Origin of the sequence: Pseudacidovorax sp. NFM-22, assembly GCF_021401245.1 — a bacterium.
Lineage (GTDB): Bacteria > Pseudomonadota > Gammaproteobacteria > Burkholderiales > Burkholderiaceae_C > Xenophilus.
This window is the reverse complement of the sequence record NZ_JACBFY010000004.1, coordinates 1-56,452: the sequence shown is the minus strand read 5'-3', so window position 1 is coordinate 56,452 and position 56,452 is coordinate 1. Positions and strand designations below refer to the sequence as shown.

The 56,452-nt window shown below is 70.4% G+C and carries 53 protein-coding genes (1 of these 53 cut by a window edge); 36 read left to right on the top strand and 17 right to left on the bottom strand.

Features of this window, described 5'->3' with window-relative positions:
- A protein-coding gene (locus tag L0984_RS15150) for an OsmC family protein (RefSeq protein ID WP_234195022.1) crosses the window boundary here: on the bottom strand, positions 1–341 show its 5' portion. 127 nt of this gene lie to the left of the window's left edge; 341 of the gene's 468 nt are visible here — the first part of the coding sequence; the start codon lies at positions 339–341; its stop codon lies off the left edge, out of view.
- Between the two features lie 276 nt (positions 342–617).
- On the opposite strand from L0984_RS15150, the gene L0984_RS15145 reads away from it, so the two are divergent.
- Positions 618–1,838 (top strand): porin, encoded by a 1,221-nt coding sequence (locus tag L0984_RS15145; RefSeq protein ID WP_255697444.1) that lies wholly within the window; start codon positions 618–620, stop codon positions 1,836–1,838.
- Positions 1,839–1,930: 92 nt separating this feature from the next.
- On the opposite strand, the gene L0984_RS15140 is transcribed toward L0984_RS15145, so the two are convergent.
- Complete coding sequence (locus L0984_RS15140; protein ID WP_234194466.1) at positions 1,931–2,911, bottom strand: hypothetical protein; 981 nt, start codon at positions 2,909–2,911, stop codon at positions 1,931–1,933.
- Positions 2,912–3,131: 220 nt separating this feature from the next.
- Here L0984_RS15140 and ilvA point away from each other — a divergent pair, with 220 nt between their 5' ends.
- Positions 3,132–4,688: a threonine ammonia-lyase, biosynthetic gene (gene ilvA, locus L0984_RS15135; protein WP_043113303.1), complete on the top strand. Its 1,557-nt coding sequence runs from the start codon at positions 3,132–3,134 to the stop codon at positions 4,686–4,688.
- A gap of 17 nt (positions 4,689–4,705) precedes the next feature.
- On the opposite strand, the gene L0984_RS15130 is transcribed toward ilvA, so the two are convergent.
- Positions 4,706–5,152: a type II secretion system protein N gene (locus tag L0984_RS15130; RefSeq protein ID WP_196933619.1), complete on the bottom strand. Its 447-nt coding sequence runs from the start codon at positions 5,150–5,152 to the stop codon at positions 4,706–4,708.
- 61 nt (positions 5,153–5,213) lie between these two features.
- Here L0984_RS15130 and gspG point away from each other — a divergent pair, with 61 nt between their 5' ends.
- The 12 genes from gspG to gspF all read left to right on the top strand — a co-directional run bounded on the left by gspG (position 5,214) and on the right by gspF (position 16,684).
- Positions 5,214–5,657, top strand: coding sequence for a type II secretion system major pseudopilin GspG (gene gspG / locus L0984_RS15125; RefSeq protein WP_017758012.1), 444 nt, complete (start codon positions 5,214–5,216; stop codon positions 5,655–5,657).
- Positions 5,632–6,114, top strand: a complete 483-nt coding sequence (locus tag L0984_RS15120) for a prepilin-type N-terminal cleavage/methylation domain-containing protein (protein ID WP_234194465.1) — start codon at positions 5,632–5,634, stop codon at positions 6,112–6,114. Before gspG ends, L0984_RS15120 begins: the two co-directional genes overlap by 26 nt.
- Before the next feature lie 20 nt (positions 6,115–6,134).
- Positions 6,135–6,545, top strand: a complete 411-nt coding sequence (gene gspI, locus L0984_RS15115; protein ID WP_234194464.1) for a type II secretion system minor pseudopilin GspI — start codon at positions 6,135–6,137, stop codon at positions 6,543–6,545.
- Positions 6,545–7,225, top strand: coding sequence for a PulJ/GspJ family protein (locus L0984_RS15110; RefSeq protein ID WP_234194463.1), 681 nt, complete (start codon positions 6,545–6,547; stop codon positions 7,223–7,225). The genes gspI and L0984_RS15110 overlap by 1 nt, the downstream gene beginning before the upstream one ends.
- Positions 7,222–8,319, top strand: a complete 1,098-nt coding sequence (gene gspK / locus L0984_RS15105) for a type II secretion system minor pseudopilin GspK (protein WP_234194462.1) — start codon at positions 7,222–7,224, stop codon at positions 8,317–8,319. Before L0984_RS15110 ends, gspK begins: the two co-directional genes overlap by 4 nt.
- Positions 8,320–8,487: 168 nt before the next feature.
- Positions 8,488–9,696, top strand: coding sequence for a type II secretion system protein GspL (gene gspL / locus L0984_RS15100; RefSeq protein WP_234194461.1), 1,209 nt, complete (start codon positions 8,488–8,490; stop codon positions 9,694–9,696).
- Between the two features lie 109 nt (positions 9,697–9,805).
- Positions 9,806–10,363: a type II secretion system protein GspM gene (gene gspM / locus L0984_RS15095; protein WP_234194460.1), complete on the top strand. Its 558-nt coding sequence runs from the start codon at positions 9,806–9,808 to the stop codon at positions 10,361–10,363.
- Position 10,364: 1 nt separating this feature from the next.
- Positions 10,365–11,171, top strand: coding sequence for a type II secretion system protein N (gene gspN, locus L0984_RS15090; protein WP_234194459.1), 807 nt, complete (start codon positions 10,365–10,367; stop codon positions 11,169–11,171).
- A 2-nt stretch (positions 11,172–11,173) separates the two neighbouring features.
- Positions 11,174–13,504: a type II secretion system secretin GspD gene (gene gspD, locus L0984_RS15085; protein ID WP_234194458.1), complete on the top strand. Its 2,331-nt coding sequence runs from the start codon at positions 11,174–11,176 to the stop codon at positions 13,502–13,504.
- Between the two features lie 8 nt (positions 13,505–13,512).
- A complete protein-coding gene (gene gspE, locus L0984_RS15080) occupies positions 13,513–14,931 on the top strand; it encodes a type II secretion system ATPase GspE (RefSeq protein WP_305079916.1) in 1,419 nt (472 codons plus the stop codon).
- Between the two features lie 20 nt (positions 14,932–14,951).
- On the top strand, positions 14,952–15,428 hold the full coding sequence (locus L0984_RS15075; protein ID WP_234194456.1) for a hypothetical protein: 477 nt from the start codon (positions 14,952–14,954) through the stop codon (positions 15,426–15,428).
- Positions 15,429–15,451: 23 nt separating this feature from the next.
- Positions 15,452–16,684 carry a type II secretion system inner membrane protein GspF gene (gspF, locus tag L0984_RS15070; RefSeq protein WP_234194455.1) on the top strand — a complete coding sequence of 411 codons (1,233 nt, stop codon included), beginning with the start codon at positions 15,452–15,454 and terminating at the stop codon, positions 16,682–16,684.
- Between the two features lie 83 nt (positions 16,685–16,767).
- On the opposite strand, the gene L0984_RS15065 is transcribed toward gspF, so the two are convergent.
- The 3 genes from L0984_RS15065 to L0984_RS15055 form a co-directional block, all read right to left on the bottom strand.
- Positions 16,768–17,889: a Fic family protein gene (locus L0984_RS15065; RefSeq protein ID WP_234194454.1), complete on the bottom strand. Its 1,122-nt coding sequence runs from the start codon at positions 17,887–17,889 to the stop codon at positions 16,768–16,770.
- A 124-nt stretch (positions 17,890–18,013) separates the two neighbouring features.
- Entirely contained in the window at positions 18,014–18,841 is an 828-nt protein-coding gene (locus L0984_RS15060) for an enoyl-CoA hydratase-related protein (protein ID WP_234194453.1), read from the bottom strand.
- Between the two features lie 53 nt (positions 18,842–18,894).
- Positions 18,895–19,854 (bottom strand): hypothetical protein, encoded by a 960-nt coding sequence (locus tag L0984_RS15055; RefSeq protein ID WP_234194452.1) that lies wholly within the window; start codon positions 19,852–19,854, stop codon positions 18,895–18,897.
- Between the two features lie 228 nt (positions 19,855–20,082).
- Between L0984_RS15055 and L0984_RS15050 the strand changes: the two genes are divergently transcribed.
- Positions 20,083–21,000: a 5'-nucleotidase gene (locus tag L0984_RS15050; protein WP_234194451.1), complete on the top strand. Its 918-nt coding sequence runs from the start codon at positions 20,083–20,085 to the stop codon at positions 20,998–21,000.
- A 16-nt stretch (positions 21,001–21,016) separates the two neighbouring features.
- Here the strand turns inward: L0984_RS15050 and L0984_RS15045 are convergent, their stop codons facing one another.
- Both L0984_RS15045 and L0984_RS29805 read right to left on the bottom strand, forming a co-directional pair.
- Positions 21,017–21,445, bottom strand: coding sequence for a DUF1810 domain-containing protein (locus tag L0984_RS15045; protein WP_234194450.1), 429 nt, complete (start codon positions 21,443–21,445; stop codon positions 21,017–21,019).
- Between the two features lie 4 nt (positions 21,446–21,449).
- Complete coding sequence (locus L0984_RS29805; RefSeq protein ID WP_255697413.1) at positions 21,450–21,581, bottom strand: hypothetical protein; 132 nt, start codon at positions 21,579–21,581, stop codon at positions 21,450–21,452.
- A gap of 201 nt (positions 21,582–21,782) precedes the next feature.
- On the opposite strand from L0984_RS29805, the gene L0984_RS15040 reads away from it, so the two are divergent.
- Positions 21,783–23,573, top strand: coding sequence for an ABC transporter ATP-binding protein/permease (locus L0984_RS15040; RefSeq protein ID WP_234194449.1), 1,791 nt, complete (start codon positions 21,783–21,785; stop codon positions 23,571–23,573).
- Here L0984_RS15040 and queC read toward each other — a convergent pair.
- The 5 genes from queC to L0984_RS15015 form a co-directional block, all read right to left on the bottom strand.
- On the bottom strand, positions 23,528–24,253 hold the full coding sequence (queC, locus tag L0984_RS15035; protein ID WP_234194448.1) for a 7-cyano-7-deazaguanine synthase QueC: 726 nt from the start codon (positions 24,251–24,253) through the stop codon (positions 23,528–23,530). The genes L0984_RS15040 and queC overlap by 46 nt on opposite strands.
- 18 nt (positions 24,254–24,271) lie before the next feature.
- Positions 24,272–24,709: a TA system VapC family ribonuclease toxin gene (locus L0984_RS15030; protein ID WP_234194447.1), complete on the bottom strand. Its 438-nt coding sequence runs from the start codon at positions 24,707–24,709 to the stop codon at positions 24,272–24,274.
- Positions 24,706–24,933: a type II toxin-antitoxin system VapB family antitoxin gene (locus L0984_RS15025; protein WP_234194446.1), complete on the bottom strand. Its 228-nt coding sequence runs from the start codon at positions 24,931–24,933 to the stop codon at positions 24,706–24,708. Before L0984_RS15025 ends, L0984_RS15030 begins: the two co-directional genes overlap by 4 nt.
- A gap of 63 nt (positions 24,934–24,996) precedes the next feature.
- Positions 24,997–25,479: a cyanophycin metabolism-associated DUF1854 family protein gene (locus tag L0984_RS15020; RefSeq protein ID WP_234194445.1), complete on the bottom strand. Its 483-nt coding sequence runs from the start codon at positions 25,477–25,479 to the stop codon at positions 24,997–24,999.
- Entirely contained in the window at positions 25,479–27,761 is a 2,283-nt protein-coding gene (locus L0984_RS15015; RefSeq protein ID WP_234194444.1) for a cyanophycin metabolism-associated ABC transporter, read from the bottom strand. Before L0984_RS15015 ends, L0984_RS15020 begins: the two co-directional genes overlap by 1 nt.
- 133 nt (positions 27,762–27,894) lie before the next feature.
- On the opposite strand from L0984_RS15015, the gene L0984_RS15010 reads away from it, so the two are divergent.
- The 20 genes from L0984_RS15010 to L0984_RS14915 all read left to right on the top strand — a co-directional run bounded on the left by L0984_RS15010 (position 27,895) and on the right by L0984_RS14915 (position 50,793).
- Positions 27,895–30,144: a cyanophycin synthetase gene (locus L0984_RS15010; protein WP_234194443.1), complete on the top strand. Its 2,250-nt coding sequence runs from the start codon at positions 27,895–27,897 to the stop codon at positions 30,142–30,144.
- A 14-nt stretch (positions 30,145–30,158) separates the two neighbouring features.
- Positions 30,159–32,738 (top strand): cyanophycin synthetase, encoded by a 2,580-nt coding sequence (cphA, locus tag L0984_RS15005; RefSeq protein WP_234194442.1) that lies wholly within the window; start codon positions 30,159–30,161, stop codon positions 32,736–32,738.
- 176 nt (positions 32,739–32,914) lie between these two features.
- Entirely contained in the window at positions 32,915–33,301 is a 387-nt protein-coding gene (locus L0984_RS15000) for a hypothetical protein (protein ID WP_234194441.1), read from the top strand.
- Positions 33,302–33,373: 72 nt separating this feature from the next.
- Positions 33,374–33,766, top strand: coding sequence for a hypothetical protein (locus L0984_RS14995; protein ID WP_017757397.1), 393 nt, complete (start codon positions 33,374–33,376; stop codon positions 33,764–33,766).
- A gap of 138 nt (positions 33,767–33,904) precedes the next feature.
- Positions 33,905–35,140, top strand: a complete 1,236-nt coding sequence (locus tag L0984_RS14990) for a L,D-transpeptidase Cds6 family protein (protein WP_234194440.1) — start codon at positions 33,905–33,907, stop codon at positions 35,138–35,140.
- 325 nt (positions 35,141–35,465) lie between these two features.
- Positions 35,466–36,707: a L,D-transpeptidase family protein gene (locus tag L0984_RS14985; protein WP_234194439.1), complete on the top strand. Its 1,242-nt coding sequence runs from the start codon at positions 35,466–35,468 to the stop codon at positions 36,705–36,707.
- A 510-nt stretch (positions 36,708–37,217) separates the two neighbouring features.
- Positions 37,218–37,397, top strand: coding sequence for a Flp family type IVb pilin (locus L0984_RS14980; RefSeq protein WP_234194438.1), 180 nt, complete (start codon positions 37,218–37,220; stop codon positions 37,395–37,397).
- Between the two features lie 44 nt (positions 37,398–37,441).
- Positions 37,442–37,933 (top strand): A24 family peptidase, encoded by a 492-nt coding sequence (locus L0984_RS14975; protein ID WP_234194437.1) that lies wholly within the window; start codon positions 37,442–37,444, stop codon positions 37,931–37,933.
- 55 nt (positions 37,934–37,988) lie between these two features.
- Positions 37,989–38,993 carry a Flp pilus assembly protein CpaB gene (gene cpaB / locus L0984_RS14970; protein WP_234194436.1) on the top strand — a complete coding sequence of 335 codons (1,005 nt, stop codon included), beginning with the start codon at positions 37,989–37,991 and terminating at the stop codon, positions 38,991–38,993.
- A 46-nt stretch (positions 38,994–39,039) separates the two neighbouring features.
- On the top strand, positions 39,040–40,371 hold the full coding sequence (locus tag L0984_RS14965) for a type II and III secretion system protein family protein (RefSeq protein WP_255697410.1): 1,332 nt from the start codon (positions 39,040–39,042) through the stop codon (positions 40,369–40,371).
- A 7-nt stretch (positions 40,372–40,378) separates the two neighbouring features.
- Positions 40,379–41,695: an AAA family ATPase gene (locus L0984_RS14960; protein WP_234194435.1), complete on the top strand. Its 1,317-nt coding sequence runs from the start codon at positions 40,379–40,381 to the stop codon at positions 41,693–41,695.
- A 5-nt stretch (positions 41,696–41,700) separates the two neighbouring features.
- A complete protein-coding gene (locus L0984_RS14955) occupies positions 41,701–43,026 on the top strand; it encodes a CpaF family protein (RefSeq protein WP_234194434.1) in 1,326 nt (441 codons plus the stop codon).
- Entirely contained in the window at positions 43,019–44,050 is a 1,032-nt protein-coding gene (locus L0984_RS14950; protein WP_234194433.1) for a type II secretion system F family protein, read from the top strand. Before L0984_RS14955 ends, L0984_RS14950 begins: the two co-directional genes overlap by 8 nt.
- Complete coding sequence (locus L0984_RS14945; RefSeq protein WP_234194432.1) at positions 44,050–45,006, top strand: type II secretion system F family protein; 957 nt, start codon at positions 44,050–44,052, stop codon at positions 45,004–45,006. The genes L0984_RS14950 and L0984_RS14945 overlap by 1 nt, the downstream gene beginning before the upstream one ends.
- Positions 45,003–45,881 (top strand): tetratricopeptide repeat protein, encoded by an 879-nt coding sequence (locus L0984_RS14940; RefSeq protein ID WP_234194431.1) that lies wholly within the window; start codon positions 45,003–45,005, stop codon positions 45,879–45,881. The genes L0984_RS14945 and L0984_RS14940 overlap by 4 nt, the downstream gene beginning before the upstream one ends.
- Positions 45,878–46,339 (top strand): DUF3613 domain-containing protein, encoded by a 462-nt coding sequence (locus L0984_RS14935; protein WP_234194430.1) that lies wholly within the window; start codon positions 45,878–45,880, stop codon positions 46,337–46,339. Before L0984_RS14940 ends, L0984_RS14935 begins: the two co-directional genes overlap by 4 nt.
- 12 nt (positions 46,340–46,351) lie before the next feature.
- Positions 46,352–46,828, top strand: a complete 477-nt coding sequence (locus L0984_RS14930) for a TadE/TadG family type IV pilus assembly protein (protein ID WP_234194429.1) — start codon at positions 46,352–46,354, stop codon at positions 46,826–46,828.
- A gap of 26 nt (positions 46,829–46,854) precedes the next feature.
- A complete protein-coding gene (locus L0984_RS14925) occupies positions 46,855–47,253 on the top strand; it encodes a TadE/TadG family type IV pilus assembly protein (RefSeq protein ID WP_234194428.1) in 399 nt (132 codons plus the stop codon).
- A gap of 1 nt (position 47,254) precedes the next feature.
- Positions 47,255–49,399, top strand: a complete 2,145-nt coding sequence (locus L0984_RS14920; protein ID WP_234194427.1) for a TadG family pilus assembly protein — start codon at positions 47,255–47,257, stop codon at positions 49,397–49,399.
- A 5-nt stretch (positions 49,400–49,404) separates the two neighbouring features.
- Positions 49,405–50,793, top strand: a complete 1,389-nt coding sequence (locus L0984_RS14915; protein ID WP_234194426.1) for a sigma 54-interacting transcriptional regulator — start codon at positions 49,405–49,407, stop codon at positions 50,791–50,793.
- 37 nt (positions 50,794–50,830) lie between these two features.
- Here L0984_RS14915 and L0984_RS14910 read toward each other — a convergent pair whose 3' ends face one another.
- From L0984_RS14910 to L0984_RS14895, 4 genes are all read right to left on the bottom strand, one after another.
- Positions 50,831–51,523 carry a hypothetical protein gene (locus L0984_RS14910; RefSeq protein WP_234194425.1) on the bottom strand — a complete coding sequence of 231 codons (693 nt, stop codon included), beginning with the start codon at positions 51,521–51,523 and terminating at the stop codon, positions 50,831–50,833.
- Positions 51,510–51,812 carry a hypothetical protein gene (locus L0984_RS14905; protein ID WP_234194424.1) on the bottom strand — a complete coding sequence of 101 codons (303 nt, stop codon included), beginning with the start codon at positions 51,810–51,812 and terminating at the stop codon, positions 51,510–51,512. Before L0984_RS14905 ends, L0984_RS14910 begins: the two co-directional genes overlap by 14 nt.
- Positions 51,813–51,853: 41 nt before the next feature.
- On the bottom strand, positions 51,854–52,777 hold the full coding sequence (locus L0984_RS14900; protein WP_234194423.1) for a hypothetical protein: 924 nt from the start codon (positions 52,775–52,777) through the stop codon (positions 51,854–51,856).
- Positions 52,764–56,452: type VI secretion system Vgr family protein (locus L0984_RS14895; RefSeq protein WP_234194422.1), on the bottom strand; the 3,689-nt coding region annotated here is incomplete at its 5' end. The genes L0984_RS14895 and L0984_RS14900, both read right to left, overlap by 14 nt.

Sequence of the window (56,452 nt, the reverse complement as noted above, 5' to 3'; positions counted from 1 at the left end):
GCCTCCGGAATCGCACGGCCGGTCACCGTGAAGTGCATATGGATCTTGGTGAAGACCTTGGGATCCCTTTCCGCACGTTCGCTGGTAAGACGTACGCTGCAGCCTTCCACTTGATGACGTCCACGGCGAAGGATCATGACCACGTCGTAGGCGGTGCATCCCCCAGTGCCCGCCAGCACGGTTTCCATCGGCCGCGGGGCGAGGTTCAGGCCCCCGTTCTCAGGCCGTGCGGCGTCCGGCGCGCCGTCCATGGTCAAGATGTGACCGCTGCCCGTCTCGGCAACAAAGCCCATGGATGAGCGCGTTCCGGCGTGGCCGGTCCAACTGACTGTGCATTCCATCTGCAAGAGTTCCTGGCCCGCGTCCGTGAACTGCTTCACGGCATGACAGGCATCTGTAGAAATGTTGCGCTTCCGCATCACCAACTTGTTGCGATGCAGCATTGCTTTGCTATACTTTAGCCCAACGCATACCTCAGGGTATGCCCCAGTTGTCTCCTCCACCCTCCCAATTGGTGGATTTGGCCCCGAGTCGCAAGACTCGGGGCTTTTTTCTTTGGCCTGTGGGTTCGTGCGAGCAGCGGCCACTCTAGAAGATCGTGGGCAACCCTAGCTGCTCTGGCTGCCCTGGCTGTCGCCGGTGTGGCCTCGGCCCAATCGTCGGTCGAGCTGTTCGGCATCGTGGACGCCTCGATCAGCAGTGTTTCTAACAAAAGTGAGCTGGTTCAGGACCCGCTGACGTTGCGGGCCAACCCTCTGGCTTACGCTTTGCTGCCAAGCACAGCAAAGGCCAGCAAGACCGGCCTGAACAACTCCGCCAACAGTTCCAGCCGTCTGGGCTTCCGCGGCAAGGAAGATCTGGGGGGCGGACTTGCAGCCAGCTTCTGGCTGGAAGGCGCTCTGAGCAATGACGAAGGCACCGGCGCGGCCACAGGCGGTGGTTTCAACTTCCAACGACGCTCCACAGTGAGCCTGTCGGGCCCGTTCGGCGAAGTGCGCTTGGGCCGTGACTACAAGCCCACGTTCTGGAATCTGACCGTGTTCGATCCGTTCGGCACAAACGGCGCGGGTTCTGCATTGGTTCAGCGCGCCGCGACCGCATTCGAAGCCAACAACGTGCGCAGCAACAACTCGGTCGGCTACTTCCTGCCCGGCAATCTGGGAGGCTTCTACGGTCAACTGCAGTACGCATTCCATGAGCAAGGCAAGTACGACAGTGCCATCCAAAGCAGCCTGAACGACAACAGCCGGGGCGGCCGGTACTGGGGCGGCCGCTTCGGCTATGCCAACGGCCCCGTGGATGTCGCCCTTTCCTACGGTGAACAGAACGCCAAGTCGTCATACGCGCTCGGCGCCGACGCATTGGTCAAGAACTTCAGCCTGGCTGGCAGCTACGACTTCGGCGCCGCCAAGCTGTTTGCCCAGTACCAGAACACCAAGAGCGTGATCGACTACTCCGAGAACGCACCCGTGTTCAATCCTGCGACCAAGTTGGATGGCTATCTGCTGGGCGTGACCGTTCCGGTCGGCGCAGGCGTGATCAAAGCCTCCTATGGCAACGTGAAAATCAAGACGGACCAAAACCCGCTCTCCACCTTCAGCTACAGCCCACCCAAGGCTGATCAACTGGCTGTCGGTTACGTTCACAACCTGAGCAAGCGCACCGCCCTGTACGCCACCGTGGCCTACATCAAGAACAAGAACGGCGCCAACTTCAGTGCAGGCTCAAACAGCATCACGGCTCCGACCGTGGTGTCGATCACGAACGGCACCGCCGTCGGAGGCTATGCGCCGAAGACCTCGGTCGGCTACGACCTGGGTATTCGTCACTCCTTCTGATGCAAGCTGGCGTGAGCCAGTTGTCGAAGACTCTTGAAAGCCACCCAGCCAGAGCCGGGTGGCTTTTCGCGCTAGTTGCGCTGCTGCGCGCCCTAATCCCCGCGGCCGCGCCGGCTCTGCAGCAGCCCCACATTCATTTCCCCACTCAGGATCGACGCATAGAAGCGCTCGATCATGTTGACGCTGGTCCGCGCGTTGCGGGCCAACGTGAGCATGTCAATCCCCTGACCGTAGAGCAGACGCAGGGTGATCGCCGTGTGGCGAAGGCAATACAGCGTTCGCTTCTGCCCAAGCGGGCCGGTCTCGAGGCCGGCTTCCTGAAGCACCCATTTGAAGAAGAAGTTGAGCACCGCGAGCGCGTGCTCCCGATTCTTCAATTCAGGGAAGAAGAGGTAGTCGTCGGGCGCCACCTCGCCTCTCGAGCGACGATCGCTGCGGAGCACCTCATAGACCTGGACGGCAGGCCGAAGACTCACCATCGGCTGGCTGTGCCGCTTGGTCTCGGGCAACCGCATGCGCAGGTACACATGCTTGCCACGCACGACGTCGATGTGCCGATGCCTCACGCTCTTGATGTCACTGGGGCGCACGAAGGTGTTCACCATCCACCGGATCAGCCACGGCAACTCCCGGGGCATGTAGAGCAACTCGCGCGCAATCCAGAAGCGCTCGCCGGGCTGCAGCGTCTCGAGGACGGGATGGGGTTGACCTACCAACCGCCTCGCAGTGGCAACCAGGCGCCGGTACTCCGCCACGCTGAAGCTGCCACGCGGCTGGCTGCGGATCTTGACCTTGGGCAGCCGCGGCATCTCATCGAGCACGCCAGTCAGCACGCCATGCATCAAGGTCTTGCGCAGCAGGACCATGTACTGCGCGATCGTCGTGCTGGTGAAGTCCTGCTCCCCCAGGCGATCGATCAACTCCTGCGCGGCCACCCCATCCACGTCGCGCGCCAGCCGGTCACCCAGCAAGGGCAGCAGATGGGCATCCATGCGGTTGCTCATGATCTGCCAGCTCCCCCACGCAATCTCCTTGCGCTGCACGCGAGCACGCTCCGCCTGCAGCAAGCCCATCGCGAGGTCTCTGACAAAAACGTCTGACGACTCTTTCTTAATTGTTAAGAGCTTGGGGGGCACGGGGTCCCCGGGATGTACTCGCCCCGAAAAAGCGGAATCGTTGGCCGCTTGCACTGCTGTTAAGCGGAAGATGACATTCGTGTCCATACCGCTTCCTGGGTGCAAAACGAGTGCCGCGTATCATCAAACGCTGTTCTCATTGGTCCTCCCCTTCGCCATGCCAACCAGCCAGGGACCGGCGCTGACGCCCGCCGACTATCTCAAAAAAATTCTGACCGCCCGCGTGTATGACGTGGCCATCGAATCGGCGCTGGAACCTGCGCGCGCATTGAGTGAAAGAGTTGGCAATACGGTGTTGCTCAAGCGTGAAGACCAGCAGCCTGTCTTCAGCTTCAAGCTGCGTGGCGCCTACAACAAGATGGCCCATCTGTCGGCGGAGCAACTGGCACGCGGCGTCATCTGCGCATCCGCAGGCAACCATGCGCAAGGGGTCGCCCTGGGTGCGCGCAAGCTGGACACCCGGGCGGTCATCGTCATGCCGGTCACGACGCCCCAGCTCAAGATCGACGCGGTACGGGGGCTGGGCGGCGAGGTCCACCTGCACGGCGACAGCTATTCCGATGCCTATCAATACGCGTTGACGCTGCAGGAACGAGAAGGCCTGACCTTCGTGCATCCTTTCGACGACCCGGAGGTCATTGCCGGGCAGGGCACGATCGCGATGGAGATCCTCCGCCAGCACCAGGGCAGGCTGGACGCTGTCTTCGTCGCCATCGGCGGCGGCGGGTTGATTTCAGGCGTCGCCAATTACATCAAGGCAGTCAGGCCGGACATCCGCGTGATTGGCGTCCAGATGAACGACTCGGACGCCATGATGCAATCCGTGGCCGCCAAGCATCGCGTCACGCTGCCAGATGTCGGCCTGTTCTCCGACGGCACGGCCGTCAAGCTGGTGGGCGAAGAAACCTTCCGTATCGCCAGTGACCTCGTCGACGAGTTCATCACGGTGGACACCGACGCCGTCTGCGCCGGCATCAAGGACGTCTTCATCGACACGCGCAGCATCGTCGAGCCCGCGGGCGCACTGGCCGTCGCCGCCATCAAGCAGTACGTGCAAACGCACGGAAAGCGGGGCGAGACCTATGCCGCCATTTTGTGTGGCGCCAACATGAACTTCGATCGGCTGCGCTTCGTGGCCGAACGCGCCGAGGTGGGCGAGGAGCGCGAAGCGCTATTCGCCATCACCATCCCCGAGGAGCGCGGCAGCTTCCGGCGCTTTTGCGAACTGGTGGGCCAGTTGCCAGGCGGCCCGCGCAACGTGACGGAGTTCAACTACCGCATCAGCGACGCGCAGCAGGCCCATGTGTTCGTGGGCCTGACGACCCAGCAGCGCGGCGAATCCGCCAGCATTGCCCATCTGTTCCAAAGCCACGGGTTCGGCGCACTCGACCTCACCCACGACGAGTTGGCCAAGGAGCACGTGCGCTACATGGTGGGAGGGCGCAGCGGTCTGGCGAGCGACGAGCGGCTGCTGCGCTTCATCTTTCCGGAGCGGCCCGGGGCCTTGCTGAAGTTCCTGAGCCTGATGAAGCCGAACTGGAACATCAGCCTGTTCCACTACCGCAACCAGGGCGCGGACTATGGGCGCATCCTCGTCGGCCTGCAGGTGCCGGCGGCGGAAGACGGTGTGTTCCAGGCCTTCCTGGACGAACTGGGCTATCCCTTCATCGAAGAGACCGCCAACCCCGCCTACCGCCTCTTCCTCCAGGCCTGAACAACCGCAGGTTCAGATCAAGGCTCGGCCGCCCGCGGCGGTCCGTTCACGGCCAGGGGACGCGACGGCACCATCAAACGAAAGCCGGTGCCACCGGTCGCCGGTCCGATGTGCACCCCCGCGGTATCGATGGACTGCAGCACCAGCTGACCGTCGAAGGCCGCACCGGTGCGATAGGAACGCGGCGGCTTGCCATCGACCGCGATGAGCGCGGCGCCACCGCCTTCGCGGTCGGCCGCCACGCCCAGCAGCCTGAATCGGCTGGCCACGTCCGGCGCGACCGGCGCGCTGGCCGCCACCTTCAATGCACCGAAGGCGCGAGCCACCTCCGCGGTCTGCACGCTCAACACCGGCGCAGCCACCGGCGGCGGCAGCATGGACCCGGCGGGCGAGGCGAGCCGCAGCCCCCAATAGACCGCGCTCGCAGCGGCGGCCGCCCAGAGCGCGGCAGTGATCAAGGCCACGGGCCATCGGGAAGGTACGGGCAACGCACTCGTCATATGCGGGCATTATCATGCGCCGCCCATGACAGCTTCCTACAAACGCAACCGGCAGAGCCATCTCCAGCGCGGCTTCACGCTCATCGAACTGATGGTCGTGCTGGTGATCATCGGCGTGCTCGCCGCCCTGATCGTGCCCAATGTGATCGGCCGCGCGGACGACGCGCGGGTGACCGCCGCCCGCACGGACGTCAACAACCTGATGAACGCGCTCAAGATGTACCGCCTGGACAACCAGCGCTACCCGACGAGCGAACAAGGCCTGCAGGCCCTGGTCACGCGGCCGACCACCGGCCCCGCCGCGCCCAACTGGAAGCCCTACGTCGACAAGCTGCCCAACGATCCCTGGGGCCGGCCCTACCAGTACGTGAATCCGGGCATCAAAGGCGAGGTGGATGTGCTTTCGCTCGGCGCCGACGGCCAGCCCGGGGGCGAAGGCAACGATGCCGACATCGGCAGCTGGCAGTAGCCACCTGCGCCGCCCCGCCGCCGGCTTCACGCTGATCGAGCTGCTGGTGGTGGTCGCGATCATCGCCTTCGCGACCGCGGGCGTCGGCTTCGCATTGCGCGACACGGCGCGCGCCAGCCTGGACCGCGAGGCCGAGCGGCTCGTCGCCCTGCTCGAAGCCGGCCGCGCCCAGGCCCGCGCCAGCGGGGCATCGGTGCGCTGGCGTGTCACGCAGCAAGGCTTCGTTTTCGACGGTGTGCCGCCCGGCGCCCTTCCCCAGGATTGGCAGATGGCGGGCGTGAGCGCCCAGCCCCTCGATGCGGCCGGCCGCCCCGTGGCGTCGCTGCTGCTGGGACCGGAGCCCATCATCGGCGCGCAGCAGGTGCTGATCCGCGGCGAAGGCCCGCCTGTGCAGGTGCTGCGATTGGCCACCGACGGACTTCGTCCCTTCTCCGTGGTCGATCCGGGGTCGCCATGAAGGCAGGCAGGACCGCTCCGATGCGCTCTTGCCGCTCCGGTGGCGCGGACGCTGCGGCCAGGAGGCCGGCCCTGCCTCGTCACCACGGCTTCACGCTGGTCGAGGTGCTGGTCGCCCTGGCGATCGTCGCCATCGCCCTGGCGGCCGGGGCGCAGGCCACCAACGCGCTCACCCGCAATGCGCAGCGCCAGTCCGACATGGTGCTGGCCCAGCTGTGTGCCGAGAACCAGCTGATCCAGCTGCGCCTGTCGCCGCAGATGCCGCCGGTGGGCGAGAGCAGCCAGGGCTGCGAGCAGGCCGGCCTGCAGCTGGATGTGGGGGTGTCCACCACCCCCACCCTCAACCCCAACTTCAACCGCATCGACGTGCAGGTGCGCGATGCGCAGCGCTGGCCGCTGCTGCGTCTGTCCACCGTGATCGGTCGCTACTGATGACGAGGCACCGCCGGGCCCCCGGGGCCGCCGTCCGCCTGCGCGGCTTCACGCTGGTCGAACTGCTGGTGGCGCTGGCGGCGATGGCCCTGCTGGCGCTGATCAGCTGGCGAGGGCTAGACAGCATGGCCCGCGCCCAGTCGCAGCACGGCGCGCGCGACGAAGCCGTGCTGGTGCTGCAGACGGCGCTCGCCCAGTGGGGCGCCGACCTGGACGGCGCCACGAATTTCGGCAACACGCCCGCGCTGGACTGGAACGGCCGCGTGCTGCGCATCACCCGGCAGGCCGTCGATGCCCAGGGCAGCCCTGCGGCGCGGGTGATCGCGTGGACGGTCGGCGCCACCGCCGACGGCAGCAGCAGCTGGCTGCGCTGGCAGTCGCCGCCGCTGGCCAGCCGTGCCGACTGGACCCAGGCCTGGGGCACGGCCGCGGCGTGGGCCGAGTCCGCCCTGCCCGGCGCCGACGCGGCCGCCACGCGCGTCCTGCCCGCGGCCAGCTGGAACGTGGGCTACTTCCGCAATGGCGCCTGGAGCGTGGCGGTCCAGGCACAGGCCCTGGGCACGGCCACGCTGCCCGACGGCGTCCGGCTGCAACTGCAGTTGCCCCCCGGGCCCGGACTGTCGGGCCTGATCACGCGCGACTGGCTGCGCCCCACCTGGGCCGGCGCCAAGACCTCATGACCGTCCCACCCGTCCCCCTTCGGCGGCAGCGAGGCGCCGCCCTGCTCACGGCGCTGATCACCGTCACCCTGGTGGCGACGCTGGCGGCGGCGGCGTTGTGGCGCCAGTGGCGCGCCACCGAGGTGGAAGCCGCCGAACGCTCCCGCCTCCAGGCCTCGCTGGTGCTCGCCGGCGCGCTGGACTGGTCGCGGCTCATCCTGGCCGAGGACGGGCGCACCGGCGGCGCCGACCACCTCGCCGAGCCCTGGGCCGTGCCGCTGGCCGAGGCCAAGCTCACCAGCTTCCTGGCCGCCGACAAGAACGTGGCCAGCGACGCACTGGAAGGCCTGCCCGATGCCTTCCTGTCGGGCTCGATCACCGACGCGCAGTCGCGGCTGAACCTGAGCAACCTCGTCGATGCCAGTGGCCGCCCGGTGCTGCGCGCCGTGGCCGCCACGCGCAAGCTCTTCGATCTGCTCGACCTGCCGCCCGGCCAGGTGGACACGCTGGTGCAGCAGATGCGTCGCGCCCTGCTCGCCGGTGGCGGCGTGACACAGGCCCAATCCACGACGACCGGCACGGACGGCACGGCCACCGCCGGCTCTGCCACAGCGTCCACCCCCAGCGAGACGCAGGCCTCCACCGCTTCGACCGACGACGCCGGCGCCTCCGAGGGCGCGCCGCTCATGCCCCAGCGGGTGGAGCAGCTCGGGTGGCTGGGCCTGCCGGCGGACACCGTGGCGGCCATCGCGCCCTACGTGACGCTGTTGCCGGCGAGCACGCCGGTCAACCTCAACACGGCGAGCGCCGAGGTGATCTTCGCCGCCGTCGATCAGATCGACATGGCGGGCGCCCGCAAGCTGGTCGAAGTGCGCCGACGCAAGTTCTTCTCCGACCTGGCCGAGGCATCGCAGCAGCTGAGTTCGGCCACGGACGTGCAGCTCACGCCCGGCCAGGTCGGCATCTCGACCAGCTACTTCGAAGTGCGCGGCCGGCTGCGCATGGACCGCTACTGGGTCGAGGAGGCCTCGCTGCTGCACCGCACGGGCACCACGGTCAGCATCATCTGGCGCCAGCGCAATGCCGGGGTTCAACCGACTGGCGGATCGGGCTGAACATCGGAAAATCTTTCCGTCCGTTGCGCCCTGTCCCGCCGCCGAGCCTCCCGAAACGCCGTCATGGATCTGTCTTGCGCCCCCTCCACAATGCCGCCTCCGCTGTTCAGCGGAGGCCGGGTGCACGACCCCGCTGCCTAGAATGAAAAACTTTCCGCGACACGCGCCATGGCCCTGATCCTTGTCCAGCCGCCGCCTCCGTCCGCGCCTGGCCTCGGCTCCGTGGCCTGGGCGCATTGGTCTTCCGACGGCCGCCAGCTGGTGGGCCAGGGCGAATCGCCCGTCTCCCTGCTGCCGGGCCAGCACGAACTGGTGCTGATCGTGCCGGCCTCCGCCCTGTCCTGGCACGCCGTCACCCTGCCGCCGGGCAGCCTGCAGAACGCGGCGCGGCTGCGCAGCGTGCTGTCGGGCCTTCTGGAAGACCGGCTGCTCGACGATCCGGAACAGTTGCACTTCTCCCTCGCCCCCGGCGCGCAGGCCGGTGCACCCGCGTGGGTGGCCACCTGCCGCCGCGACTGGCTGCAGACCACGCTTCAGGCCATCGAGGCCACGGGGCGGCGCGTCAGCCGGCTGGTCCCTGAATTCGCGCCCCAGGCCGAAGGTCAGCGCCCCACCGTCTTCGTCACCGGCGATGCCGAGGCGCCATGGCTGACCCTCTGCGACGCGCAGGGCGTGCTGCGGCTGCCCCTGTCGGCCAGCACCGCGGCGCTCGCGGTGGCCCAGTCGGAAGCCGGCGAAGCCATGGCCGAGCCGGCGGTCGCCGCCGTGGCCGAGCAGCTGCTCGGCCGCGCCCTGCCCCTGCTGCCGACCGCCGAACGCTGGCTGCAGGCCAGCCAGTCGGGCTGGGACCTGGCCCAGTTCGAGTTCGCCACCACCGGCAGCGCCCGCGCCCGCAAGCAGGCCGGCGCGCTGATGACAGCCGTGTGGCGCGCGCCCCGCTGGCGGGCCGCACGCTGGGGCGCGGCCCTGCTCGTCGTGCTGCAGCTCGTCGGCCTCAATGCCTGGGCCTTCAAGGAGCGCCGTGCCCTGGAGGCCAAGCGCCAGCAGGTGCGCCAGGTGCTCACGCAGACCTTTCCGCATGTGTCGGTCGTGCTCGATGCGCCGCTGCAGATGTCGCGCGAGGTGGCGGCCCTGCAGGCGGCCACCGGCGGACTCACGGCGGCCGATCTCGAGCCGATGCTCGCCGCCCTGGCAGGCAGCCTGCCGGCCGGCCGCGTGCCCTCGGCCATCGACTACAGCGGCAGCCAGTTGCGCCTGCGCGGTGTGACGCTGTCGCCGGCAGAGATGGAATCCGTGCAGGCCGGCCTGCGCAGCCGCGGCTACAACGCGCGGGGCGAGGGCGACCTGCTGCTGGTGCAGGCGGAGACCGCGCGATGAGCGCCCCGACTCCCGTGCGGGCATGCGGCATGCGCACCGCCCACCCTGGCCCCATGGCTCGGACGGCACCGGCCGCCGCCCAGGCAATCCCGACCGAGAAGGCTCTTCCGTGAACCGCCGCCCCGCCTCCAAGGCCCGCCTGCAGACCTGGTGGGCCACGCTGGCCCCGCGCGAGCGGCGCCTGGCCGCCATCGCCGCCGCGCTCGTGGGCGTGGCGCTCCTGTGGTGGGTGGCGCTGGCACCCGCCCTGCGCACCCTGTCGGCGGCACCGGCCGCCCATGCCGCGCTGGACGCCCAGCTGCAGCAGATGGCGTCCTTGCAGGCCCAGGCCCGGGCCCTGCAGGGCCAGCCACGGCCCAGCCGGGAAGACGCCCTGCGCGGCATCGAGAGCGCCGCACGTCAGGGTCTCGGGCCGGAAGCGCAGGTACGCGCCGCAGGCGGCGATGCCGTGGCCGTCGGCCTGCGCAGCGTGCCGGCGGCCCAGTTGGCGGAGTGGCTTTCCCAGGCCCGCGCCAACGCCCGCGCCGTGCCGCGCGAGGCGCACCTCACCCGCGCGCAGGCCACCGCCCCGAGCGGCCCCGGTGCCGCCAATGCGACGGCCGCGCCGGGCGTGGTGCAGCCGTCCTGGCAGGGCACGCTGGTCATGGGCCTGCCCGCCTCCCGCTGACATGGCTCTGCGCACTGCCGCCGCCGTCCGACGGGAGCCGCGCGCGCCCTGGCGCTGGGCCATGGCCGGCGCCCTGTTCGGTGCGCTGGTGGCAGCCGTGCTGTGGGCGCCGGCCCGCTGGCTGGCGCAGGGGCTGGACTCGGCCACCGGCGGCCAGTTGCAGCTGCGCGATGCGCGCGGCACCGTCTGGCAGGGCAGTGCCGCCGTCGTGCTGGCCAGCAGCGCGGGTGGCGTCGACCGGATCGCGCTTCCTGGCCGCATGCAATGGCAGCTGCGCCCCGCCTGGCTGGGCGTGCGCGGCCAGCTCGAACTCGGCTGCTGCACGCAGGGCCCGCTGGGCTTTGCGGCCGGCTCTGCCGGCAGCGCCGGCTTCCGCCTGGCCTGGGACGACGGCCGCAGTCGCTGGCCTGCAGCCATGCTGGCCGGCCTGGGCGCGCCCTGGAACACCCTGCGGCTCGACGGCGCGCTCGACCTGCGCACCGAAGCCTTCGCGCTGCGCTGGTCGCAGGGCCGCCTGGCCCTGGACGGCCGCGCCGTGCTCGATGCGACCGACCTGAGCTCCAGCCTCAGCACGCTGCGCCCCATGGGCAGCTACCGCCTGGTGCTCGACGGCGGCCCCGCGCCCAGCCTGCTGCTGACCACCACCCAGGGCGCGCTGCGCCTGTCGGGCAGCGGCCGCTGGAGCGGCAACACCATGCGTTTCGGGGGCGAGGCCAGCGCCGCGCCCGGCAGCGAGGACGCCCTCGCCAATCTCCTGAACATCATGGGGCGGCGCGAAGGCGCGCGCTCCATCATCAATCTCGGTTGACCATGAAGCCTTCCCTCACCCTGGGCGCCCGCGCCGCCCGTGCCCTGCTTGCCGTGCTCGCACTGCAGGCGATCGCTCCTGCCGCGATGGCCCAGGATGCCGCCACCCCGGCCGTGCGCCGCGGCGAGCCCATCACGCTCAACTTCGCCAACGCCGACATCGAGGCCGTGGCGCGCACCATGGGCGTGATCACCGGCCGCGACGTGGTGGTCGATCCGCGCGTCAAGGGCACGATCACGCTGCAGACCGACCGCCCGCTGCCGCCCGCAGCGGCCTTCGACCAGTTCGCCGCCGCGCTGCGGCTGCAGGGCTTCTCGATCGTGCAGTCCGACGGTCTGTTCAAGGTGCTGCCCGAGGCCGATGCCAAGCTGCAGAGCAACACCGTCACCACCTCCGTGGGCGGCGCGGGCAACGTGAGCGGCAGCCAGATGATCACGCAGGTGTTCCGGCTCAACCATGAGTCGGCCAACAACCTGCTGCCAGTGCTGCGGCCGCTGATCCCGCCCAACAACACGATCAACGCCAATCCGGGCAACAACTCGCTGGTCATCACCGACTATGCGGACAACATGCGCCGCCTGGCCCGCATCATCGCGGCGCTGGACGTGCCCAGCGCCTCGGACATCGAGGTGATCCCGCTGCGCTACTCCATCGCCTCGGACATGGTGCCGCTGGTGCAGCGCCTGATCGACGGCGGCGGCGGTGGTGGAATCGCGGGCGTGGCGGCGGGGGGCGCCCCGACGGGCGGCGCCGAAACAGGCTTCCGCACCGCGCTGCTGGCCGATCCGCGCAGCAACGCGCTGATCGTGCGCGCCGCCACGCCGGCGCGGCTGCAGCTGATCCGCTCGCTGGTCGACAAGCTCGACCGCCCGGCCGCCGACACCGGCAACGGCGCGGCCGGCAACATCTACGTCGTCTACCTCAAGAACGCCGACGCGGTCCGCCTCGCGGCCACGCTGCGCGCCGCCATGGCGGCCGGACTGGCCAACGCGGCCAATGGCGCTGGCGGCGCCGGGGCGCAGAGCGTCACCAGCACCGCCGCTTCGCCACAGTCGGCGGCTAACACGCTGCAGGCCGGGCTGTCGAGCCTGACCAGCAGCGCCGCAAGCACGCCGGTCAACAACGCCAACCAGCCCTCCACGGGCGGCCAGATCCAGGCCGACCCGTCCACCAACTCGCTCATCATCACGGCGCCCGAGCCGCAGTACCGCCAGCTGCGCGCCGTGATCGACAAGCTCGACAGCCGCCGCGCCCAGGTGCTGATCGAGACGCTGATCGTCGAGGTCAACGCCGACAAGGCCGCCGAATTCGGCGTGCAGTGGCAGAGCGCGCTGGGCAACAGCGGCAGCAGCAACGTGGGCGTGGTCGGCACCAACTCCAGCCTGGCCGGCGCCAACATCCTCAACCTGGCCGTGGGCCTGGCGACCAAGACGGCCACCACGCTGCCGTCGACGGGTTTCAACTTCGGCATCGGTCACAAGTACGGCGACAACTACGTACTGGGCTTCCTGGCACGCTTCCTGGCCTCGAATGGCGAGGGCAACGTGCTGTCCACGCCGAACCTGCTGACGCTGGACAACGAGGAGGCCAAGATCGTGGTGGGCCAGAACGTGCCCTTTCCCACCGGCCAGTACACCAATACCGGCAGCGCCACCACGCAGGTCAACCCCTTCAAGACCATCGAGCGCAAGGACGTGGGCCTGACGCTGCGCGTGCGGCCGCAGATCAGCGAGACCGGCACGGTGAAGATGACCATCTTCCAGGAGGTCTCGGCCGTGGTCGCCTCCTCGGTCAACAATCCCGACGGGCCCACCACCAGCAAGCGCTCCATCGAATCGAGCGTGCTGGTCGACCAGGGCGGCATCGTGCTGCTGGGCGGCCTGCTGTCGGACGAGTATTCGGCCGCACAAGAGAAGGTGCCGGGCCTGGGCGATGTGCCCATCATGGGCAACCTGTTCAAGAGCGAGACGCGTCGGCGCAACAAGACCAACCTGATGGTCTTCCTGCGCCCGACCATCGTGCGCGACCAGCTCTCCAGCGACGCCATCACGGCCGACCGTTACGACACGCTGCGCGCCCTGCAGCAGGCCAGCCAGCCGTCCACCGACAACCCGATGCTCAACAACGTGCGCGACTCCCTCGTGCTGCCGCCCCTCCCGGCCGTGCAGGGCGTGGGCGACGAAAGCCGCCGCATCGACGGCACGCGCCTGATCCCGCCGCCACTGCCACCCGCCCTGCCCGGACCGCTGTCGCCGGACTCACTCAGCCGCGCGCCGCTCAAAGGCGCCCTGCCGCCCACCGACGACCCGGCCTCGCGCCGCGAGATGCCCTGATGCCCGGCCTGCGCCATCCCCTGCCCTACGGTTTCGCGCGCAGCCAGCAGCTGCTGCTGGAAGAGGACGACGCCGGCCGGCTGACGCTGTGGATGCCGGTCGGCGCCCCCGCCAGCGCGGTGGGCGAGGTGCTGCGCAAGTACCCCGCCGCGCAGGTCGACCTGCTGCCGGCCGACCAGCTGGCGCAGCGCATCAGCGCCGCCTATGCGCAGGGCGAATCCAACGCCGCCGCCATCGTGAGCGAGGTCGAGACCGACGCCGACCTCTCGCGCATGATGCAGGAGCTGCCCGCGGTGGAGGACCTGCTGGAGTCCGCCGGCGACGCGCCCATCATCCGCATGCTCAACGCGCTGCTGACGCAGGCGGCGCGCGACGGCGCCAGCGACATCCACATCGAGCCCTACGAGCGCACCTCGGCCGTGCGCTTTCGCATCGACGGCACGCTGCGCGAGGTGGTGCAGCCCAACCGCGCGCTGCACGCGGCGCTGATCTCGCGCCTGAAGATCATGGCCGACCTCGACATCGCCGAGAAGCGCCTGCCGCAGGACGGCCGCATCTCGCTGCGCATCGGCACGCGGGCGGTGGACGTGCGCGTCTCCACCCTGCCCTCGGCCCACGGCGAGCGGGCCGTGCTGCGCCTGCTGGACAAGAGCGAGAGCAAGCTCAGCCTCGAATCGGTGGGCATGCTGGGCGACACGCTGCAGCGCTTCGAGACGCTGATCCAGCAGCCGCACGGCATCATCCTGGTGACCGGCCCCACGGGCTCGGGCAAGACCACCACGCTCTATGCGGCGCTGTCGCGGCTCGATGCCGGCAGCAGCAACATCATGACGGTGGAAGACCCCATCGAATACGAGCTGCCCGGCGTGGGCCAGACGCAGGTCAACGCCCGCATCGAACTCACCTTCGCCAAGGCCTTGCGCGCCATCCTGCGTCAGGACCCGGACGTGATCATGATCGGCGAGATCCGCGACTTCGAGACCGCGCAGATCGCCATCCAGGCCTCGCTCACCGGCCACCTGGTGCTGGCCACGCTGCACACCAACGACGCCGTGAGCGCCGTCACCCGCCTCACCGACATGGGCGTCGAGCCCTTCCTGCTGTCCAGCTCGCTGCTGGGCGTGCTGGCCCAGCGGCTGGTGCGCCGGCTGTGCACGCACTGCGCCGCGCCCGGCCCCGATGGCCAGATGCAGCCGGTGGGCTGCGAGGCCTGCGGCCACACCGGCTACCAGGGCCGCACCGGCATCTTCGAGCTGCTGGTGGCCAACGACGCCGTGCGTGCGCTGGTGCACAACCGCGCGGCCGAAAGCGAGCTGCTCGCCGCGGGTGCGCAGGGCGGCCTGCGCTCCATGCGCGCCGATGGCGAACGGCTGGTGGCGGCCGGCATCACCTCGCGCGCCGAGCTGCTGCGCGTGACGCGGGACTGAGCGCCAGCATCCGGCCGCCCATGCCCGCCTGCCACGCCATGCCCATCCGCCGCGCGGCCTCGCCCGCCTGCCGCGCCGCCCTGCTCGGCATGGGCGCGCTGCTGTCGCCGGGCCTGGCCAGCGCGCAGGGCTACACCGACTTCCATGGCGACTGGCGCGGCAGCGTGATGGTCTTCGAGCTGGGCGCCGACGGCTTCCAGGTCGGCCGGCGGCTGGCCTCCGACCTGTGGCTGCGCATCGGCAGCGACGGCCAGGTGTCGGGTCAGCTGCCGCGGGCGAGCTGCACGGTCCAGGGGCAGGCCACGCCCTTCCGCAGCAATGCCCACGCCCAGCTGGCCCTGCAGGTCGACACCTGCAGCGACCCGCGCGTCAACGGCCGCTACGAAGGCCGGCTGCTGACCAGTGAGGCGCACGGCCATGCCTCGCTGCGGCTGCGCAGTGCCGCGGCGGCCGTGAAGTCCGACGGCAACGAGATCTCCGGCATCCTGCAGCGCTGACTGCCTTCTTCCCGAACCACCGCATGCCCGCCTACGCCTTCGAAGCCATCGACGCCGACGGACGCCCCCGCAAGGGCGTGCTGGAGGCCGACACCGCCCGCGCCGCGCGCAGCATGCTGCGGGCGCAGGCGCTCATCCCGCTGTCCGTCGAGGGCGTGACCGGCGGTACGGATGCGGGCGGCGCAGCCACGCCGCTCTGGCGCCGACGCATCGGCGGGCGCGTCTTCAACGCCACAGTGCTGGGTGTCTGGACGCGCCAGCTGGCCGGCCTGGTCGCCTCGGGCCTGCCGCTGGAGCGCGCGCTCACCGCCCTCACCGACGAGGCCGAGAGCGAGCCGCAGCGCCAGCTGGTGGCCTCGCTGCGCTCCGAGGTCAATGGCGGCAGCAGCTTTGCACGCGCACTGGCGCAGCACCCGCGCGAGTTCTCTTCCATCTACACCGCGGTCATCGGCGCCGGCGAGCACAGCGGCCAGCTCGGCCTGGTGCTGGAACGGCTGGCCGACGACCTCGAAGAGCAGCAGGCGCTGCGCCAGAAGCTGATCGGCGCCACGCTCTACCCGGCCATCGTCACCGTCATCGCGGTGGTGATCGTGATCTTCCTGGTGAGCTACGTGGTGCCGCAGGTGGCCAGCGTGTTCGCCGGCACCAAGCGTGCGCTGCCGCTGCTGACCCAAGCCATGCTGGGTCTGTCGGCCTTCGTGCGCGGCTGGGGTTGGCTGATGCTGGGCGTGCTGGCGGTGGCCGTCGTCGGCGCCAGGGCGGCGCTGGCGCGCGATGCGCTGCGCGAGCGCTTCGACGCCTTCTGGCTGCGGCTGCCGCTGGTGGGCAAGCTGGCGCGGGGCTACAACGCCGCGCGCTTCGCCGGCACGCTGGCCATGCTGGCGGCGGCGGGCGTGCCCATCCTGCGGGCGCTGCAGGCAGCGGCCGAGACCCTCAACAACCGCGCCATGCGCGCCGACGCGCTCGATGCGCTGACGCTGGTGCGCGAGGGCGCGCCGCTGGCCTCGGCCCTGGCGCAGAAGAAGCGCTTCCCGGGCATCGTGCCCATGTTCGCCCGCCTGGGCGAGCAGACGGGCGAGCTGCCGGTGATGCTGCAGCGCGCCGCCAAGCAGCTGTCGGCCGAGGTGCAGCGCCGCGCCATGCACCTGGCCACCATCCTGGAGCCGCTACTCATCGTGGGCATGGGCGGCGTGGTGATGCTGATCGTGCTGGCCGTGCTGCTGCCGATCATCCAGCTCAACCAGTTCGTGAAGTAGGGCCGGAGGACGCGCCTTGCCTGCGCCGGCCCGGCGACCGCACCGACAGCGTGAGCGGGCATGGCCCGCTCGCTCACACCTGGTCAGGGCAGCACCAGTTCGTAGGCGCTGCTGCGCCCGCCACCGGGAGCCTTGCGCAGCACGCCCAGTTCGAGCAGCGCCGTGATGTCACGCAGCGCCGTGTCGGCAGAGCATTTGGCGATGGCCGCCCATTTGCTGCTGGTGAGCTTGCCCTCGAAGCCGTCGAGCAGACGATTGAGCAGCCTGGCCTGCCGTTCGTTGAAGGCGGTGCCCGCCCAGTGCTGCCAGAAGCTCGCCTTGGCCAGCACCGCGCTCAACGCGGTCTGGGCGCTGTCCAGCGCACGGTCCAACGCCGCCAGGAACCAGGCCAGCCAGGCCGTCACGTCCATCGAGCCCTTCTGGGTGCGCTCCAGGATGTCGTAGTAGGCGTTGCGCTCGCGCTGGAGCTGCGCCGACAGGCTGTAGAAGCGCTGCCCGGCGCCATCGGCCCGCGCCAGGAACAGGTCGCCCACGGCCCGCGCGATGCGGCCGTTGCCATCGTCGAAAGGATGGACGGTGACGAACCACAGATGCGCCAACCCTGCCTTCACCAGCGCCGGCACGGGGTCGCCGCCGGCCTCGGACCAGGCCAGGAAGCGCGCCATTTCCGCCGCCAGTCGGTCGGCCGGCGGTGCCTCGAAGTGGACCTTGCGACGATGCACCGGGCCCGAGACCACCTGCATCGGTCCCGTGGCATCGTCGCGCCAGCGGCCCACGGCGATGCGAGACAGGCCCGAGTAGCCGGTAGGAAACAGCGCCGCATGCCAGCCGAAGAGGCGCTCGGACGTGAGCGGCTCGCCGCTGCGGCCGGTGGCGTCGAGCACCATTTCCACGACGCCGTCGACATGCCGGTCGGCCGGTGCCAGCGCGCCGATGTCCAGGCCCAGCCTACGGGCGATGGACGAGCGCACCGAGGCGGGGTTGAGCAGTTCACCCTCGATCTCGCTGGTCTTGAGCACGTCGTCGGTGAGGGCGGCCAGGCTGGCGCGGTCCCGCAGTTCCAAGCCCACGTCGGCCAGTCGGCCAAGCAGCAGGCCCTGGGCGCGGCTCACATCCTCCAGCGGCTGGGCCAGCGCGCCCAGGTCGAAGCGCCATGCAGGCCATTCGCGCAACTGCCAGATGTAGAGGTTTTCTCCGCCTTCCATGCGGCGATTGAAAACCGGCTGCGGCGAATGTGCAAGTTAATTACCGCAATTATTGCGGCGATTGGGCGCGCGATTCTCCGCAGACTGCCGTGCCAGCCGCGCCGCGCCAGCCCGCTGGCCGGCCTCAGCGCCCCTTGAACACCGGCTCACGCTTCTCCACGAAGGCCTTGGCCGCCTCGCGGTGGTCCTCGGTCTGACCGCAGTGGATGTGGTGCGTGGCTTCCAGGTCCAGGCACTCGTCCACCTCGCCGGCCATCGCGCGGTTGAGGTTCTCCTTCATGTAGCGGTAGGCCACGGCGGGGCCATTGGCCAGGCGGGCCGCGATCTCCTGGGCCCGCGCGGCCAGTTGTTCCGGCGGGCAGACCCAGTTGGCCAGCCCCAGGCGCAGCGCCTCGTCGGCCGGCACGCGATCGGAGAGCAGGTACAGCTCGCGCGCCTTGGCCGCGCCGACCAGCTGCGTCATGAAGTAGCTGCCGCCGTAGTCGCCCGAGAAGCCCACGCGCGCGAAAGCGGTGGTCATGATCGCGTTGCTGGCCATCAAGCGCAGGTCGCAGGCCAGGGCCAGCGCCAGGCCGGCACCCGCCGCAGGGCCCGGCAGCACGGCGAGCGTGGGCTTGGGCATCTTGAACAGGCGCCCGGCCGTCTCGCGCTGGTTGACGCGCTGGCGATGGATGGCCTGGTCGATGGTGAGCGCGCCGACGGTGCCGTCGCCCGAGGCGGCCATGTTCTTCACGTCGCCACCGGCGCAGAAGGCGCCGCCCGCGCCGGTCAGCACCACGCAGCGGACCTCGGGGTCCAGCTCGGCGCGCGCCAACTCGCGGGCCAGGGCCTCGTTCATGGCCCGCGTCATGGCGTTGCGCGCCTGCGGACGGTTGAGCGTCAGGGTCAGCACACCGGCCTCGCAATGCGCGAGCAGGTCCGGCGTGCCGGTGTCGATCGTGGATGCGGTCATGGGAGTCTCCGTCGTTGTCGTGGAATGGAAGGGCTTGGCCGGCGCTCGGCCATTCAGGCGAGGCCGAGTTCGCGCGCCTCGCGCTCGTAGTGCGGGTACGAGGCCTTCATCACCGCCCCGTTGAGGATCATCTCGGCCACCAGCGTGCGGCTGGGCAGCTCGAACACGCGGGTGCGCACCCAGGTGGACTCGGTGCGGGCGCTTTCGCTCAGCGCGACGATCTCGCGCTCCAGCGCATAGTCCTGGTCGACGAAGAGCGGGCCCCGGATCAGGCGGATCTGCTGGCCCGCGAACAGCCCCACCGCCGGCTTGCGCCCGCCCAGTTGCGCGTCGGCGATGGTGCTGCCCAGCAGCACGCTGATCATCTCCATCGGGATGATGGGCCGGCCCCAGGGCGAGCGGGCGCCGCCCTCCGGCGTGTACCAGTCGCAGGGCTCGGTGATGGCGGCCAGCTTGTCGCGCAGCGTGAAGGGATAGTGGTCGCCCATGTGCTGGTCGAAGCCCATGCGGATCGTCTCGGGCACAGCGCCGCGCTGGCCCACCTTCAGGTCGCGGTTGATGACCAGGCCGGTGGCGGGGCGCAGCCGGGCCATGCGTTGTTCCAGCTCGTGCAGCTGGCCGGGCTCGCCCACCGAAGCGGTGCCAGTGAGCACCGGCGTCCCGTCGGCCTTCTCGGCGCGGATGCGCACGAGGGTGGCGCCGGGCTCGGGCAGGTCGACGAAGGCGCGCACCGATTCGCTTTCCACCACCATGGTCTGGTAGTGGGCGCTGATGCAGCCGGTCTCGAACCACTGCCGGCCGAAGAGGCGCGCCAGCAGCGGATCGAACTGGCTGAAGTGCGTCGGCCCTTCGATGGGGCCGGCGCGCAGGCCGAGATTGCCGGCCGTGGCGTCGTCATGGATGGACTTGTGGCCGTCGTAGGTCTGGTCGGCCAGCATCTGGCGCGGCTGGCGCAGCGGGCCGGACAGGGCGAGCGGCGTGGCGAAGGGGGTGTCGGCGGTGGGCAGGCTCATGGCGGCGATGGTGGCGCAAGGCCGGGGCGGGGGCTGTCACCTGTGTCACTGCGGATGCGGTGCGTGCGTTGGGGCGCGGCAGCCCCCTCTCCCCGGCCCTCTCCCGCGAGGGGAGAGGGAGCGAAACCCAGGGGCACAATGCCCGTTCGGCCCGTTCGGCCTGCCGCCCTTCCGTAGTTCCGCCTTCCGCCTCCAGCCCTTCCGACTGCCGCTCACCGCTCCCCCACCATGCCGGTCACCCTGGACGACAAGCTCGTGGTCGCGATCTCCTCGCGCGCCCTGTTCAACCTCGAGGAAGAGAACCGTCTGTTCGACGCCGGCGACCCGGCCGCCTACATGCGGCTGCAGCTGGAAAGGCTGGAGGTGCCGGCCCAGCCCGGCATCGCCTATTCGCTGGTGCGCAAGCTGCTGCGCTTCAACGCCGACGGCGTGCAGCGGGTGGAGGTGGTGATCCTGTCGCGCAACGATCCGGTCTCGGGTATGCGCATCTTCAACTCCGGCGCGGCGGCGGAGCTCGCCATCGAGCGCGGCGTGTTCACGCAGGGCCGGCCGCCCTTCCGCTATCTCACGCCGCTGCGGGCCGACCTCTTCCTCTCGGCCAATGCCGACGATGTGCGCGAGGCGCTGGCTGCAGGCTTTGCGGCAGCGCATGTGAGCGTGGAATCGGCCCTGGCCGGCAACCAGCATCCGGACGAGGTGCGCATCGCCTTCGACGGCGACGCCGTGCTGTTCTCGGACGAGGCCGAGCGCGTGTACCAGCAGCAGGGCCTGGCGGCCTTCCAGGCGCATGAGGTGGACAAGGCCGCCGTGCCGCTGGGCGCGGGGCCGCTGGCCCCTTTCCTGGTCGCGCTGCACCGGCTGCAGCAGGCCGCCAGCACCGGCATGCGCATTCGCACGGCGCTGGTCACCGCGCGCGGCGCGCCGGCCCACCGCCGCGCCATCCAGACCCTGATGAGCTGGAACATCCGCGTGGACGAGGCAATGTTCCTGGCCGGCCTGGACAAGGGCGGCTTCCTGCGCGAGTTCGAGCCCGACTTCTTCTTCGACGACCAGACGGGCCATGTGCGCTCGGCCGCGCGGCATGTGCCGGCTGGGCATGTGGCCAGCGGGATCAGCAACCTGCCGCGCGCTGAACCCCGGGGCTGAGCCCGGCGGCGCCGCGTCAACCCAGCCGCGCCAGCGTCGCCGGATCTCGCTCGCCGCCGAAGAAGCGCTGCAGGCACTGCGCGAACAGCGTCTCGCCCGCTGGCGCCACGGCGCCGAACAGGGTCATGCACGATCGGAACTTGAGGTCGTCGGGTGGCCCGAGGATGTCGTCGATGGCCGGCCCCCGCGCCGACAGCACCAGCGCGCTGCACTCGCGCAGGCGCGCGCCCAAAAGCGGATGGGCGAGGTAGGCGACGGCTTCCTCGCGCGAGCCGATGGCATAGCGCTGCGCCATCGCGCTGCGGCCCAGGCCCGCCAGCTGCGGAAAGACGAACCACATCCAATGCGAGCGCTTGCGGCCGGTGGCCAGTTCGGCCTGCACCTGCGCATACACCGGCACCTGCGCGTCGACGAAGCGCGCCAGGTCGAAGGCGTCCGGCGGCATGGGCTCAGGCCGCAGCGGCGGCCGCAGACGACGCGGGCGCTTCGGCCTTGGGCACCGGACCGCCCGGCTTCGGCTTCTCGTTGCAGCCGGCGAGCAGGAAGGTCAGACCGGCCAGGAGGAGGAGGAAGGACTTCATGCAACCCATCCTAGGCCGCTGCCCGGCGACGGCCAAGCGGGCTGGCCATGCCCCGCCCGCCAGCGCGGGCAGCGCGCCAGACGGGCGTGATGCCGCTTTCAGTCCGGTTTAAGGCAGGCCCTGCACCGCCTCGCTAGGATCGGGCACGCCTGCGCGCCTTCACGGCGCCGGCGGCCCGATCCCTGCTTCGCCCCCTCCACGATGAGCACCGCCCCCACCTCCCACGCACGCCCCGGACTGGGCCAGACGCTGCGACGCATCGCCGCGCTGGCCACGCCCTACTTCAACTCCGACCAGAAATGGAAGGCGCGCGGGCTGCTCGCCGCCATCGTGGCGCTCAACCTGGGCGCGGTCTACATGCTGGTGCAGATCAACGAGTGGTACCGCGTCTTCTACGACGCGCTGCAGAACAAGGACCAGGCGGTCTTCTGGCAGCAGATCGGCCGCTTCAGCTGGCTGGCACTGATCTACATCGTGATCGCGGTCTACAAGTTCTACCTCACGCAGATCCTGCAGCTGCGCTGGCGCGTCTGGATGACCGACCACTACATGGCACGGTGGCTGGCGCACAAGGCCTTCTACCGGCTGGAGCTGGCCCGCTACACCGGCAACGGCGGCCACCCGGACAACCCCGACCAGCGCATCCAGGAAGACCTGAACCTCTTCACCACCTACACGGTGACGCTGTCGATGGGCATCCTCAACGCGCTGGTCACCCTCTTCAGCTTCGTGGGCATCCTCTGGACGCTCAGCGGCTCGCTCACGGTGCCGCTGCCGGGCGGCGGGCATTGGGAGATTGCCGGCTACATGGTGTGGGCGGCGGTGCTGTACTGCGCCGTGGGCAGCGCCATCGCGCACTGGATCGGCAGGCCGCAGGTGCAGCTCAATTTCCAGCAGCAGATGCTGGAGGCCAACTTCCGCCACCACATGATCCGCGTGCGCGAGTACAGCGAGGCCATCGCGCTGGACGGCGGCGAGGCCGTGGAACGCCGGCACCTGGACCTGCGCTTCACCGAGGTGATGGCCAACTACCTGGCCCTGATCCGCAACCAGAAGAGCCTGACCTGGTTCAGCAGCTTCTTCGGCCAGGCGGCCATCATCTTCCCGCTGATCGTGGCGGCGCCGCGCTACTTCAGCGGCGCCATCCAGCTGGGGCAGCTCATGCAGATCAACTCGGCCTTCGGCCGGGTGCAGGACTCGCTCTCCTGGCTGGTGGACAACTACATGTCGCTGGCAGCGTGGAAGGCCACCACCGACCGTCTGGCCGGTTTCGAGGACAGCCTCACGGCCCAGTCGCGCGCGAACGAGGCCCTGGCACGCGACACCGCGGCCGGTGACATCGAGGCCCACGGGCTGACCGTCGGCCTGCCCGGCGGCCAGGCCCTGCTGCGCGGCGCCGACCTGCGCGTGGCGCCCGGCGACACGGTGCTGGTGCACGGCCCGTCGGGCAGCGGCAAGTCCAGCCTGTTGCGCACGCTGGCGGGCATCTGGCCGCATGCGCAGGGCGCGGTGGCGATGCCCAAGGACACCATGTTCATCCCGCAGCAGCCCTACTTTCCGGACGGCCGGCTGCGCGATGCGCTGGCCTACCCGGCCCCAGCGTCGGACTACGGCGACGAGGCCCTGCGCCAGGCCCTGGTCGACGCCCTGCTGCCGCAACTGGCCGACCAGCTCGACCGCGAGGACGCCTGGAGCCAGAAGCTCTCGGGCGGCGAGCGCCAGCGCCTGGCCATCGCCCGCGTGCTGCTGAAGAAGCCGGCCTGGGTGCTGGCCGACGAGGCCACCAGCGCGCTGGACGAGGACGCCGAGGCCACCATCTACCAGCGGCTCACGGCCATGGTGAAGCAGGCGCAGGGCGCCATCGTCTCCATCGCGCACCGCTCCACGCTCAAGGAGCACCATGCCCGCCGCTGGACGCTGCGCCCGCGCCGCGACGGCGAAGCCGCCTATGCGGTGGAGGATGCGCCGCTGACGGCGTCGCCCTCGACGTAGCCCGCCCAGCCCTGCGCCCGCAGTTCGCAGGCGGGGCAGTGGCCGCACCCCCAGCCCCAGTCGTGGCGCTGCGTGCGGTCGCCTTCGTAGCAGGTGTGGGTGTCCTCCACGATCAGGTCCACCAGGCCCTGGCCGCCGAGCGTCTCGGCCAGCTGCCAGGTCTGGGCCTTGTCGATCCACATCAGCGGCGTCTCGATCAACAGGCGCTGGTCCAGCCCCAGCGACAGCGCCAGCTGCATGGCCTTCATGGTGTCGTCGCGGCAGTCGGGGTAGCCGGAGTAGTCGGTCTCGCACACGCCGGTGACGATCACCTGCAGCCCGCGGCGGTAGGCAAGCGCGCCCGCCAACGTCAGGAACATCAGGTTGCGCCCGGGCACGAAGGTGTTGGGCAGGCCGTTGGCCTGCATGGCGAAGGCGATGTCCTCGGTGAGCGAGGAGCCGCCGATCTGGCCGAGCACGTCGAGCTTGAGCAGATGGTCCTCGCCCAGCCGCCGCGACCAGCCGGGGAATCGCCGGCGCAAGCGGGTCAGGACGTGATTGCGGGCCTCCAGCTCGATGCGGTGGCGCTGGCCATAGTCGAAGCCCAGCGTCTCCACCCGCTCGTAGCGGTTCAGCGCATGGGCCAGGCAGGTGGTGGAATCCTGCCCACCGGAGAAAAGGACGAGGGCGGTGGTGTGCATCGGAAATTTCTCAGACGTTCAAGCAGGACGCGCGATGTGCCGGGCCCGTTCGGCAGGCGATGCGAGCAACCGATCGATGCCGCTGTCGAAGCTGAGGAGCCGCACGCCGGAGCGGATCGCCTGGGTGAGCAGCCAGGCGTCGGTGATCTGCCGGTGGCCGAACAGTCCGCCGGTGCAATGCCCGAGCACTTCGGCGAAACCGAAGTCCAGGGGCAGAAGGCGATGCCTGGGATGCGCGGTGTTGCGCAGCAGAAGCTCGCCTGCCTCCTGCACCGAGACGGCCCGGCCGGCAAAGGCCGGCTGGCAGACGATGCGCACCAGCGCGGACTGCGTGAGCACACTGGTCGCCCAACCCTGCCGTGCATGCGCGCGGAACCACGCCAACATGCGCTCGTGGTGCTCGTGCGTCGGCCAGCACAGGGCGATCAAGGCATTGGCATCCAGCAGGTGGCTCACGGCGTTTCATCCAGCAGGTCGCGCACCAGCCGGGCGCTGACGCGGGGGCTCTCCGGCGGCAGGTCGAACACCCAGACCTCGCCCGACTTGCGCAGCGCCAGGCGTTCGCTGCTGCCCCGCCGGATCAGTTCGGACAGCGCCTCGCCCAGTTTTAGCCCGCGCGCCTGCGCGTAGGCCTGGGCGGTGCCGAAGGCATCGTCATCGATGGTCACGGTGGTTCGCATGGTGGAAGATGCAGAAATCTGGATTTGATGCAGTTTATCGAATTTGATGCGGAACGAGCCAGCTCAGAGAAAGCGCTCCAGCAGCTTGCGCGAGGCGCGGTCCAGCGTCAGCGGGCGCGAGATGCGGAAGTGCACGCCGTGGGCGCTGGTGATGAGCAGGCCGCCGTCTTCGAGCCGGCGGATGTCCTCTTCGGCGCGCAGCACGAAGCGGGTGTCGCCGCGATCGGTGCGCACGGTCCAGGTGCTGGGCACGGCGAAGGTGGAGACGTCCACCAGCTGCTGCAGTTCGGGCGCGAAGTCGCGCGGCGCCAGCGCCTCGTCGAGCAGCGCGCGCGTGGCGGGCGGGAGCGCATCGGTGCGGGCGATCCAGCAGCGCTCGCGGCCGTCGGCGCCCACCAGCGACACGCCTTCGCCGGGCGCGCTCAGGGGAAAGGCCCGCACCGGCACGACGGGCTCGGCGCGGCCGGCGGGGCCAGTCCACAGCAAAGTGCCGAGGGCATCGCGCTGCAACTGCAGCGTGGCGTCGTTCAGGGCATCAACGGACATCAGGCACCTCCGGCAGGATGGGCGGCATGGGTGTCGAGCGCCACGGCCACGGAGGCGATCTCGGCCACATCGGCCTCGGCCTTCTCCTCGTCATCGGCCTGGCGCTGCTGCGCCTGGTAGAGCCGCCAGTAGGCGCCCTGGCGGGCCATGAGCTCGTCGTGCGGGCCGACCTCGACGATCTCGCCGCGGTCCATCACCACCAGCCGGTCGGCCTTGCGCAGCGTGGACAGGCGGTGGGCGATGGCGATGGTCGTGCGGCCCTTGACCAGGTTGTCCAGCGCCTTCTGGATCTCCTTCTCGGTCTCGGTGTCGACGGCCGAAGTGGCCTCGTCCAGGATCAGGATGCGCGGGTCGATCAAGAGCGCGCGGGCGATGCTGATGCGCTGGCGCTCGCCGCCCGACAGGCCCTGGCCGCGCTCGCCCACCAGCGAGTCGTAGCCCTGCGGCAGGCGCAGGATGAAGTCGTGCGCATGGGCGGCGCGCGCCGCGGCCACGATCTCGTCGCGGCTGGCGTCGGGCCGGCCATAGGCGATGTTCTGCGCGATGGTGCCGAAGAAGAGGAAGGGCTCCTGCAGCACCAGGCCCACGTGCCGCCGGTAGTCGGCCACGGCGAAGCGGCGCACGTCCTGGCCATCGACCAGGATGGCGCCCTCGCTCACGTCATGGAAGCGGCAGATCAGGTTGACCAGCGTGCTCTTGCCCGAGCCGCTGTGGCCGGCCAGGCCGATCATCTCGCCCGGGCGGATCTGCAGGTGGAGGTCGCGGATCACCGAGCGCGCGCCGTAGCGGAAGCCCACGCCGCGCAGTTCGATGGCGCCCTGCACCTGCGGCAGGCGCACCGGCTGCACGGGGTCGGGCACGGTGCTCACGTGGTCGAGGATGTCGAAGATGCGCTTGGCGCCGGCCGCGGCCTTCTGCGTCACCGAGACGATGCGGCTCATCGAATCGAGCCGCGTGTAGAAGCGGCCGATGTAGGCGATGAAGGCCGTGAGCACGCCCACCGTGATGTGGTCGCGCGCCACCTGCCACACGCCGAAGGCCCACACCACCAGCAGGCCGATCTCGGTCATCAGCGTGACGGTGGGCGTGAACAGGCTCCAGGTGCGATTGAGCCGGTCGTTGGCCTGCAGGTTGTGGGTGTTGGCGGCGCGGAAGCGCTCGGCCTCGCGCCGCTCCTGCGCAAAGGCCTTGACCACGCGGATGCCCGGGATGGTGTCGGCCAGCACGTTGGTGACCTCGCTCCACACGCGGTCGATCTTCTCGAAGCCGGTGCGCAGCTTGTCGCGCACCACATGGATCATCCAGGCAATGATGGGCAGCGGCACCAGCGTGACCACGGCCAGCAGTGGGTTGATCGACACCAGGATCACCGCCGTCATGCCGATCATGATCAGGTCGGTGAGGAAGTCCAGCGCATGCAGCGAGAGGAAGACGTTGATGCGGTCGGTCTCGGAGCCGATGCGCGCCATCAGGTCGCCGGTGCGCTTGCCGCCGAAGTAGTCCAGCGGCAGGGTCAGCAGGTGCTCGTAGGTGGTGGTGCGCAGGTCGGCGCCGATGCGCTCGCTGACCAGTGCCAGCAGGTAGGTGCGCGCCCAGCCCAGGCCCCAGCCCACCAGCGCGGCGCCCAGCAGCCCGCTCAGGTACAGCGCCACTTCGCCGGGGGCGATGGGCTTGCCGTTCTGGTAGGGGATCAGGATGTCGTCCATCAATGGGATGGTCAGGTAGGGCGGCACCAGCGTCGCACCCGTGGCCAGCAGGGTCAGGGCAAACCCCCAGAACAGCTGCAGCCGGTAGGGATGCGCAAAGCGCCACAGCCGCAGCAGCACCCAGGTGGAGGGGGCGGACTGCAGCTCGGTGTCGACCGCCTCCTCGACCTCGGCCGCCTCGGGCTGCGCGCCGCCGCCGCGCAGTTGCTCGAACAGCCGCACCAGCCGCACGGCGGCCGCCTGGCCCACGAGGGTGAAGCGCCAGCGCGCGAGCAGGCCCTGTGGGCCCGCAAGATCCAGCGTCGCGACGCCGGCATGCTCGGCCAGACGCAGCTGCAGGCCCGGCGCCGCCAGGGGCCAGACCCGCGCGCGGCCGTCGGGCGAAACCTCGCGCAACTGGGTCGGGGTCAGGTGCAGCTGGGTTTCCTGGACGAAGTGCAGCGCCTCGTCGAGGTCAACCAAAAGGGTGACCAGAACGTTGTCCGACACCGGCACGCGGCTTTCTCCGACAGCAGGGACGCGTGCCGCCGAGGCCGATTCGCCCCCTGGGGCACCGACTGAATCGTGATTTGTCATTCGTTGTGTTGGATGGTCGAGGACCTGTGGCAGGTCCCACCCGCGCGCCGGTCGGGCGCCGATTCTCTCCACTGACCCGGGCACGCCGGACGGCGTCCCTGCCCGCTTCCATCGAACGCCTATCAACGCATCCATGCCCCGTTTCGACGACATCCGCCTGCTGCGCATCCGCTACCTGCGCGGCCCCAACGTCTGGACCTACCGCCCCGTGCTGGAGACCTGGCTGGACCTCGGCCCGCTGGAAGACTTTCCCTCCAACAAGATCGAGGGTTTTCCCGAGCGGCTGACGGCCCTGCTGCCGGCGCTGATCGAGCACCACTGCGGCGTGGGCGAGCGCGGCGGCTTCCTGCAGCGGCTCACCGAAGGCACCTGGGCCGGCCATGTGCTGGAGCATGTGGTGATCGAGCTGCTCAACCTGGCCGGCATGCCCACCGGCTTCGGCCAGACGCGCAGCACGTCGAAGCACGGCGTCTACCGCATGGTGTTCCGCGCCCGCGAGGAGCAGGTCGCCCGCACCGCCCTGCATGAAGGCCACCGGCTGCTGATGGCGGCCATCAACGGCGATGCCTACGACGCCGCCGAGGTGCAGAAGGCCGTGGCCACCGTCAAGGCCAAGGTGGACGAGTGCTACCTGGGCCCGAGCACGGCAGCCATCGTGGCCGCCGCCACCGACCGCGGCATCCCCTCGCTGCGGCTGAACGACGGCAACCTGGTGCAGCTGGGCCATGGCGCCCGCCAGCAGCGCATCTGGACCGCCGAGACCGACCACACCAGCGCCATCGGCGAATCCATCGCCAGCGACAAGCAGCTGACCAAGTCGCTGCTGGCCAGCTGCGGCGTGCCGGTGCCCGAAGGCCAGGAAGTCGGCTCGGCCGAAGAGGCCTGGGAGGCCGCCGAGGACATCGGCCTGCCCGTGGCCGTCAAGCCCGTGGATGCCAACCATGGCCGCGGCGTCTCGCTGGACCTGCGCACCCGCGACGAGGTGCTGGCCGCCTTCGCCGTGGCCGAGCCCGAAGGCAGCGGCGTGATGGTGGAGCGCTTCGTCCGCGGGCAGGAGCACCGGCTGCTCGTGGTCGGCGGCGAGGTCGTCGCCGCGGCGCGGGGCGAGATCATCACCGTGACCGGCGATGGCCGCGCCACCGTGGCCGAGTTGATCGAGAGCCAGCTCAACAGCGACCCGCGCCGCGGCTCGGAAGAGGAGTTCCCGCTCGACCTCATCGTGCTGGCCACCGACGCCAAGCTGCAGCTGGAGCTGCAGCGGCAGGCCTTGACCGGCGAGTCGGTGCCCGAGTCGGGCCGCGAGATCATCATCCAGCGCAACGGCAACCTGGGCGTGGACTGCACCGACCAGGTCCATCCCGAGGTCGCCTATGCCGCCACCCTGGCCGCGCGCGCCGTGGGCCTGGACATCGCCGGCATCGACCTGGTCTGCGAGGACGTCGGCCGGCCGCTGCAGGCGCAGGGCGGCGCCATCGTCGAGGTCAACGCCGGCCCTGGGCTGCTGATGCACCTGAAACCCGCCGTGGGCTCGCCGCGCCCCGTGGGCCGCGCCATCTGCGACCACCTCTTCCCCGAATCCGACGACGAACGGCCCGGCCGCATCCCGGTGGTGGGCGTGGCCGGCTCGCGCGAGAACGCCGTGCTGGCCCGCCTGGTGGCCTGGCTGGTGGGCCTGTCGGGCCGCCATGTGGGGCTGGCCTGCCGCGACGGCCTGTTCCTGGACCGCCGCCGCGTCGACACCCGCGACAGCGCTCACTGGGCCGCCGGACGCCGGCTGCTGGTCAACCGGCAGGTCGAGGCGGTGGTGATCGAGAACGGCGCCGCCACCATCCTGGCCGACGGCCTGCCCTACGACCGTTGCCAGGTCGGCATCGTGACCGACCTGGAAGGCGCCGATCAGCTCGCCCACGAAGACATCACCGAGAGCGACCAGATGGTGAAGGTGCTGCGCACCCAGGTCGACGTGGTGCTGGACTACGGCACCGCCGTGCTCCATGCCGCGGATGCGCGCGTGGCCGGCATGGCGCCGCTGTGCGACGGCGACGTGATCCTGTACGCCGCCGATCCGCAGGCCGCGCCCCTGGCCACCCACATGGCGGCCGGCGGCAAGGTGGTCACGGTACGGCAGGACCGCATCGTGCTGGCCCATGGCACCAGCGAGTCCTTCCTGCCCGGGCTGGGACGGCTGACCGTGTGGAGCGCCCACCATGCCGGCGTCGGCATCGAGAGCGTGCTGGCCGCCGTGGCCGCCGCCTGGGCCATGGCCATTCCGTTGAACCTGATCGGTGCCGGCATCGAGGCCTTCGAGGCCGACCTGCAACTGGCCACCGCCTCGCTGCAGCTGGACCAGAGCCAGCCCGCCCAATCGCTGCAACTCGCCTGAGACGAGGCCGCCCCATGGACATCATCCGTACCCGTGCCCTGCGCGGCCCCAACCTGTGGAGCCGCCACACCTGCATCGAGCTGGTCGTCTCCTGCAGCGCCGTCGAGCAGGCCGTCGAGCAGATCCCCGGCTTCGAGCCGCGGCTGCGCGCCCTCTTCCCCACCATCGGCGAGCTGCACCCCGTGGTGCTGGGCCATCCGCTGACCGCCGCCCATGTGCTGGAGAACGCCGCCGTGGCGCTGCAGGCGCAGGCCGGCTGCGAGGTGATCTTCGGCCGCACCACGCGGGCCCGTGAGGAAGGCATCTTCCTGGTGGCCGTGCAGTACACCGAGGAGGCCGTCGGCCGCCGCGCGGTCGAGATGGCCACGCAGCTGCTCAACGCCGCCATCGATCCTCAGGGCAGCGGCAGCTTCGACTCCGCCGCCGCCATCGCCGAGCTGCGCGAACTGGACGAGGACGAGCGCCTGGGCCCCAGTACCGGCTCCATCGTCGATGCGGCCGTGGCGCGCGGCATTCCGTACCGGCGCCTGACCACCGGCAGCCTGGTGCAGTTCGGCTGGGGCGTGCGCCAGCGCCGCATCCAGGCCGCAGAGGTCGACGCCACCTCGGGCATCGCCGAATCGATCGCGCAGGACAAGGAACTCACCAAGCAGCTGCTGCATTCGGCCGGCGTGCCGGTGCCGCTGGGCCGGCCCGTGAGCAGCGCGGACGACGGCTGGGCCGCGGCGCTGGAGATCGGCCTGCCCGTGGTCGCCAAGCCGCAGGACGGCAACCAGGGCAAGGGCGTGACGGTGAACATCGCCACACGCGAGCAGTTCGACGCCGCTTACGCATCTGCCGCGCACTACGGCGAAGTGATGGTCGAGAAGTTCCTGCCCGGCTTCGACTACCGCCTGCTGGTGGTGGGCGACCGGCTGGTCGCCGCCGCCCGGCGCGATCCGCCGCAGGTGATCGGCGATGGCCACAGCACGGTGCGACAGCTGGTGGACGTGGTCAACCAGGACCCGCGCCGCGGCGAAGGCCATGCCACCTCGCTCACCAAGATCCGGCTGGACGACATCGCCCTCGGCCGGCTGGAGGCGCAGGGCCTGACGCCCGACAGCGTGCCCGCCCTGGGCCAGCGCGTGGTGCTGCGCAACAACGCCAACCTGTCGACCGGCGGCACCGCCACCGACGTCACCGACACCGTGCATCCCGAGATCGCCGCCCGCGCGGTGGATGCGGCGCAGATGGTGGGCCTGCACATCTGCGGCGTGGACATGGTCTGCGAGAACGTCATCCGCCCGCTGGAGGAGCAGCACGGCGGCATCGTCGAGGTCAATGCGGCGCCGGGCCTGCGCATGCACATCAGCCCCTCCTTCGGCCGCGGCCGGCCGGTGGGCGAAGCCATCGTGGACCAGCTCTATGCCGATGGCGACGACGGCCGCGTGCCGGTCATCGCCGTCACCGGCACCAACGGCAAGACCACCACCACGCGCCTGATCAACCACCTGCTGGCCGCCAGCGGCATGGTCACCGGCATGACCAACACCGACGGCGTCTACGTCAACGGCCGCCAGACCGACAGCGGCGACTGCAGCGGCCCCAAGAGCGCCCGCAATGTGCTGCTGCATCCCGAGGTGGAAGCGGCGGTGTTCGAGGTGGCGCGCGGCGGCGTGCTGCGCGAGGGCCTGGGCTTCGACCGCTGCACCGTGGCCGTGGTGACCAACGTGGGCAGTGGCGACCACCTCGGCATGAACTACATCCACACGGTGGAGGACCTCGCCGCCGTCAAGCGGGTGATCGTGCGCAACGTGGCGCCCACCGGCTGGGGCGTGCTCAACGCGGCCGACCCGCAGGTGGCCGCCATGGCCGGCGCCTGCCCGGGCCATGTCATCTACTTCGCGGCCGACCGCCAGCACCCCGTCATGGCGACGCACCGGGCCCAGGGCAAGCGCACGGTCTACGTCGACCGCGACACGCTGATCGCCGCCGAAGGCGCCTGGCGCGAGCGCGTGGCGCTGCGCGACGTGCCGATCACGCGCGGCGGCACCCTGCCCTTCCAGGTCGAGAACGTGATGGCCGCCGTGGCCGCGGCCTGGGCCGTGGGGCTGGACTGGGACACCATCCGCCGCGGCCTGGCCAGCTTCAAGAACGACGCCGCCGGCGTGCCCGGCCGCTTCAACGTGATGGACTACAAGGGCGCCACGGTCATCGCCGACTACGGCCACAACACCGACGCCATGAAGGCGCTGGTGGCGGCCATCGAGACGCTGCCGGCCAAGCGCCGTTCGGTGGTCATCAGCGGCGCCGGCGACCGCCGCGACGAGGACATCCGCGACCAGACGGCCATCCTGGGCGAGGCCTTCGACGACGTCATCCTCTACCAGGACGCCGCCCAGCGCGGCCGAGCCGACGGCGAGGTGATCGCGCTGCTGCGGCAGGGCCTGCAGGGCGCCCGCCGCACGGCCCATGTGGAAGAGATCCGCGGCGAGTTCCTGGCCATCGACGCGGCGCTGGCGCGGCTGGCGCCGGGCGACCTGTCCCTCATCCTCGTCGACCAGGTCGAGGAGGCGCTGGCGCATCTGGCGCAGCGCATCGCCAAAGCCGACTGAAACGCCACCCTCGGCCGCGCAGACGGTCGGGGGCGGCGTGCGACCTGTCCGACACCGGCGGTCGCCGTCGGCGCGAATCGGCTCGCAGCCGCGTCCCACAGCGGGACGACGGAGGGCCTGCCGATAGTCCAGGGCATCGAACAACGACGCCCCTCGCAGGGCGACTGGATGTGCCCATGACCCTTTCCCCCCGTGCCTGGCGCCAAGCCGCGCTCCGCGGCGGCCTCGCCGTCGCCCTGGCCGCCTCGGCCTGGACGGCCTGGGCCCAGCCCGCTCCCGACTGCGACAGCCGCCAGGATCCCGCCGCCTGCCGCCGCGAGGCCGGTGCGGCGCGCGAGGAAGCCCGCCGCGGCGGACTGACCGCCCCCGCGGAAGGCAACGCCGGTGCCAACGCCATGGCGCGCTGCCAGCTTCAACCCGCGGCCGACCGCGCGGATTGCGAAGCGCGGGTGCGCGGCAGCAGTGCGGGCACGACCACCACCGAAGGCAGCGTGATGGGCGGCGGGATCATCCGCGAAACCGTCACGCCAATCCCCGCGGCGCCGGCTACGCCCCGACCCTGATTCCCGTCAAGGCGTCGTCCGCAGCACGCTGATTCCATTCCTTTCCTGTCCACACTCACCAGGAGCAACGCCATGAAGAAGACCCTTCGTCACGCCGGCTTCGCACTGGCCCTCGCCACCGGGGCCCTGTTCGCAAGCCCCTTCGCTCAAGCCGCCGATAGCGGCACGTACAGCCAGGAGCGCGCGATGTGCGGCCACATCCAGCAGGATCGCGCCGCCTGCATCCGCGAGGCGGGCGCCGCCGCACAGGCCGCACGCCAGGGCAACCTGAGCAGCGCCAACGCCGACACCTACCGGCGCAACGCCCTGGCGCGTTGCCAGCTGCACCAGACCAGCGTGGACCGCGCGGCCTGCGAGGCGCGCGTCACCGGCCAGGGCGACACCACCATCGACGGCAGCGTGCTCGGCGGCGGACTCATCCGCGAGACCGTGACCACCCTGCCGCCGACCCGCATGCCCCGCTGATCGGGCCCGCCTTCCTCACGACGCCCCTTTCCCGTTGCGGATGGCAACAGGAAAGGGGCGTTCATGTGTGGATAAAAGTAAACAATGCGTGGAAGGGCGACACTACAATCCGCCGGTTCCGATAGAGCCCCTGCCCGCATGTCCAAGACCGCAGCCGCCCAGCCGCCTCGATCCGCTTCCCGCATCCCGTCGCGTCTGCTGGCCGTTGCGCTGGCCTGCGCCCTGCCCTTCGCGGCCGCCTGGGCGGACGAGTACGACAACGTCGAACAACTCATCCAGCAGCGCAAGTTCGACGAAGGCCTCGCCCAGGCCGACAAGTTCCTGCGCGAGAAGCCGCAGGACCTGCAGATGCGCTTCCTCAAGGGCGTGGCCAATCTCGAGGCCGGGCGTCGCCCCGAGGCCATCGCCATCTTCGAGCAGCTCACCCGCGACGCGCCCAACCTGCCCGAGCCCTACAACAACCTGGCCGTGATCTACGCCGGCCAGGGCGACTTCGACAAGGCCCGTGGCGTGCTCGAGCGGGCGATCCGCACCAACTCCAGCTACGCCACGGCCTACGAGAACCTGGGCGACGTGTACGCCCGGCTCGCCAGCGAGGCCTATGGCAAGGCGCTGCAGCTCGACAAGAGCAATGCCGCCGTGCAGCCCAAGCTGGCCGTGATCCGCACGCTGTTCACCACGCCGAGCGCGGCCCTGCTGGCCGGCAAGGGCGCACCGGCGACCGTGGCCAAGGCACCGGCCGCAGCGCCCGCGGCCGCTCCGACGCCAGCCCCCGCACCGGCGGTCGTCGCGAAGGCACCGCCCCCGCCGCCCGCGCCCGCACCGGCTCCCACGGTGGTCGCCAAGGCTCCGGAGCCGGCCCCCGCACCGCCGCCTCCGGCACCCGCACCCGCCAAGCCGCCGGTTGCGGCACCGACGCCCGCACCGGCTCCTGCGGCAGTGCCTGCGCCAGCCCCGGCGCCTGTGCCCGCTGCCGCCCCCGCGCCCAAGCCTGCCGAACCCGCGCCCGCCCCCAAGCCGGATGCCAGCAGCGCCGCCCAGACCGAGGTGGCCTCGGCCGTCAGTGCCTGGGCCAGCGCCTGGTCCAAGCAGGACATGGACGGCTACCTGGCTGCCTATGCCCCCAACTTCGATCCAGCCGACGGCGCCAGCCGCGCCGCCTGGGAGAAGGAGCGCCGCGCCCGCATCGTGGGCAAGAGCAGCATCACCGTGCAGGTCGAAGGCCTGAACGTGGAGGTGCAGGGCGACAAGGCCACCGCCAAGTTCCGCCAGCGCTATCGCGCCGACCGCCTGAACGTCAGCAGCCGCAAGACGCTGGAGATGCAGCGTGTGCACGGCAAGTGGCGCATCGTGAAGGAAACCGTCGGCGGCTGAGGCCGGCGACACGCAACGGCTCCCGATCTTGGCGGACCGCTCCAGTTCCCTGAAGCCCTCCACGGCCTGGCTATGGGCCGCGGGCCTGCTCGCAGCATGCCTGCCGATGGCGGCACAGGCCGCTCCCGCGGAGCGCCATGCCCGGGGCAAGGCACCCGCCAAATCCGTCGCGGCGCCCGCCGCCCGTTCCAAGAAGGAGGCTGCGCGCGCCGCGCCTGCCCGCACTGCGGCAGCCGCCCCCGCAGGACGTACGGCGCTTCGCCGCACGGAGCGCACGCCCGTGCGGGCGGCAGCCCGCGCTGCCGTTCCGGCCGCCGCGGCCACGGTGGCCACTGCCGTCGCCACGAGCCGCGTCGTGGCGCATCCGCCCGCCATGGGCACCGTGCAGCCCGCCAACGCGTCCGCGGTACCGAGTGCGCCCAACGACGCGGGCCCGATCCTGCAGGCGGGGGGTGCCGCAGAGGCCCAGCTGATCGAGGTCTATCAGCTCTTCGGCCGCGGCGAAACGCAGCAGGCGCTGGACAAGGCCCGCGCGCTGGTCAAGACCTACCCCAATTTCCAGCTCGCGCAACTGGTGTACGGCGACCTGCTGGCCACCCGCATTCCGCCCAACACCGCCCTGGCCGACGCGGCCAGCCTGGCCCGGCTGCGCGGCAATCCCACCCTGACCGAACTGCACGAGGAATCGCGGCGCCGCCTGCAGGCCCTGCGCGACCGGCCACCGCCGGGCACCGTCCCCTCGCAGTTCCTGGCGCTGTCGCAACGCAGCCGCTATGCCATTGCCGTGGACGCCTCCCGCTCGCGGCTGTACCTGCTGGAGAACACGGCCAACGGCCTGCAACTGGCCGCGGACTACTACATCTCGGTGGGCAAGGCCGGCACGGACAAGCTCGTCGAAGGCGACGCCCGCACGCCGCTGGGCGTGTACTACGTCACCAGCAACCTGGATCCGCGCACGCTGAAGGACTTCTACGGCGCCGGCGCCCTGCCCATCAACTACCCGAACCCCTACGACAACATGCTGGGGCGCACGGGGAGCGGCATCTGGCTGCACGGCACGCCGCCCGAGCAGTTCTCGCGGCCACCCCAGGCCAGCGACGGCTGCGTGGTGCTGTCCAACCCCGACCTCAAGCAGATCCTGCGCAAGGTGCAGGTGGGCGCCACGCCGGTCGTGATCGCCCGCAGCCTGGACTGGGTGGCACCGCCCAAGGTGCGCACGCTGGCCGAGCCCTTCGAGACGGCGCTGAGCGCCTGGCTGCAGGCCCGCAGCGGCGGCAACGAGGAGCGGCTGCGCAGCTTCTACGCCACCGAATACCAGCGCGCCAGCCGCCGAGGCCCGGTCACCGTGCCCATCGACAACGTGCTGCGCCAGGAGCTGGCCACCGCCCAGGGCCGCAGCATCCAGCTCAAGGACACGTCGGTGCTGATGTGGCACGACAAGCGCGACACCGTGGTCGCCACCTTCGGCGAAGTGGTCGCCGGCGAACGCACCGGCCGCACCCGCCGCCAGTACTGGGTGCGCACCCCGGACAGCTGGAAGCTGTTCCACGAAGACATCCTGGGCTGACGCCCGCCGCGGCCCGCGAGGGCCGGTCACAGGCGCTCCCTCCGTGGCGCGATGCGTCCGCCGCGCTCGGCGCATGGCGTTTCGTCTGCATCGACCGGCTTTGTCCACCCCTTCCAGCAGCAGCTGACCCCGCCCAATGCCCCTACGGCGTGGGCGTGAACTATTCAACGTTTTCCCTTGCTTTGTGGCCTGAATGTCAAAAGGCGCGTTACGTAACGCATCGCGTGACACGGCCGTAACTGGGCGATTTCTGAAATGCATCTTTTTGGTGCATCTTGTTCAGCTGCAATTCAGGGAAATTTTTCCTTTGATTTCAACAACTTGAAGATCAGGCCTCATCCGTTTGGCTGATGCAGCCGATGACGGATGGCTGAAGCCACCGCAGTGACGGCTCCGGACGGCCTCGCAAATGTGAATACTTCCATCTTATTGATACAGGAAGTTACCGGAACCTAGCATGAACTCGCCTTCGGGCCCCTGTCGTTCTGCTACCACTTTGCGAGGTCAACCATGAAAGCTGCAATCGTTCGTTTCCTGCGTGATGAAGAAGGCGCCACCGCCATCGAGTACGGAATCATCGCGGGGCTGATGGCCCTGATGCTGGTCGCCATCTTCGGCACCGACGGCGCCGTCCAGACCACGCTGGAAGCCATCTTCACCAAGGTCAAGAGCGTCGCCACGGGTGCGTGAGCCACCTGGACCTGCCCGCTGCTCCAGAACGCGCCGCCTCGCCCATGCAGCCCCTCCTCCTGCTGTGGCTCGCCGGTGCGGTCTTCTGCGACCTCCGCTGGCGCAAGGTGCCCAACCTGCTGGTCCTGGCCGGCATGGTGGGCGCCTTGCTCTCGCTGGCGTTCGGCGCCGCGTTGCCGGGCCTGGACTGGCCTGCGGCACTCGTGGGCGCGGGCGCGGCCTTCGCCGTCCTGCTTCCCTTCTACGCCCTGGGCCTCATGGGCGCCGGCGACGTCAAGTTCGCCGCCGCGCTCGGCCTGTGGGTGGGTCTGGCGCCGCTGGCGCCGATCGCCATCGTCGGCAGTCTGCTCGCCTTCGCCCATGCGCTGGCCGTGCTCGCGCTACGGCGTTGGCCCCTCTTTCCCCGGCTGATGCTGGCGCTTTCCGGCCGCAACGCGGACGGCGCGGCATCGCCTTCGGCCCACCGGCCGATTCCCTACGCCGCCTACCTGGCGCTGGCTGCCCTCGGGTGGCTGGCATGGCGGGTGCCGCAATGAGCCGGGCGTACGCCGGCCGCGTCCCCCTCGACCCGAACTGAACCGCCCGCCCGCCATGCTCCGCTTCTCCAAGATCCTGGCCGTTCTCCTCGTGCTGCTGGCCGTGGCGCTGGCGGTGTATGCGTGGCTGCTGAGCCGCAACCCGGCGCCCGTCCGCACGGCGGCGGCACCCGCCGCCAGCGCCCCGGCTACCGCCGCGCCCGCCGCCACCTATGCGGTGGTGGTGACGAGCAAGGCCGTGCCGGCCGGCCAGCCGATCCCCGCCGACGCGCTGCAGCTGGCGCAGTTGCCCATCGACCCGGCCGGCGCCTTCCGCACCACGGCCGACGTGGCCGGCCGCGTGCCGGTGCTGGACCTGGGTGCCGGCACGCCGGTGCTCGAAGCGCAGCTGAGCACGGGCCTCGCCCTCAAGCTGGCCGAGGGCGAGCGCGCCGTGGCCGTCAAGGTGGACGAGGTCATCGGCGTCGGCAACCGCGTGACGCCCGGCGACTACGTGGATGTCTTCTTCACCCTCAAGGCCGATGGGCGAGACATCGAGCGCAGCCAGGCGCGGCTGCTGCTCGCGCGCCTGCGCGTGCTGGCCTTCGGTCAGGCCTCCCTCGACGGCAACGCCCACCGTGCGGACGCCGGCAACGGCCGCGTCAGCAGCGCGACCAGCGCATCCACCGGCGGCCAGCGCGTCGAAGCCGCCCGCACCGCCGTGCTGGCCGTGCCCGTGGCCGACGTGAACCGGCTGGTGCTGGTCGAGAACAACGGCCGCCTGCTGCTGGCGCTGCGCAATCCGGCCGACACCGCCGAGCCCGATCCGCGTCTGTTCGCCGACTTGCCGCCCGCACTGCAGCCGCTGCCCGCCGCGCGCGGCGACAAGGCCCGCGCGCTCCTCGACGGCATCGACCGCGCCCAGGCCGGCCTGGCCGTGGAGGACCTGGCCAACGGCGGCAACCGGACCGTGCGCCGGACCGTGGCCGCCGCTCCAGCCTCTTCGGGCGCACGCCCCACCCCGGCCGGCCTGGAGGTGGAAGTGATCCGTGGCGACCGTCGCGAGACGGTGCGCTACTGATCGCGCCATGGCCCCGCCCACCGCCCGCCCCTCACCGACCACGACCATGCGCCTGCGTCCCCGCCGCCTTCCGATGCCCACCGTGCTGGCCGTCGCCTTGCTCGCACCCGCGGCCGCGCCCACGGCCCTGGCGCTCACGCCGGCCGCCGACCCGGCCCGGCTGGTGCTGACCATGGGCACCCAGAAGGAACTGGTCTTCGACGGCGCGGTGGAGCGCATCGCCATTGCCGACGAGGCGGTGGCCGGCGTCACCATCGCCCGCCGCACGCCGGGCTCGCCGGCGGCGCGGCTGGTCATCACCGGCAAGGCCGCAGGAGGCACCTCGCTGATCGTGTGGGAGAAGGGCAAAGCGGCCGGCCGCACCTACGCCATCGAGGTCCAGCGCCGCACCGCCGTGCTCGAAGGCAGCAGCGAGAGCCTGCCCGAGCACCGCCAGGCGCGTGAGACCGCGCTGGCGGCCTTCCCCGACAAGGCCACGCTGACCGACCGCTCCAGCGTGCAGGTGAAGAGCCACACGGTGCAGGTCGACGTGAAGGTGGTGGAGTTCAACCGCAGCGTGCTCAAGCAGGCCGGGCTCAACATCTTCAGCACGCGGGCCAACTCGCACGGCTTCAGCTTCGGCGTGTTCACGCCCACCTCGCTCAAGAGCACCACCTACAACACCGACGGCTCGCTCACCACCGACGCCAACAACCCGCTGTCGCAGGCCTTCAACCTGCTGTTCAACTTCGGCCGCGCCGGCATCGGCCTGAACGTGGGCTTCCTCGAAGGCAACGGCCTGGCCCGGGTGCTGGCCGAGCCCACGCTGGTGGCCCTTTCGGGGCAAAGCGCCAGCTTCCTGTCGGGCGGCGAGCTGCCCATCCCGGTGCCGCAGGGGCTGGGCACCACCTCCATCGAATACAAGCCCTTCGGCATCGGCCTGACGCTCACGCCCACGGTGCTGGGCGACGACCGCATCGCGCTCAAGGTGGCGCCCGAGGCCAGCGACCTCGACTATACCAACGCCCTGAGCCTCAACGGCGTGCCCGTGCCCGCCATCACCACGCGCCGCGCCGACACCACGGTGGAGCTGGGCGATGGCGAGAGCTTCATCATCGGCGGGCTGGTCAGCCGCAGCACCAGCTCCAACGCCGACAAGGTGCCACTGCTGGGCGACCTGCCCGTGCTGGGCACCTTCTTCAAGCAGAACCGCTACCAGATGAGCGAGAAGGAGCTGGTGATCGTGGTCACGCCGCACCTGGTGCGGCCCATCGCCCGCGGCACCGACCTGTCGCCCTACCTGCCCGGCGCCAACGAGCAGCGCGACGGCCCGGTGTGGCGCTCGATCTTCACTGGCAACGTGCCCGGCAGCACGAGCCTGCCCGGCTTCTCGCGATGAGCCCTTCGTGAACGAAGACAGCGCCATGAACGCCCCGCGCGACCGCTTTCCCGACGCCGGCACCGCCACCTACGTGTTCGTGTGCGCCGACCCGGCCCGCGTGGCCTGGATGACCGACGCACTCGCAGGCCAGGGCGTGGTGGTGCCCCTGCGCGCGGGCGCAGGCATCGCGGAGCGCATCGGCATGCTGTCGCCGCAGGCGGTGCTGATCGACTTCGGCGGTGGCGGCGCCGACGACGCGGCCGCCCTGCTGCAGCAGCTGCGGCAGGACTGGCCCACGCTGCCGGTGGCCGCCGCCGGCCTGGCCACCGACCCCGCCGCCACGCTGGGCGCCCTGCGTGCCGGCGTGGACGACTTCATCGACCTGGCCGGTGCGCCGGAGGATGCCCAGGTCACGCTGCGGGCACTGATGCAGCGGCGTGCCGCCACGCAGCGCAGCGTGCGCGGCGGCACGCTCGCACTGCTGGGCGCACGCGCCGGCGTGGGCACCACCACGCTGGCCACCAGCCTGGCCCTGCTGCTGCAGGAACAGCGGGGCGGCCCGGGCGCCGCACAGCGCAGCGCCACGGCCACGCAGCGCCGCGGCGTCGCCCTGCTCGACCTGGGCCTGCCCGCGCGCGATGCGCTGCTGTACCTGGACACGCCCAGCGAGTTCAGCTTCGTGGACGGCGTGCGCAACCTGCGCCGCATCGACCCCACGCTGCTGCAGACCGCGCTGGCCCACCACGACAGCGGCGTGGCCCTGCTGCCGCTGCCCGCCAGCCTGGCGCAGGTGCGCGAGATCTCGCATGCCGACTCGGCCCAGCTGATCCGCCGCCTGGCCGACTTCTTCGACCTGCAGGTGGCCGACCTGGGCGGCTTCTCGTCGGTGGACTTCATCGCCCAGACGGCCCGCGAGGCCGACCGCGTATGGGTGGTGTGCGACCAGAGCATCGGCGCCATCGTCTCCACCGCCGCGCTGCTCAAGGACCTGAAGGCCAAGGGCTTGGACCTGCAGGGCTTCGCGCTGGTGGTCAACAAGTTCGACAGCCATGTGGAGTTGTCCGCGCGCGAGATCGCAGCGCGGCTCGAACTGCCGCTGGCCCATGTGGTGCCGGCGCGCGCTGCCGCGCTCAACGCAGCCGCCAGCCGCGGCGAGATGCTGGTGCGTACCGCGCGCAGCGATGCCTACACCCAGGCGGTGGCCGCGATGGCGCGCAGCCTGCGCGAATCGCTGCCCGGCGGCGGCCCGGGCGCCAGCGCACCGCGCGGCGCCACCGCGTCGCCAGCCCGCTGGCGTGCATTGGGCAAGCAGATCGGCAGCCTGTGGAAGAAAGAGGGTTGAGCGCCATGTCCCCCGACATCCAGTTCGCCGACGACGACCAGGCCTTCGTCGGCTCCCAGCAGTTCCAGGACATCAAGAACTGGACGCACGAGCACCTGCTCACCCGCATCGAGGAACTGGGCGCCGAGTTCGGCCGCTGGTCGCGCGCCTCGATCCAGCAGTTCGTGGAGCTGGAGCTCGACAGCTTCGTGCGGCTGCAGCGCGTGCCCATCAACGAGCGCGAGATCCAGTTGGTGGCCGATGCGCTCACCAAGGAGCTGGCCGGGCTCGGTCCGCTGGAGGACCTGCTGAACGACCCGGCCGTCGAGGACGTGCTCATCAACGGCCACAAGAACGTCTACGTCTCGCGCCGCGGCATCCTCACGCGCGAGCAGATCCGCTTCTCGGACGACGAGCATGTGCTGCGCATCGTGCGCCGCATCCTGGCGCCGCTGGGCCGGCGGCTGGACGAGTCGAACCCCATGGTCGATGCGCGCCTGCCCGACGGCGGCCGCATCAACGCGGTGATCGAGCCATTGGCGCTGGACGGCATGTCGGTGTCGATCCGCAAGTTCCGCAAGGACCCGCTCACGCCGGCCGAGCTGGTCAAGCTCGGCACCTTCGATGCCGGCATGGCGCAGGTGCTGGAGATGGCGGTGCGGGCGCGCTGCAACATCCTCGTCTCGGGCGGCACCAGCTCGGGCAAGACCTCGCTGCTCAACGCGCTGACCACCTTCATCCCCGAGACCGAGCGGGTCATCACCATCGAGGACACGGCCGAGCTGTCGCTGGCCAACGCCCATGTGGTGCGGCTCGAAAGCCGCCAGGGCGGCTTCGACGGCGCCGGGCTGGTCTCCATCCGCGACCTGCTGCGCAACAGCCTGCGCATGCGGCCCGACCGCATCATCGTGGGCGAGGTGCGCGGCGCCGAGGTGATCGAGATGCTGCAGGCCATGAACACCGGCCACGACGGCTCGATGGGCACCATCCACGCCAGCTCGCCGCGCGAATGCATCTACCGGCTGGAGATGCTGGCGGGCTTTGCCGGCTACCAGGGCAGCGAGGTGAGCCTGCGCCGGCAGATCGCCAGCGCCATCGACTTCATCGTGCAGATCGGCCGGCTCTCGGGCGGGCAGCGGCGCATCCTGTCGCTGTCGGAGGTGACGGGCGTGAACGACAACGTGGTCGCCATGCAGGAGCTGTACCGCTACGAGCCGCAGGTCGGGCCCGATGGCGAGGAGCGCGACCGCTGGGTGTCGCTGGGCATCGCGCCGCATTCGCCCAAGATCGCGCGGCTGCGCCAGACCCTGGCCCGCAACGCGCCGGGCGCGGCGGAGGGCCGCCGTGGCTGAGTCGCCGCGCATCGACCTGCTGCTGCTGGCGGCCGTGGCCCTGATGCTGGCCGCCGCCGGCCTTCTGCTGTGGCAGTGGGCGGCCACACGCCAGGGCCGGGCCGCCGCTGCGCGCCACCTGGGCGAACAGCTCGCCGGGCTGGCCGACAACGACGCCGTGCCGCGCGCCAGGCCGGCACCGCTGTCGACGCCCGCCAGTGCACAGCCGCTGGCGTCCGCACCCGCCGATGGCACGCTGGTCGACCCCTGGGCCGCGACGACCGAGGCGGCCACCGCGGCCAGCACGTCCGGCCGCGGCCGCCTCGACGAGCTGCTGCCGCCCTGGCTGCAGGGCGCGGTGTCGGCGCCCCAGCTCGGCCTGGGCGCGCTGGCCCTGGGGATCCTGGTGTCGCTGGCAGGCCTGCTGGCCTCGGCGCCCGGCGTGGTCGCGGCACTGGCCGTGCTGCTGCCGCTGTCGGCCTTCTTCCTCTGGTGGCGGGTGCAGAAATTCCGCCGCCGGCTGGTGCGCCAGCTGCCCGGCTTCATCGATGCGATGGTGCGGCTCATCACCGTGGGCAACTCGACGCAGGCGGCCTTCCAGCTGGCCATTCCGAGTGCGCGCGAGCCGCTGCGGGCCTACCTGGAGCGCACCGCCGGTCTGGTACGTGCAGGCGTGGACCTGGACCGTGCGCTGGCGCAGACGGCCGAGAGCGTGCGCGTGCAGGAGCTGCACCTGATGGCCGCCGTGCTGGGCCTGGGCGTGCGCTACGGCGGCCGTGCAGACCTGCTGCTGGAGCGGCTGGCGCACTTCATCCGCGACCGCGAGCAGGCCGACCAGGAGCTGCAGGCACTGTCGGCCGAGACCCGGCTGTCGGCCTGGATCCTCGGCCTGCTGCCGCTCATCGTGGGCGGGCTGATCGTCACCAACAACCCCGACTACTTCCTGCGCATGTGGCATGACGGCACGGGCCGCATGATGGTCTTCGGCGGCGCGGGCCTGCAGCTGCTGGGCGCGGTGCTGCTGTACCGGGTGGCGAGGCTGTGATGCCGCAGCAACTCAGCCCCACCCTGCTCGCCGCCCTCAGCGTGGCGGTGCTCGCCCTGGGCCTGCTGGTGCTGGGCGCCGCCCTCATCAGTGCCGAGCTGCGCCGGCTGCGCCACGAGCGCGCGCTGGACCGCGCCCTGGCCCATGGCGCCAGCCTGAGCCAGGCCGGCGACCCCAGCCTGCATGCGCCCCTGGCCGCCCCCAGCGCCAGCGACCTGCCGGTGCACTGGCTGGACACGCGCCTGGGCCGCGCGCTGGTGGCCGACGAGGACCGGCGCCTGATCGACCAGTGCGGCTTTCCGGCCGTGCGGGCGCAGCTCATCTTCCTGCTGCTGCGCCTGGGGCTGGCGCTGCTGCTGCCGGTGCTGGTCTACATGGCGTGGGCGGGCAGCCAGACGCCGGCCAAGGCGATGGCCGGGCTGGCCTTCGGCTTCACCCTCGGCTTCATGGGCCCCAAGTGGCTGCTGGCACGACGCGCTGCGGACCGCCGCGAGCAGGTGGCGCAGGAGCTGCCGCTCTTCGTCGACCTGCTGCGCCTGCTGCAGGGCGTGGGCCTGAGCCTGGACCAGAGCCTGCAGATCATGGCCACCGACTTCCACCATGTGCTGCGCGTGCTGGGCTTCGAGCTGGGCATCGCCAACCGGCAGTACGCCCAGGGCCGCACCCGCGAGCATTCGCTGCAGCGCCTGGCCACGCTGCATGCCAACGAGGACCTGGCCAGCCTGGTGATGCTGCTGGTGCAGGTGGACCGCCACGGCGGCGCCGTGCAGGAGCCACTGCGCATCTTCAGCGAGCGGTTGCGCGAGCGCCGCCGCATGGAGATGAAGGAGCGCATCGGCCGCATCACCGTGAAGATGACCGTGATCATGGTCACCACGCTGCTGCCCGCGCTGCTGGTGGTCACCGCGGGCCCCGGTTTCCTGGCAATCGTCCGTTCGGTCGGGAGCATGAGATGACACCCCCCAAGCCTTCCAGCCTCGCCCTGGGCCTGCTCTGCCTGGGCCTTGCGGCCTGCAGCGGCACGCCGCGCTCGGAATACCCGGGCGCGGATGCCGCGCGCGAGCGGCAGACCATGCAGGCGGCGGCCGACGCCGGCACCGAGGGCGCGGGCGCCATCGACAGCGCGGGCACCTACCTGCGCCTGGTCGAGCGCATGCAGCAGGACGGCCTGTGGTTCGCCTCGCTGGCCCACGTGGATGCGCTGGAGGCGCGCCACGGCGTGACGCCGGCCTCGACGCGCCTGCGCGCCGACGCGCTGCGCCAGACCGGGCAGGACGCCGCCAGTGCCGCCGCGTACCGGCGCCTCGTGGGCACGCCGCTCGAAGCGGCCGGCTACCACGGCCTGGGCCTGCTGGCGGGCGGCAAGGGCGACTTCGCCGAAGCCGCGCGCCTGATGGAGCAGGCCCGCCGCAGCACGCCCACCGACGGCCTGCTGCTGAGCGACCTGGGCTACGCCCTGCTGCGCGCCGGCCGCATCGACGCGGCGCGCGTGCCGCTGATGCAGGCGGCCCAGCTGCGCCCCGACCAAGCGCAGGTGCAGGCCAACCTCGCCCTCTACCTGGAAGCCAGCGGCCGCACCGATCAGGCGAGCGCGCTGATGGACGCCCAGCGCCTGCCCCCGGCCAGCCGCGAGGCCATCCGCCAGGCGGCGCGCGACCTGGCCGGCGGGGGCGCGCCTGCGGCCACCGCCGACCTGCCGGCCGGCTTCGCGCCCGGCGGCCTGGCCCTGCGCACCGCCATCCGAGCCAGCCTGCCGAGGACCGCCGCAGCCACCACCGCGAGCGCCGCGGAGCGCGCGCCCAACGCCCCCGACACCGGAAGGACGCCATGACGAAGACGACCCTGCTTTCCCTGCTGCTCCTGGGCCTGCTCGCGGCCGCACCGGCCCGGGCCCAGACCTCGGCGGTGCCACCGGCCGCATCGGCATCGGCGGACAGCCGGCAGGTGACGCCCGTGCAGGTCGCACCGAGCCCGGCGGCGGCTGCGCCGGTGCCTGCCCCGTCGGTCGCACCCGCGGGCGGCAGTGGCGCGGCCCTGGACGAGACGGCCGCCGCCACCGACCCGCCTGCGCTGCCGGTCGGCGCGGCCACGCAGCGTCTGCTGGCCTTGCAGCGCAGCGGCACGATGGCCTCGGCCACGCCGCGCCCCATCCCGGGCGAGGTGGCGCACCGCAGCTACGAGCGCTACCTGAACAGCTTCAACCACCCCATTCCCGACCGGTACGGCTCCTCGGTGTCGGTGCGCCCGGGTGGCACCGGCACGGGCACGTCCACCGGCGGCGCCCGCTGAACGACGACCGACATGCCGAGAACGGGCAGCCCTCGCGTCCACGCCCCGCGGCCGCGCGCCGCGCGGGTGCAGCGCGGCGTGTACTCGCTGGAGTACGCGATGGTGTTCCTGCTGTTCTTTGCGCTCATCTACACCATCGTGTGCTACGCGATCGTGTTCACCTTCCGCTTCGGCTTGCAGAACGCGGCGGAGGATGGGGCGCGGGCCGCGCTGCGCTATCAACCGACGCTGGCAGCGCGTCAGGCAGCGGCCAGCACCGAGGCCACGCGCAAGGCCACCGGCTGGCTGCCGGTCGCGCCCACCGTGGCCTCGCGCATCGTGTACGAGAACGGCAGCAGCTGCGACGCCCAACTGGCCAATCGCTGCAGCATCGAGGTCACCGTCAGCGCACCCGGCCTGCAGGCGGTGCTGCCGCCCTTTCCCGGTTTTGCGCTGCCGGACGTGGTGGCCGCGCAGGCCCGCGTGCTGCTCGACGGGAGGTCGCTGTGAGGGGTCGCCCGGCCATGGCGCGCGCCATGTGCACGACGCGCGCGCGCCAGCAGGGCGTGGCCGCGATCGAGTTCGGCATCGTGTTCATCGCCCTCTTCACCGTGCTCTACGGCCTGGCCACCTTCGGCTCGGTGTTCTACACGCGGCACCAGATCACCCGCGCCGCCGAGGACGGGGCGCGTGCCGTGGTCATGTACAACGCGCCCACCGAGGCGCAGATCCAGGCCGTAGTGCGCAGTTCGCTGGCGGTGCCGCTGTCCACCGCGACCGGCCTGGAGATCAGCGCCACGGCCGCTGCCGACCCGGTGGTGGTGACGGTGCGCCTGCCCTACCGCAGCAACGCGATCCTGCCGCTGCTGCCGCTGGCCGACCGCTTCATCCCGGACATGCTGCAGGCGCGCGCCAGCGCGGCGAGGCCCTCCTGACATGACGCACCGCCCAGTCCACATCCGCGGGGGCCATGGTGCCGGCAGTGCCCTGGCCGGCCGCCTCGTTCGGCGAGGCGGCGGCCGACGCCATCAGCGCGGCTCCGTCGTCATCAACGCGACCCTGGCGCTGGCCGTGCTGATCATCGGGCTGCTCGGCACCGAGCTCGGCTACATGCTGCTGACCAAGCGCGACCTGCAGAAGGCCGCCGACCTGGCGGCGCTGGCCGGCGCGCAGCAGGTACAACCCACCAGCTGCTCCGCGGCCCAGCAGGCGGCGCTCTCCAATGCCAATGGCAGCGGCACGCAGGGTGCCAACCGGAATCTGCCACGCGAGTTCAGCCTGGCGGCCGGCGATGTGGAATGCGGCCGCTGGGAAGCGACGTCTTCCGACCCGTCGGGCAGGCGCTTCCAGAACGGCGTGCAGCCCTTCAACGCCGTGCGCGTGGCCATGCAGCGCACGCCGGCGGTGATCCTTCCGGCCTTGCCCGGCAACGGCGCGGCCACGCTGGCGGTGGAGGCCATTGCCGCGCGTCAGCAACCGCAGGCGGCGCTGAGCATCCGCAGCACGCTGCTCACCGTGGACGCTTCGCGCTCGGTGCTGTTGAACGCCCTGGTCGGCGGGCTGCTGGGCGGCTCGCTCAATCTGAGCACGGTCGGCTGGAACGGGCTGCTGCAGACCGATGTTCAGTTGCTGCGCTTTCTCGATGCGCTGGCGGTGGACCTGAACGTCGCGGCCGGCGACTACGACACGCTGCTGCGTACCGACGCGTCCGTGGGCGTGCTGCTGGACGCGGCCATCACGGCCTTGCAGAACGGCGCGGGCGGCAGTGGGGGCACGCTCGATTCCGCGATCACGGCCCTGCAGGCCATCCGGGCCGCCGCCCAGGCCGCTCCGGCGCTTCCCCTCGTGCAACTCGGCGAGCTGCTCTCGGTGCAAAGCGGCACGCCGGCTGCCGGCCTGGAGGTGCCGATCCAGCTCTTCCAGCTGGTGGAAGCGATGGTGCAGGCCGCCAACAGCAAGAGCGCCGTTTTCGCCTCGGTGCCCGTCTCGCTGCCAGGCCTGGGCACGGTGTCGGTCAAGACCAAGGTCGTCGAGCCGGCACAGATCTCGGCCATCGGCAACCCGGCGCTGGCCCGGCTCGACCCGATGGGAGAAAACCGGATCTTCGTGCGCACGGCGCAGGTGCGGACGCTGGTGTCGGTGGAACTCGGCGGGTTGCTGGGCACGGTGAATTCGCTGCTGGACACCGTCACCGGCCAGCTCGCGCCGCTGACCAGTTTCATCAACGGCGTGCTCAACCTCAACCTGGTGGCGGCCATCGGCAACTTCCTGGGCGGCATCCTCTGTGGCGGACTGGTGACCTGCCCCTCGTCCGAGGCGCTGTCGGTGCGCATCGCACCCAGCCCGCGCATCGACCTGGGCCTCGGCGTGGGCGGTGGACGTGCCTACGTGAGCGACTACAGCTGCACCGGAAGCGACGCGAAGACGCTCACCGTGCCCGCATCCACGGCACTGGGTGAACTGCAGGTGGGCAGCTTCGGCGCCACCCCGGCCGCCGCGGAAAGCGCCTTCTTCTCCTCCTCGGAAATTCCGCAGACGGCACCCGTTTCCATCCTCGAGCTTGGCCGGCGCACCGTCCGGCCGGACGGCTGCCTGCTCACACTCTGCAGCCCCTTGCGCTGGAAGAAAGGCAGCACCTGGGTGAGCGATCCGAAGCAGGCGGACTTCACGCTCGAATCTGCCCTGGGCCTGCGCGCCGACACCACGGTGGCCGGCAGCAGCCAGACCCTGCAATACGCCGCCCCCGCCGCCGCCAACCTGCCCGAGATCGACGCAGCAGCGCCGGCCTACCAGGCCATCTCCTCCACCGGCATCGTGGGCAGCCTGGCCAGCACGCTGGCCAACGTCAGCATCCAGCCCTACCGCAGCACCAGCAGCGGCACGCTGGGCAACCTGCTGTTCGGCACCATCAGTCTGATCAACGGCCTGCTCGGCTCGCTGCAGACCGTGATCAGCGGCCTGCTGTCGCCGCTGCTCGATCCGCTGCTGGACTTCCTGCTCGACACGCTGGGCGTCGACGTCGCCACCACCGAGGTCGGCGCCCGCCTGAGCTGCCGCCGCGGCGCGGAGCTGGTCTTCTGAATCGCATGAGCGTCTCTCCCGCCTTCGACGAACTCGACCTCTACGTCTGGGAGGGCAAGGCTGACATCCTGGACCGGGTGGCGCGTTGCATGTCCAGCTTCGACGTGGACGTGATCCGCGCCGATGACCGCTTCATGAGCCTGCCCGAGCGCGAGCAGCCGCTGCGCCCTTCGCTGGCCGTGATGAGCGTGACGGCCATCGACGGCGGCGGCCTGCCGCATGCCACCGAGTTGCTGCAGGGCATGCCGGTGATCTGGGTCGGCGCCAGCACGCGCGAGCGTGATCCGCGCAACTACCCGCCCGAGTACCTGCACGTCCTGCCCTACGACTTCACCTGCGCCGAGCTGCGCACCATGGTCGCCAAGCTGGTGCGCCAGCTGCGCGCCCGCGCAGCCGAGGCGCCGGCGCCGGGCGAACTGGTGGCCCTGTCCGAGCCCATGAAGGCGCTGCTGGCCGAGGTGAACACCTTCGCGGGCAGCGACCATTCGGTGCTGGTGCAGGGCGAGACCGGCGTGGGCAAGGAACGCGTGGCGCAACTGCTGCACCATGGCCATCCCACCTACGGCAAGGGTGCCTTCGTCGCGGTCAACTGCGGCGCGATTCCGGACGGCCTGTTCGAGTCGCTGTTCTTCGGCCATGCCAAGGGCTCCTTCACCGGCGCCGTGCATGCGCACCGCGGCTACTTCGAGCAGGCCACGGGCGGCACGCTGTTCCTGGACGAGATCGGCGACCTGCCGCGTTACCAGCAGGTCAAGCTGCTGCGCGTGCTGGAGGACGGCGCGGTCACGCGCCTGGGCTCGGCCACGCCGCTGCGGGTGGACTTCCGCCTGGTGGCGGCCACCAACCGCAACCTGCGCGAGATGGTGGCCGCGGGCGAGTTCCGCGCCGACCTGTTCTACCGGCTGGCGGTGATCGAGCTGCGCATCCCCAGCCTCGAAGAGCGCGGCGAGGCCGACAAGATCGCCCTCTTCAAGGCCGTGCTGACCGGCGTGCTGGGCGAGCCGCTGCTGCAGGAGCTGGGCGAGGCGCCGCACTGGCTGACCGACGCCATCGCCTCGGCCACCTTCCCGGGCAACGTGCGCCAGCTGCGCAACCTGGCCGAGCGGGTGGGCGTGATCGCGCGGCAGACCAAGAGCTGGGAGCCGACGCTGATCCAGCGTGCCTTGGCGCTGGCCCGTCCGGTGGAGGTGCCCTCCGCTGCCCCGCCGGAGCGCCGCGGCTGGAATGCGACGGAGCGCAACCGCATCATCGCGGCGCTCGAAGTGAACGACTGGCGCCGCCAGGACGCCGCCCAGCACCTGGGCATCAGCCGCAAGGTACTGTGGGAGAAGATGCGCAAGTACCAGATCATGGATGGCGAGCCGGGCGTGCCGGAGGCGCCAGAGGCGTCCTGAGCCGAAGGGGCTGCGCAGGCCGGACCGGATGGCGCGCTCAATGTATGGACGTCGGTGACGGGCGATCGGCCTCGCGCTTGCGCAGTTGCGTGGGGGTGCGGTAGTCGCGGCGGATTTCTAACCTGCTCAACTGGACTGCGGTGCGCGGGTCACCGGTGGGTCCGTGGAGATAGTTGAATTCCACTTTCACCTCATAGGGCGCCACGGGCGCATCGAGAACGTCGTAGGCAAAGGTGCTGTCGTTTACCTCGTGGAAGCTACCGTCTCGCAGTATCACGAACCCAGGCGGCCGCAGGTTGCCGCCCTCCGCAGTCCAGCCAGGGACAACCTTGAGCTGAAGAAGTTTTTCAAGGCGATCTCTTTCAATGCGCATGGAAGGACCGAGTTCGATCTGGAAGTGATACGGCTCGACCTTGCCCTGCTCATCCGTTGTGCCGAGCATGTAGAGGCTGGTCCATTGATTGAGAAAGCACGCGTTGAACGTGAATTCGGTGCCGCCCCGGTACGCTTGCCCGCTGACTATCGCTGGTTCCTGTCGCTTGATCGGGACCAACCTCGACAACATCTCGAACGGTGCGTCTCCTCGAATGACCTTCATCGCGGCGCCAATGAAGTCGAGCAGCCGTTCGCGCTGAGCCTCGGTGTAGCGGAAGCTGTCGTAGATGGCTTGGGCGGCACGTTGGCGAACTTGAAATTCCTCCCAGGCCTTCTGTTTCTCATCGGGTGTCATGACTTTCCTTTCCTCCTGAGGGTCGACCAACCGCAGTGGTGGCGATGTCGAACAGTCTTGTGCAAAAGCCGGGTGGAGGCAGAGCAGCACCAGGAGCGCCGTTCCAAAGATGCTCGACCACCTCTTCGCAAGCGAAGCTGTCTTCTTCCCAGGGTCGCATGCGGTAGCCGAAGCTGCCGGGTTCTGCCAGGGCCATCGGGTCCACATCGATGAGCTTGCCGCCCAACCCCACGTCTTGAAGCAATTCATAGGCTGCCTTTCCATTGCAGGTGATGCCCTGGCGATGCACGTCCGGCCATTGGCTGCTTTGCTTTAGCGCCGACAGCGAGGTCAGCTCTTCTTCTTGGGGCCGAACATTCGCTCGATGTCCTCGGCCATGGGGTCGGGGCCGACCCATTGCCACCAGGCGGGCTGTGTCACGACGCGGCCGGTGTCAGGGTCCTGCCCGTTCAGGACGGGGAACCATCCGTCATCACCGAGGGTGTGGATGCGCCGCTGCATCGGGATGGCCGCATTTAGTGCGTCGTCGGCAAAGAAGCCAAGCCAGCGGCCGTCCTTGGGAACCCGCTGGCCGGTCCTGGGCATGTCGCCGAACTTCTTCTGATCGCGCTCGCGCAGTTGCTCGGGAGTGAGATATCTGCGGCGGATTTCGAGGCGGACCATCCTCGTTGCGGTGTAGGGGTCTTTGTCCCGAGGGTTGATATAGCTGAGTTTGGCCTTGACCAGATAGGGTGCGTAGGCCGGCTTCAGGATGTCGTACTCAAAGGTGGCCGGCTGACGCACGATGCCCAGATGCATGATCACTTCGGGGGGATAGAGATTGCCGCCATCCTGCAGCCATCCTGGCGCAACCTTCAGCTTCAAAAGTTGCTCAAGACGCTCCCGGTCGAGGTCCATCGGCGGACTGAGTTCGATCTGGAAGTGATACGGCTCGACCTTGCCCTGGTCATCCGTCGTGCCGAGCATGTAGATGCCGGTCCACTGGTTGAGAAAGCATGCGTCAAAGTCAAAGGTAAGGCCGCCGCGGTACGCTTCACCACTCACGATGGCAGGCCTTCGATCCGAAATCGGAAGCAGTCGAGCCAAGCCCTCGAACGGCGCATCCCCACGGATGACCTTCATCGCTGCCCCGATGAAGTCGATCAGCCGTTCGCGCTGAGCATCGGTGTAGCGGAAGCTGTCGTAGACGGCCTGAGCCGCTCGTTGGCGAGCTTGGTAGTCCTCCCAGGCCTTCTGCTTATCAGCGGGTGTCATCACTTTCTTTTCCTCGGGCGGGTTGCCGAACTGAATTGCTGGCGATGTCAAACAATCTTGTGCAGAAGCCGGGTGGAGGCAGAGCAGCGCCAGGAGCGCCGTTCCAAAGGTGTTTGACCACCTCTTCGCAGGCGAAGCTGTCCTCCTCCCAGGGTCGCATGCGATAGCCGAGGCTGCCCGGCTCTGCCGTAGCCATCTGGTCCACATCGATGGGCTTGCCGCCCAACCCAACGTCTTGAAGCAATTCATAGGCGGCCTTTCTTGCCAAGGGAATCTCGGTGCGCAGGACGTCGGGCAGGTAGCCCGGTCGGTCCGGCTTTTTCTTGTTTGCGCTGTCGTAGTAGCAGAGCAACTGGTAGTACATGGCGATGACCATGCGATGCAGTCCCACCAGCGCGCTGGGTTCATTGGGTAGCGGGGTTTTCGCCGCCACTTCGCGGTATTCCTGCGGCATCAGGGTGGCCCAGATGAGCTGGATGTTGGGCAGATGGACGTAGTCGAGCGGATGCTGCTGCACCAGGGCCGACATCCAGAAGTACTGCTGCGCGTGCCGGGCCTCGTGGTAGAGCGTGCTGGCGAATTCGCGCACGGCGTCGCCCACGTCGCCACCGCCGTTGGCTGCGGCGAGGATCGAAAGAAGTCCTCCCTTGTAGCCCACCAGCAGCCAGTCCGTCGGTCGCATGACGCCCTTGAGGTCCACGTTCTCGAAGTCTGTGAGGCCCAGGGCTTGAGCCTCCTCATCTGTCGGGATCCGAATCCGAGGCATCGCATCCTCAGGCAATCCGAATGCTCCCTTGGCGAGAGCCTTCGGCAGTTCAATCTGAAACAGCGCCTGAATGGACTGCATCGACTTGAGGTTCAGCGGCCATGTCCCGTTACGCCATGAAGCCCTCATCAACACCGGCTTCACCGCCTCCACATACGCCCGGGCCACCGGATAGTCCCCCTGCCCCGAGGGCCCCTTGGGCTCGTGCTGGCGCATCCCCCAGTTGTTCGGATCGCAACTGGCATACACCGGCGCCTTGCTCTGGCTGGTGGCCTCGTCCGCATTGGGCTTGAGCCCCTTGCCACCGACCGCCTGGGCCTTGCGCTCGCGCTTCTCGGACACGGGCGCGTAGTCCTGGTCGGCTGGCGTGTACACCGTGGGCGCATAGCGGGCCAGCACGCCGTCCTCGCTGTGCCGCAGCAGCTCGACGCTGGCGACCTGGGGCACCATGCTGCGCGCCACGTCGGTCTCGCCCGCGTCGTTGGTCACGCCTTCCACCGTGCGGCCGCCGTCGAAGACGATGCGGTATCTCTGTTGCGCCAGCCGCAGGCCGCTGGCATGTTCGAGCAGCACGAACTGCTCCTCGAAGTGGCGCTGCGTCGCGGTCTTCCCCGGCACGGAGTCGGCCACGTCCCGTCGGGGCGGGGGCGCGCCGTGGTGCTGGTCGACGCTCAACGGCCCCATCTGCACATGCGAGGCCGCATGCTCCACCCAGGTGCCGGGCGTGCCGTGGGTGATGCCGGCGTTGCTCCATTCGGTGAAGCTGCCGCCGCCGTTGACCATCACGCTCACCGGGGCCGAGATGACGATGCTGCCGGTGGTGCTGCGGATGGTCACGCCCTGGCGGGCCAGGGCCTGCACGGCATCGCGCTGGGCCTGGATGCGCACCGGCCCCTCGCCCACGATCCACTTCATGCCGGCCCTGCGCGCGAACACGCGCAACCCCTGCTTGGCGGCGACCAGCCAGCGCCGGCCCACGCTCAGGCTGGTGTGGCCTTCGCTGGTCAGGGCCACGTGCTCGCCCCCCTGCAGGTGCAGGCTCTGCGCCGTGGTGGCGGCCAGGCCTGCCGCGCTGGCCAGCACCAGGTGCGGGCTCTGCAACTCCGGAAAGCACCGCTGCGCCGCATCGGCCTGGCCTTCGCCTTGGATGTCGGACGCCTGCCGCGCCAGCCGCTGTGCCACGGCGTCCTGGTCGGCGCCCCTTTCCTGCGCCTTGGCGATGCTGGCGGCATCGGCCAGGCCCTCGTGCTGGCGCGTGGCCGCCTTCAGGCGCGCGACGGTCTCGCCCATGCTCTTGGCATGTTCGACGGCGTTGGCCCGCCCTTCGGTGGTGATCAGCATCCCATCCTGCGCCCGCAGCACGCCGTGCCCATCGGTACGCAGCTCGAAGCCCTCGCCGCGCGCGTCCTTGCGGCCCTGGTGGTCTTCGATGCGCGTGATCGCGCCCAGGCTCAGGCTGGAGTGCTGGTGGTCGCTCTTCAGTTGCGTCTGGATCTGCCCGGCCGTGTCGTCCATCACCAGGTGGTTGCTGCGCCCCGCTGCGCTGTTGCCGCCGCCGTCGGTCAGCTCCCGGCTTCGAAAGCCGCTGAGCGCCGATTGCTGTGGCAGTTGCCAGGGCGGCAGGTTCAGCTGGTTGTGCACCCGGCCTGTGCAGAGGGGCAGGTCCGGATCGCCGCCCAGGAAGTCGACGATCACCTCCTGCCCGATGCGGGGGAGGTGCACGCCGCCCAACTGGTTGCCCGCCCACGGGCTGGCGACGCGCACCCAGCAGCTGCTGTATGGATTCTCCTGGCCTTGCCGGTCCCAGGGGAACTGCACCTTGATGCGCCCGAGTTCGTCGGTCCACAGCTCCTGGCCTTCGGGGCCGACCACGCGGGCGGTCTGCGGGCCATGGGTGTGCGGCTTGATGCGGGTGAGCGCCGGCCGCAGCGGCTCGGTGATCGGATGGGCCAGCAGGTCCACCTGCACCTGCCAGCGTTGCTGCGCCTGGGGCCGCGCTACCGTCGTCCCCGCAGCCAGCGCCGCCTGGCTGTCCTGCCCCACGTCCTCGATGAGGAATTCGGTTTCCAGGATCAGGTATTCCGCATTGGCCGCTTCCCTTGGATGGCCCTGCAGCGTGAAGCTGAAGCCCGGCACCATGCCGCGAAGGTTGCCGCTGGCCCGTGCGCGTGCCCCGGCGGTGCGCAGCTGCTGCATGCGAAGCCGCGCAATCAGGTCGCCCTCGACCAGTGGGTCGTTCGGGCCCGCGGTGCCGGCGCGCGGCTGGGCGTAGTGGCTGCCACCCAGGCTCGCGTGCCAGGCGTAGACCTCCGCCTCCGCAAAGCCGGTGGGGCGTGGATCGCTGCGGCTGACCGAGAGGTCGGCCCGGGGCCGGGTGTAGTCGTACTCGCGGCTGCTGTACCGCCCGCTGGTGATGCGGCTGGCGGGCATGAAGGCATGCAGGTACTCGGCATCGAGCTTCCAGCCGGGCGGGTGGTAGGCCACCTGCCGATAGGCCTCGCTGGGGTTGGGGCCGAAGGCACCCAGATGGTCCGAGAGCACCAGCCGGTGAGCCCCGGCGTCGTGCTCGAAGTGATAGCTGATGCCCCACTCCTGGCACAGCCGCTCGAAGAAGGCGAAGTCGCTTTCGTTGAACTGGGTCTGGTAGTCGCGGATGGGGAAGGTCTCGGCCAGGCGCTTGTCGACGGGGAAGGGGTAGTTCGCCAGCAGGGCGTCCAGGATGTCGACGACGGTGGCGTTCTGGAAGATGCGGCACTCCGCGTTCAGCGTGGCCAGATGCAGCCAGGGGCGCAGGACGAGGCGGTAGCGCAGGTGGCGGCCGTGTTCGCCCAGCAACTCTGCTTCGGTGATGAGGGCGTTGATCTGGCGGGCGCCGGCGCCGAGGTGGTCCACCGCATCGCCGACCCCAC

Excerpts from the sequence above, each read along its gene's own strand:
- L0984_RS15140 (WP_234194466.1), bottom strand. The coding sequence starts at position 2,911 with ATGGGCTTGCTGCAGGCGGAGCGTGCTCGCGTGCAGCGCAAGGAGATT.
- ilvA (WP_043113303.1), top strand. The coding sequence starts at position 3,132 with ATGCCAACCAGCCAGGGACCGGCGCTGACGCCCGCCGACTATCTCAAA.
- gspG (WP_017758012.1), top strand. The coding sequence starts at position 5,214 with ATGACAGCTTCCTACAAACGCAACCGGCAGAGCCATCTCCAGCGCGGC.
- L0984_RS15120 (WP_234194465.1), top strand. The coding sequence starts at position 5,632 with ATGCCGACATCGGCAGCTGGCAGTAGCCACCTGCGCCGCCCCGCCGCC.
- gspI (WP_234194464.1), top strand. The coding sequence starts at position 6,135 with ATGCGCTCTTGCCGCTCCGGTGGCGCGGACGCTGCGGCCAGGAGGCCG.
- L0984_RS15110 (WP_234194463.1), top strand. The coding sequence starts at position 6,545 with ATGACGAGGCACCGCCGGGCCCCCGGGGCCGCCGTCCGCCTGCGCGGC.
- gspK (WP_234194462.1), top strand. The coding sequence starts at position 7,222 with ATGACCGTCCCACCCGTCCCCCTTCGGCGGCAGCGAGGCGCCGCCCTG.
- gspL (WP_234194461.1), top strand. The coding sequence starts at position 8,488 with ATGGCCCTGATCCTTGTCCAGCCGCCGCCTCCGTCCGCGCCTGGCCTC.
- gspN (WP_234194459.1), top strand. The coding sequence starts at position 10,365 with ATGGCTCTGCGCACTGCCGCCGCCGTCCGACGGGAGCCGCGCGCGCCC.
- gspD (WP_234194458.1), top strand. The coding sequence starts at position 11,174 with ATGAAGCCTTCCCTCACCCTGGGCGCCCGCGCCGCCCGTGCCCTGCTT.
- L0984_RS15075 (WP_234194456.1), top strand. The coding sequence starts at position 14,952 with ATGCCCGCCTGCCACGCCATGCCCATCCGCCGCGCGGCCTCGCCCGCC.
- gspF (WP_234194455.1), top strand. The coding sequence starts at position 15,452 with ATGCCCGCCTACGCCTTCGAAGCCATCGACGCCGACGGACGCCCCCGC.
- L0984_RS15065 (WP_234194454.1), bottom strand. The coding sequence starts at position 17,889 with ATGGAAGGCGGAGAAAACCTCTACATCTGGCAGTTGCGCGAATGGCCT.
- L0984_RS15060 (WP_234194453.1), bottom strand. The coding sequence starts at position 18,841 with ATGACCGCATCCACGATCGACACCGGCACGCCGGACCTGCTCGCGCAT.
- L0984_RS15055 (WP_234194452.1), bottom strand. The coding sequence starts at position 19,854 with ATGAGCCTGCCCACCGCCGACACCCCCTTCGCCACGCCGCTCGCCCTG.
- L0984_RS15050 (WP_234194451.1), top strand. The coding sequence starts at position 20,083 with ATGCCGGTCACCCTGGACGACAAGCTCGTGGTCGCGATCTCCTCGCGC.
- L0984_RS15045 (WP_234194450.1), bottom strand. The coding sequence starts at position 21,445 with ATGCCGCCGGACGCCTTCGACCTGGCGCGCTTCGTCGACGCGCAGGTG.
- L0984_RS29805 (WP_255697413.1), bottom strand. The coding sequence starts at position 21,581 with ATGAAGTCCTTCCTCCTCCTCCTGGCCGGTCTGACCTTCCTGCTCGCC.
- L0984_RS15040 (WP_234194449.1), top strand. The coding sequence starts at position 21,783 with ATGAGCACCGCCCCCACCTCCCACGCACGCCCCGGACTGGGCCAGACG.
- queC (WP_234194448.1), bottom strand. The coding sequence starts at position 24,253 with ATGCACACCACCGCCCTCGTCCTTTTCTCCGGTGGGCAGGATTCCACC.
- L0984_RS15025 (WP_234194446.1), bottom strand. The coding sequence starts at position 24,933 with ATGCGAACCACCGTGACCATCGATGACGATGCCTTCGGCACCGCCCAG.
- L0984_RS15020 (WP_234194445.1), bottom strand. The coding sequence starts at position 25,479 with ATGTCCGTTGATGCCCTGAACGACGCCACGCTGCAGTTGCAGCGCGAT.
- L0984_RS15015 (WP_234194444.1), bottom strand. The coding sequence starts at position 27,761 with ATGACAAATCACGATTCAGTCGGTGCCCCAGGGGGCGAATCGGCCTCG.
- L0984_RS15010 (WP_234194443.1), top strand. The coding sequence starts at position 27,895 with ATGCCCCGTTTCGACGACATCCGCCTGCTGCGCATCCGCTACCTGCGC.
- cphA (WP_234194442.1), top strand. The coding sequence starts at position 30,159 with ATGGACATCATCCGTACCCGTGCCCTGCGCGGCCCCAACCTGTGGAGC.
- L0984_RS15000 (WP_234194441.1), top strand. The coding sequence starts at position 32,915 with ATGACCCTTTCCCCCCGTGCCTGGCGCCAAGCCGCGCTCCGCGGCGGC.
- L0984_RS14995 (WP_017757397.1), top strand. The coding sequence starts at position 33,374 with ATGAAGAAGACCCTTCGTCACGCCGGCTTCGCACTGGCCCTCGCCACC.
- L0984_RS14990 (WP_234194440.1), top strand. The coding sequence starts at position 33,905 with ATGTCCAAGACCGCAGCCGCCCAGCCGCCTCGATCCGCTTCCCGCATC.
- L0984_RS14980 (WP_234194438.1), top strand. The coding sequence starts at position 37,218 with ATGAAAGCTGCAATCGTTCGTTTCCTGCGTGATGAAGAAGGCGCCACC.
- L0984_RS14975 (WP_234194437.1), top strand. The coding sequence starts at position 37,442 with ATGCAGCCCCTCCTCCTGCTGTGGCTCGCCGGTGCGGTCTTCTGCGAC.
- cpaB (WP_234194436.1), top strand. The coding sequence starts at position 37,989 with ATGCTCCGCTTCTCCAAGATCCTGGCCGTTCTCCTCGTGCTGCTGGCC.
- L0984_RS14965 (WP_255697410.1), top strand. The coding sequence starts at position 39,040 with ATGCGCCTGCGTCCCCGCCGCCTTCCGATGCCCACCGTGCTGGCCGTC.
- L0984_RS14955 (WP_234194434.1), top strand. The coding sequence starts at position 41,701 with ATGTCCCCCGACATCCAGTTCGCCGACGACGACCAGGCCTTCGTCGGC.
- L0984_RS14945 (WP_234194432.1), top strand. The coding sequence starts at position 44,050 with ATGCCGCAGCAACTCAGCCCCACCCTGCTCGCCGCCCTCAGCGTGGCG.
- L0984_RS14940 (WP_234194431.1), top strand. The coding sequence starts at position 45,003 with ATGACACCCCCCAAGCCTTCCAGCCTCGCCCTGGGCCTGCTCTGCCTG.
- L0984_RS14935 (WP_234194430.1), top strand. The coding sequence starts at position 45,878 with ATGACGAAGACGACCCTGCTTTCCCTGCTGCTCCTGGGCCTGCTCGCG.
- L0984_RS14930 (WP_234194429.1), top strand. The coding sequence starts at position 46,352 with ATGCCGAGAACGGGCAGCCCTCGCGTCCACGCCCCGCGGCCGCGCGCC.
- L0984_RS14925 (WP_234194428.1), top strand. The coding sequence starts at position 46,855 with ATGTGCACGACGCGCGCGCGCCAGCAGGGCGTGGCCGCGATCGAGTTC.
- L0984_RS14920 (WP_234194427.1), top strand. The coding sequence starts at position 47,255 with ATGACGCACCGCCCAGTCCACATCCGCGGGGGCCATGGTGCCGGCAGT.
- L0984_RS14915 (WP_234194426.1), top strand. The coding sequence starts at position 49,405 with ATGAGCGTCTCTCCCGCCTTCGACGAACTCGACCTCTACGTCTGGGAG.
- L0984_RS14910 (WP_234194425.1), bottom strand. The coding sequence starts at position 51,523 with ATGACACCCGATGAGAAACAGAAGGCCTGGGAGGAATTTCAAGTTCGC.
- L0984_RS14900 (WP_234194423.1), bottom strand. The coding sequence starts at position 52,777 with ATGACACCCGCTGATAAGCAGAAGGCCTGGGAGGACTACCAAGCTCGC.